General features: G+C 34.5%; 55 protein-coding genes (1 of these 55 running past the window's edge). 35 read left to right on the forward strand and 20 right to left on the reverse strand.

The features are described 5' to 3' along the window. The 5 genes from FA045_RS16205 to FA045_RS16225 form a co-directional block, all read left to right on the forward strand. Positions 1 to 175: ATP-binding protein (locus FA045_RS16205; protein WP_169305030.1), on the forward strand; the 175-nt coding region annotated here is incomplete at its 5' end. Between the two features lie 484 nt (positions 176 to 659). Next, positions 660 to 2,351 carry an ATP-dependent nuclease gene (locus tag FA045_RS16210; protein WP_136878135.1) on the forward strand — a complete coding sequence of 564 codons (1,692 nt, stop codon included), beginning with the start codon at positions 660 to 662 and terminating at the stop codon, positions 2,349 to 2,351. A 63-nt stretch (positions 2,352 to 2,414) separates the two neighbouring features. Next, the gene (locus FA045_RS16215) at positions 2,415 to 3,377 is read left to right on the forward strand and encodes a DUF4062 domain-containing protein (protein WP_136878136.1); all 963 of its coding nucleotides are present in this window, start codon (positions 2,415 to 2,417) and stop codon (positions 3,375 to 3,377) included. Positions 3,378 to 3,391: 14 nt separating this feature from the next. After that, entirely contained in the window at positions 3,392 to 4,408 is a 1,017-nt protein-coding gene (locus tag FA045_RS16220; protein ID WP_136878137.1) for an HNH endonuclease signature motif containing protein, read from the forward strand. A 579-nt stretch (positions 4,409 to 4,987) separates the two neighbouring features. After that, a complete protein-coding gene (locus tag FA045_RS16225; RefSeq protein WP_136878138.1) occupies positions 4,988 to 5,443 on the forward strand; it encodes a JAB domain-containing protein in 456 nt (151 codons plus the stop codon). A gap of 954 nt (positions 5,444 to 6,397) precedes the next feature. Here FA045_RS16225 and gap read toward each other — a convergent pair. The 3 genes from gap to pfkA are packed head-to-tail and all read right to left on the reverse strand — an operon-like array spanning position 6,398 to position 9,240. Beyond that, a complete protein-coding gene (gene gap / locus FA045_RS16230) occupies positions 6,398 to 7,399 on the reverse strand; it encodes a type I glyceraldehyde-3-phosphate dehydrogenase (protein WP_136878139.1) in 1,002 nt (333 codons plus the stop codon). Positions 7,400 to 7,404: 5 nt separating this feature from the next. Beyond that, complete coding sequence (locus FA045_RS16235; protein ID WP_136878140.1) at positions 7,405 to 8,247, reverse strand: hypothetical protein; 843 nt, start codon at positions 8,245 to 8,247, stop codon at positions 7,405 to 7,407. A 6-nt stretch (positions 8,248 to 8,253) separates the two neighbouring features. Then, a complete protein-coding gene (gene pfkA, locus FA045_RS16240; RefSeq protein ID WP_136878141.1) occupies positions 8,254 to 9,240 on the reverse strand; it encodes a 6-phosphofructokinase in 987 nt (328 codons plus the stop codon). A 124-nt stretch (positions 9,241 to 9,364) separates the two neighbouring features. Here pfkA and FA045_RS16245 point away from each other — a divergent pair, with 124 nt between their 5' ends. After that, positions 9,365 to 10,054, forward strand: coding sequence for an NUDIX hydrolase (locus FA045_RS16245; protein ID WP_136878142.1), 690 nt, complete (start codon positions 9,365 to 9,367; stop codon positions 10,052 to 10,054). An 87-nt stretch (positions 10,055 to 10,141) separates the two neighbouring features. Further along, positions 10,142 to 10,573 carry a T9SS type A sorting domain-containing protein gene (locus tag FA045_RS16250; RefSeq protein ID WP_136878143.1) on the forward strand — a complete coding sequence of 144 codons (432 nt, stop codon included), beginning with the start codon at positions 10,142 to 10,144 and terminating at the stop codon, positions 10,571 to 10,573. Positions 10,574 to 10,736: 163 nt separating this feature from the next. On the opposite strand, the gene FA045_RS16255 is transcribed toward FA045_RS16250, so the two are convergent. The 8 genes from FA045_RS16255 to mdh form a co-directional block, all read right to left on the reverse strand. Further along, on the reverse strand, positions 10,737 to 11,663 hold the full coding sequence (locus tag FA045_RS16255) for a bestrophin family protein (RefSeq protein WP_136878144.1): 927 nt from the start codon (positions 11,661 to 11,663) through the stop codon (positions 10,737 to 10,739). Positions 11,664 to 11,702: 39 nt separating this feature from the next. Continuing rightward, a complete protein-coding gene (locus FA045_RS16260; RefSeq protein WP_136878145.1) occupies positions 11,703 to 12,197 on the reverse strand; it encodes a hypothetical protein in 495 nt (164 codons plus the stop codon). Between the two features lie 127 nt (positions 12,198 to 12,324). After that, complete coding sequence (locus tag FA045_RS16265) at positions 12,325 to 13,674, reverse strand: sensor histidine kinase (protein ID WP_136878146.1); 1,350 nt, start codon at positions 13,672 to 13,674, stop codon at positions 12,325 to 12,327. Beyond that, positions 13,674 to 14,351, reverse strand: coding sequence for a response regulator transcription factor (locus tag FA045_RS16270; RefSeq protein ID WP_136878147.1), 678 nt, complete (start codon positions 14,349 to 14,351; stop codon positions 13,674 to 13,676). The genes FA045_RS16265 and FA045_RS16270 overlap by 1 nt, the downstream gene beginning before the upstream one ends. Positions 14,352 to 14,516: 165 nt before the next feature. Then, positions 14,517 to 15,053, reverse strand: coding sequence for an SRPBCC family protein (locus tag FA045_RS16275; protein WP_136878148.1), 537 nt, complete (start codon positions 15,051 to 15,053; stop codon positions 14,517 to 14,519). A 60-nt stretch (positions 15,054 to 15,113) separates the two neighbouring features. Continuing rightward, a complete protein-coding gene (locus FA045_RS16280; RefSeq protein ID WP_136878149.1) occupies positions 15,114 to 15,788 on the reverse strand; it encodes a peptidoglycan recognition protein family protein in 675 nt (224 codons plus the stop codon). Between the two features lie 133 nt (positions 15,789 to 15,921). Continuing rightward, positions 15,922 to 16,344 carry a retropepsin-like aspartic protease gene (locus tag FA045_RS16285; RefSeq protein WP_136878150.1) on the reverse strand — a complete coding sequence of 141 codons (423 nt, stop codon included), beginning with the start codon at positions 16,342 to 16,344 and terminating at the stop codon, positions 15,922 to 15,924. A 97-nt stretch (positions 16,345 to 16,441) separates the two neighbouring features. After that, positions 16,442 to 17,380, reverse strand: a complete 939-nt coding sequence (gene mdh, locus FA045_RS16290) for a malate dehydrogenase (protein ID WP_136878151.1) — start codon at positions 17,378 to 17,380, stop codon at positions 16,442 to 16,444. 669 nt (positions 17,381 to 18,049) lie between these two features. Between mdh and FA045_RS16295 the strand changes: the two genes are divergently transcribed. After that, positions 18,050 to 18,502: a lipocalin family protein gene (locus tag FA045_RS16295; protein ID WP_136878152.1), complete on the forward strand. Its 453-nt coding sequence runs from the start codon at positions 18,050 to 18,052 to the stop codon at positions 18,500 to 18,502. 77 nt (positions 18,503 to 18,579) lie between these two features. Further along, entirely contained in the window at positions 18,580 to 19,260 is a 681-nt protein-coding gene (locus tag FA045_RS16300) for a type 1 glutamine amidotransferase domain-containing protein (protein ID WP_136878153.1), read from the forward strand. Positions 19,261 to 19,357: 97 nt separating this feature from the next. Here the strand turns inward: FA045_RS16300 and FA045_RS16305 are convergent, their stop codons facing one another. Further along, a complete protein-coding gene (locus FA045_RS16305; protein WP_136878154.1) occupies positions 19,358 to 19,972 on the reverse strand; it encodes a hypothetical protein in 615 nt (204 codons plus the stop codon). Positions 19,973 to 20,294: 322 nt separating this feature from the next. Between FA045_RS16305 and dnaE the strand changes: the two genes are divergently transcribed. The 3 genes from dnaE (at position 20,295) to FA045_RS16320 (ending at position 26,777) form a co-directional block, all read left to right on the forward strand. After that, a complete protein-coding gene (gene dnaE / locus FA045_RS16310; RefSeq protein ID WP_136878155.1) occupies positions 20,295 to 24,728 on the forward strand; it encodes a DNA polymerase III subunit alpha in 4,434 nt (1,477 codons plus the stop codon). A gap of 227 nt (positions 24,729 to 24,955) precedes the next feature. Beyond that, positions 24,956 to 25,273, forward strand: coding sequence for a thioredoxin (trxA, locus tag FA045_RS16315; protein WP_136878156.1), 318 nt, complete (start codon positions 24,956 to 24,958; stop codon positions 25,271 to 25,273). 295 nt (positions 25,274 to 25,568) lie between these two features. Next, entirely contained in the window at positions 25,569 to 26,777 is a 1,209-nt protein-coding gene (locus tag FA045_RS16320; RefSeq protein ID WP_136878157.1) for a PQQ-dependent sugar dehydrogenase, read from the forward strand. Positions 26,778 to 27,095: 318 nt separating this feature from the next. Here the strand turns inward: FA045_RS16320 and FA045_RS16325 are convergent, their stop codons facing one another. The 7 genes from FA045_RS16325 to yihA all read right to left on the reverse strand — a co-directional run bounded on the left by FA045_RS16325 (position 27,096) and on the right by yihA (position 34,215). Continuing rightward, positions 27,096 to 27,896 carry a DUF3667 domain-containing protein gene (locus FA045_RS16325; RefSeq protein WP_136878158.1) on the reverse strand — a complete coding sequence of 267 codons (801 nt, stop codon included), beginning with the start codon at positions 27,894 to 27,896 and terminating at the stop codon, positions 27,096 to 27,098. A gap of 18 nt (positions 27,897 to 27,914) precedes the next feature. Continuing rightward, positions 27,915 to 28,175, reverse strand: a complete 261-nt coding sequence (locus FA045_RS16330; RefSeq protein ID WP_136878159.1) for a hypothetical protein — start codon at positions 28,173 to 28,175, stop codon at positions 27,915 to 27,917. 89 nt (positions 28,176 to 28,264) lie between these two features. Continuing rightward, on the reverse strand, positions 28,265 to 28,681 hold the full coding sequence (locus FA045_RS16335; protein WP_136878160.1) for a DUF1801 domain-containing protein: 417 nt from the start codon (positions 28,679 to 28,681) through the stop codon (positions 28,265 to 28,267). 12 nt (positions 28,682 to 28,693) lie between these two features. Then, entirely contained in the window at positions 28,694 to 30,649 is a 1,956-nt protein-coding gene (locus FA045_RS16340; protein WP_136878161.1) for an amino acid permease, read from the reverse strand. 163 nt (positions 30,650 to 30,812) lie between these two features. Continuing rightward, complete coding sequence (locus FA045_RS16345; protein ID WP_136878162.1) at positions 30,813 to 32,528, reverse strand: M3 family oligoendopeptidase; 1,716 nt, start codon at positions 32,526 to 32,528, stop codon at positions 30,813 to 30,815. 67 nt (positions 32,529 to 32,595) lie between these two features. Continuing rightward, the gene (locus FA045_RS16350) at positions 32,596 to 33,459 is read right to left on the reverse strand and encodes a UbiA-like polyprenyltransferase (RefSeq protein ID WP_136878163.1); all 864 of its coding nucleotides are present in this window, start codon (positions 33,457 to 33,459) and stop codon (positions 32,596 to 32,598) included. Between the two features lie 111 nt (positions 33,460 to 33,570). Further along, positions 33,571 to 34,215, reverse strand: coding sequence for a ribosome biogenesis GTP-binding protein YihA/YsxC (gene yihA / locus FA045_RS16355; RefSeq protein ID WP_136878164.1), 645 nt, complete (start codon positions 34,213 to 34,215; stop codon positions 33,571 to 33,573). Between the two features lie 167 nt (positions 34,216 to 34,382). Here yihA and ubiE point away from each other — a divergent pair, with 167 nt between their 5' ends. From ubiE to FA045_RS16430, 15 genes are all read left to right on the forward strand, one after another. After that, positions 34,383 to 35,111 (forward strand): bifunctional demethylmenaquinone methyltransferase/2-methoxy-6-polyprenyl-1,4-benzoquinol methylase UbiE, encoded by a 729-nt coding sequence (gene ubiE / locus FA045_RS16360; protein WP_136878165.1) that lies wholly within the window; start codon positions 34,383 to 34,385, stop codon positions 35,109 to 35,111. Further along, positions 35,108 to 35,857 carry a type IX secretion/gliding motility protein PorT/SprT gene (gene porT, locus FA045_RS16365; RefSeq protein WP_136878166.1) on the forward strand — a complete coding sequence of 250 codons (750 nt, stop codon included), beginning with the start codon at positions 35,108 to 35,110 and terminating at the stop codon, positions 35,855 to 35,857. Before ubiE ends, porT begins: the two co-directional genes overlap by 4 nt. A 47-nt stretch (positions 35,858 to 35,904) precedes the next feature. Beyond that, entirely contained in the window at positions 35,905 to 36,663 is a 759-nt protein-coding gene (locus FA045_RS16370) for an SDR family NAD(P)-dependent oxidoreductase (protein WP_136878167.1), read from the forward strand. 82 nt (positions 36,664 to 36,745) lie between these two features. Then, entirely contained in the window at positions 36,746 to 37,192 is a 447-nt protein-coding gene (locus FA045_RS16375; RefSeq protein ID WP_136878168.1) for a GatB/YqeY domain-containing protein, read from the forward strand. Between the two features lie 101 nt (positions 37,193 to 37,293). Then, on the forward strand, positions 37,294 to 38,058 hold the full coding sequence (locus FA045_RS16380) for an alpha/beta fold hydrolase (protein WP_136878169.1): 765 nt from the start codon (positions 37,294 to 37,296) through the stop codon (positions 38,056 to 38,058). Then, positions 38,058 to 38,720: a CBS domain-containing protein gene (locus tag FA045_RS16385; RefSeq protein WP_136878170.1), complete on the forward strand. Its 663-nt coding sequence runs from the start codon at positions 38,058 to 38,060 to the stop codon at positions 38,718 to 38,720. The genes FA045_RS16380 and FA045_RS16385 overlap by 1 nt, the downstream gene beginning before the upstream one ends. Before the next feature lie 8 nt (positions 38,721 to 38,728). Continuing rightward, positions 38,729 to 39,610 carry an NAD kinase gene (locus FA045_RS16390; protein ID WP_136878171.1) on the forward strand — a complete coding sequence of 294 codons (882 nt, stop codon included), beginning with the start codon at positions 38,729 to 38,731 and terminating at the stop codon, positions 39,608 to 39,610. 1 nt (position 39,611) lies between these two features. Next, the gene (gene porG / locus FA045_RS16395) at positions 39,612 to 40,412 is read left to right on the forward strand and encodes a type IX secretion system protein PorG (protein ID WP_136878172.1); all 801 of its coding nucleotides are present in this window, start codon (positions 39,612 to 39,614) and stop codon (positions 40,410 to 40,412) included. A 19-nt stretch (positions 40,413 to 40,431) separates the two neighbouring features. Then, on the forward strand, positions 40,432 to 41,172 hold the full coding sequence (locus FA045_RS16400; protein WP_136878173.1) for an isoprenyl transferase: 741 nt from the start codon (positions 40,432 to 40,434) through the stop codon (positions 41,170 to 41,172). 63 nt (positions 41,173 to 41,235) lie between these two features. Beyond that, entirely contained in the window at positions 41,236 to 43,776 is a 2,541-nt protein-coding gene (bamA, locus tag FA045_RS16405) for an outer membrane protein assembly factor BamA (RefSeq protein WP_169305075.1), read from the forward strand. Positions 43,777 to 43,865: 89 nt separating this feature from the next. Beyond that, positions 43,866 to 44,396: an OmpH family outer membrane protein gene (locus FA045_RS16410; RefSeq protein ID WP_136878174.1), complete on the forward strand. Its 531-nt coding sequence runs from the start codon at positions 43,866 to 43,868 to the stop codon at positions 44,394 to 44,396. 50 nt (positions 44,397 to 44,446) lie between these two features. Further along, positions 44,447 to 45,031 carry an OmpH family outer membrane protein gene (locus tag FA045_RS16415; RefSeq protein ID WP_136878175.1) on the forward strand — a complete coding sequence of 195 codons (585 nt, stop codon included), beginning with the start codon at positions 44,447 to 44,449 and terminating at the stop codon, positions 45,029 to 45,031. A gap of 61 nt (positions 45,032 to 45,092) precedes the next feature. Further along, positions 45,093 to 45,917, forward strand: coding sequence for a glutamate racemase (gene murI / locus FA045_RS16420; RefSeq protein ID WP_136878176.1), 825 nt, complete (start codon positions 45,093 to 45,095; stop codon positions 45,915 to 45,917). Between the two features lie 114 nt (positions 45,918 to 46,031). Beyond that, a complete protein-coding gene (locus FA045_RS16425) occupies positions 46,032 to 47,933 on the forward strand; it encodes a class II glutamine amidotransferase (RefSeq protein ID WP_136878177.1) in 1,902 nt (633 codons plus the stop codon). Positions 47,934 to 48,196: 263 nt separating this feature from the next. Continuing rightward, positions 48,197 to 48,760, forward strand: a complete 564-nt coding sequence (locus FA045_RS16430) for a hypothetical protein (RefSeq protein WP_136878178.1) — start codon at positions 48,197 to 48,199, stop codon at positions 48,758 to 48,760. Here FA045_RS16430 and FA045_RS16435 read toward each other — a convergent pair. Beyond that, positions 48,757 to 49,416 (reverse strand): LysE family translocator, encoded by a 660-nt coding sequence (locus FA045_RS16435; RefSeq protein ID WP_225871367.1) that lies wholly within the window; start codon positions 49,414 to 49,416, stop codon positions 48,757 to 48,759. The two genes, FA045_RS16430 and FA045_RS16435, sit on opposite strands and share 4 nt — an antisense overlap. A gap of 192 nt (positions 49,417 to 49,608) precedes the next feature. On the opposite strand from FA045_RS16435, the gene FA045_RS16440 reads away from it, so the two are divergent. From FA045_RS16440 to FA045_RS16475, 8 genes are all read left to right on the forward strand, one after another. Next, the gene (locus FA045_RS16440; RefSeq protein WP_136878180.1) at positions 49,609 to 51,039 is read left to right on the forward strand and encodes an MFS transporter; all 1,431 of its coding nucleotides are present in this window, start codon (positions 49,609 to 49,611) and stop codon (positions 51,037 to 51,039) included. 144 nt (positions 51,040 to 51,183) lie between these two features. Further along, complete coding sequence (locus tag FA045_RS16445) at positions 51,184 to 52,467, forward strand: sugar MFS transporter (protein WP_136878181.1); 1,284 nt, start codon at positions 51,184 to 51,186, stop codon at positions 52,465 to 52,467. 105 nt (positions 52,468 to 52,572) lie between these two features. Then, complete coding sequence (locus tag FA045_RS16450; protein ID WP_136878182.1) at positions 52,573 to 53,034, forward strand: deoxycytidylate deaminase; 462 nt, start codon at positions 52,573 to 52,575, stop codon at positions 53,032 to 53,034. 65 nt (positions 53,035 to 53,099) lie between these two features. Further along, positions 53,100 to 53,330: a type II toxin-antitoxin system Phd/YefM family antitoxin gene (locus FA045_RS16455; RefSeq protein ID WP_169305076.1), complete on the forward strand. Its 231-nt coding sequence runs from the start codon at positions 53,100 to 53,102 to the stop codon at positions 53,328 to 53,330. Next, the gene (locus tag FA045_RS16460; protein ID WP_136878183.1) at positions 53,327 to 53,725 is read left to right on the forward strand and encodes a type II toxin-antitoxin system VapC family toxin; all 399 of its coding nucleotides are present in this window, start codon (positions 53,327 to 53,329) and stop codon (positions 53,723 to 53,725) included. Before FA045_RS16455 ends, FA045_RS16460 begins: the two co-directional genes overlap by 4 nt. A gap of 257 nt (positions 53,726 to 53,982) precedes the next feature. After that, positions 53,983 to 55,509, forward strand: coding sequence for a glutamine-hydrolyzing GMP synthase (gene guaA / locus FA045_RS16465; RefSeq protein WP_136878184.1), 1,527 nt, complete (start codon positions 53,983 to 53,985; stop codon positions 55,507 to 55,509). Positions 55,510 to 55,575: 66 nt separating this feature from the next. After that, entirely contained in the window at positions 55,576 to 56,793 is a 1,218-nt protein-coding gene (locus FA045_RS16470; protein ID WP_136878185.1) for a type 1 periplasmic-binding domain-containing protein, read from the forward strand. Between the two features lie 18 nt (positions 56,794 to 56,811). Beyond that, a protein-coding gene (locus tag FA045_RS16475; RefSeq protein WP_136878186.1) for an RsmB/NOP family class I SAM-dependent RNA methyltransferase crosses the window boundary here: on the forward strand, positions 56,812 to 57,671 show its 5' portion. 304 nt of this gene lie beyond the right edge of the window; 860 of the gene's 1,164 nt are visible here — the first part of the coding sequence; its start codon is at positions 56,812 to 56,814; its stop codon lies beyond the right edge, outside the window.

Below are 57,671 nucleotides of genomic sequence, written 5' to 3' on the forward strand. Positions count from 1 at the left end.
CTCACTTATCATTACCTCACAGCTGCCAGTAAGCAAATGGCATGAAGTGATTGGTGAAAAAACCATTGCCGACGCAATATTGGATAGGATTGTTCATGATGCCAACCGTATTGAACTCAAGGGAGAATCAATGCGGAAGAAAAGGGTGCCTGTGCAAGAAAATAGCTTCCAATAAAAAACAACTTTAAATAACTACTTTTGTTAACGCTTCTATAGCATTTGCAACGTTCGTTCGCCAGCAAATTAGGTGGTCAGTTTGCCACGGAATCACATGGTCAGTTTCTCCGAAATATACAGTGATACCTATTAAGTAACAGTTTAAAGATGTTTACCTTCTAAAATAGCAATCCATAATAATAAGATATCCAATAATCAAACCTACCTCTTAACAAATCATTTCACTTTTAGAAATGGATATTGCTACAACCAAATAGCTGAAATGGTTGGATAAAGATAAAAGTATAGAACAGCTTTTGGAGATGTGTGTTTCATTCCCGGATTCTTTAATGGTTGCTACTAAGTTAAAACGCGATATTAATGCAGTATCTACAAAGAAGAAGCCTAACAAGGGGATTGTTTGTTAAAGTCTTTAAATACAGATGAAGAACCTCTGCAGGATTAGTTCGAAAATATAGTTTGATAATTTTTAATCTTAAATCTTGATTGGCTATATTAGAGAAATTGAACTCTCAATGAAAATCAAGCGCATAGTAATTGACAACTATAAAAGTATTTCCCACATAGAAATAAATTGTTCACGTTACCTAAACTCTTTTATAGGAGAAAATAGTGTTGGCAAAAGCAATATTTTCGATGCTATTAATTGGGCATTAGGCCCTGCATTTCCCTCATTTAACTCGACTTTGCCACAAGACCATTATATGGGTTTAATGGAAAACTTGATTAACATCAGGCTGTATTATGATGATGGAAACTATCTTGAGCTTGCAGAAAAATGGAATGATCCGCAAGGTCGCTCTAAGTCTGGTTTAAATCTGTCTGGGCAGTATGTCACAGATATACAGAGGCAAAAATATTGTTCAGCTTACCTAGGTGTTGAAAGAAATATACTTGAGCATCTACCTTCAAATAGATGGTCATTGATGGGGAGAATACTTCAAGACATCAACGATATGTTTAAAAAGGAGAAAGTTGTAGATACTGATACTGGAGAATTAATCAATAAATCAGATATATTTATAAGTGGATTGGAGAGAATACGAGATGATGTGCTCTTCAGTGTTCAGGATGACGATGGTAATTTGGTAATGAAACAATTTATTGAGTTACTTCAGACAGAAACTGCTATACAATTAAATCGGCCAAAGGAAGATTTGTCCATTGATCTAAATCTTTACGACCCTTGGAACTTTTTCCGTACACTACAGGTTATTGTTAAAGATAGTTGCACTGACCTTCATTTTCAGGCATCTAGACTTGGTATGGGAGTGCAAGCATCCATTTCAATAGCAGTACTTAAAGCCTATTCAAAACTAAAACTAAACAATAACACTCCACTATTTATCGACGAACCTGAGCTTTTCTTGCACCCTCAAGCTCAGAGAAGCTTTTATAATGTTCTATGTGATCTTGCTCAATCAGGAACACAAATATTTTATACTACTCACTCCCCTAATTTTTTGAGCGTTGGGCGCTTTAACGAAGTTTTTGTTACGCGTAAGACAGCAAGCAAAGGCACATTTATTAATAGTGCCCACCCTAAGCTTTTTTGCGACGACTTGTTCCTGAGAATTGGAATCACTTCAAACATCACGGATATGATGTTGCAATATAGGAATGCCTACGAAGAAACTGGAGATACCCAAAAGGCAAATGAGGCATTCTTTGCAAAGAAAGTTATACTGGTTGAGGGACAAAGTGAATCACTCGTACTACCATATTTATTTAGCATGATTGAATTTGATTACATTGGAAAGGGAATTACTATTGTAAGATGTGGATCTAAGGGCGATATCGATCGTTTTTTTAGGTTGTATGTGGAATTAGGAATACCTTGTTACTTGATTTTTGATGGTGATAGCCATCACATTAACACCAACGATGAAAAGGATACGATCAAAAAGAACAAAGCATTACTAAGCCTATTTAATAAAGATAGTGACTTTCCTGACAATTCCACTTGCGAAGAATATTTAGGATTTTCCCATACACTTAATGAAAATTTAGGTTTTCAAACCTCAAGTAAAGGTCTGAAACTCTTTAAAGACGTTAGGAATAATATTACTAAAAGTGACCAAGTTCCTGTATGGGTGACAGATATTGCTAAGAGGATTGAAGCCTTGCCGGAGTTTAAAGACAGCGTTTTAAAACGTAATCAGGTTGAACCTTGATTTTTACTAGTTCCAAATGTTAGGTCAAATAATTATATTTGATTTTTACACAACAAATATGATATGGCCAAACCAAGGGTATTCTTAAGTTCAACATTCTTCGATCTGCAGCAAGTGAGGGCAGATATTGAAAGGTTTATAAAAGAACAAGGTTTTGAAGCAGTGCTAAATGAGCAAGGAAACATACCTTATGGCAAAGAGACAAAACTTGAAGACTACTGTTATAATGAAATTAACAATGTTGATATACTGGTAGCAATTATTGGTGGAAGATTTGGGTCTGCAAGTAAGACATCGCCCGACTCGATTTCCCAAACAGAACTGAAAACTGCGTATGAGCTAAACAAACAAGTTTATATCTTTATTGATAAAGGGGTTTATAGCGAGTATAGATTTTATTTAAGTAATAAAGGTAATGAGAATATAAATTATACTTATGCTGATAACATTAAAATCCATGAATTCATAGAATTTGTTGAGGGACTTCCACACAATAATACAATTCATCCATTTGAAACTTCAATGGATATCGTTAACTTTTTGAAAGAGCAGTGGGCAGGTTTATTTCAAAGATTTCTACAAGAACAAACAAGAGTTAAAGAAATCAATATCATAAAAGGAGTAGAAGATACAGCTAAAACCCTTAATCAACTAGTTAAATTTCTAACAGAGGAAAAACGAGATAAAGACAATGCGATAAATGAAATTCTTTTAAGTGGTCATCCAGCAATGCTTGAAGTTAAATCACTACTTAAAATCCCATTTAGAGTTTATTTCACTAGTTGGGAGGAATTAGATTCTCTTCTTCGTGCCTTTGGATATAGAGCTGAAGAGGACCCATTACCTTTCGAGGAAGATTTCAACTGGTATTCAGAAAAGTATAATGTTAAAACTACTTTGTCTGTCAAGTCTCATTTGTTCGTTGACAACAAATTACGGGTTCTCACAAAGGATGAATGGAAAAGTGATTACATATCTCTTCATATATTTAGTGCTGTTGGTGAGGAAGACGACCTTCCTTTTTAAAGTACTCATATAGTATGGCAGACTTGTTTAACTTAGAAGAGGATAGACGTTGTATTTACAAAGAGGAGTTGTACTCTGTAAGAAATAATGGTATGGTGTTGCGTCACTCTAAGATTGGAGGAAGGATGCGTAAGTATGATAATCAATGGACTTATGGGAATGAAAATTTTAAAAATGGATACTTGGAGATTGCATCTGCTACCGTTCATAGAATAATTGCAACAGCATATCATGGCGATGCACCAACTAAAGAGCATGTTGTTGACCATATTGATACTAATAGACACAACAATAGACCAGAAAACCTTAGATGGGTTACCAGATTGGAAAACGTTTTACTCAACCCCATAACATCTAGAAGAATTGCTAGTATATGTGGGAGCGTCGAAGCATTCCTTGCTGATCCTGCAAAGTTTCGCAATCTGTTTCCAGACCCTCGGTTTGATTGGATGTGTGCGGTTAGTAAAGAAGAGGCAGAGATGAGCCGAGAACGTTTACTTGCATGGGCAAAAAGTGATAAACCATGGCAAGGAGGTTCTTTAGGTGATTGGATTTTTAGTCGAGGCCATGAAGAAAATATACTTCCTACACCACCTAGATACATAATATCTAAGACCCCTAACGCCGTACAGGGTATTGTTTTTAGTTATGAGGATAAGCCAAATGAATATCCAAGTACACCACAAGCATTCGACGGCAATCCATTAGTAGCCTATTATGAGAAATTGACGAGTGGGTCGGTGTTCTTTCGAAACCATAACGGGGAGTACGTGGTTGTAAAAAGAGGGTTTTCAAGAGACAGACAATCGCTGTACGTGTTGACTAAGGCGGCTTACACTTACCAAGAAGTACAGGGTGATCGGATTCCTGTACCATTGGCTGAGCTTTCTGAACAAGTCAATGAAAAAAATTTGCCTCATTCACTTGCAATTGTAACATACGAAGATGGTTTGTTTATGCATGACAGGGCAGAAACTGGTTTCCATCCGACAGAAGAGCTAGAAGAAATGTTCGCTAGTTCTATACAATAGGCTACTGATCACCCTTTCAACAAATCAAGAGAACAACGCTGAATTAAATCAATTATCTACCTAGGTAAAAAAGATCATGTTGGACTCATAACTATTAGTATCCATTGCTTTTAACTAGTTTAAACGGTGCAGAATTATAAACACCACCTTTTAAATCAGCGAACAATAATTAACCATCAAACTCTAATAAACCAAAGATCTCTCTCTGAGATTGCATTGAAAGCCCTTATTTCTATTTTGTATTTTTCTATCAAAGGGGGTATATATACAAGTTAATAAAACAATACCATTCCAAAAATTGAAGCTATATCACTCACTTGATCTGAAATATTATGTTTTAAGCAGTGGTATTGACAGATCTAAGAATTTAAACTGATGTTTCAGGTCATACATAATTTATTAGATAGGAAAACATATATACAATCAAATATTAAACAAAGTTAAAGCTTCCCGCTCAAACGCTTAAAGGAACTACGGCATAAACGCTCACGTAGCCACTACACAACCTATTTATTCCGTTCCTCCTTTGCTTATTGAGTTGAAAGCTTGATAGCTGTACCATATTTAATTTAAAACAATATGGAACAAGAAATTTATCAAGTAGCAGAAGTACAAATAAGCTACCACCCGAAATTTAAAGCTCAAGACAGACCTAAAATAAGCCAGTCTGAGCAAGCCTATCAAATCTTTATACACCAATGGGATAAAGGAAAAATAGAGCTACTGGAGCAATGTAAAGTGATCCTACTGAACAGAAATAATAGAGTATTAGGATTGGCACATATTTCCCAAGGGGGTGTTACGGGAACGGTCTTAGACCCAAGAGTTATTTTCTCCATAGCTCTAAAAGCAAATGCTACAAGCATTGTGATTGCGCACAATCATCCGAGTGGAAACCTAAAACCAAGTAATGAAGATATAAACATCACTAAGCAGATTGTCAACGGTGGAAAGTTACTAGGAATAATTGTTGCAGATCATCTGGTCATTACAAATGATAGTTATTACAGCTTAGCGGATAATTGTTTAATGTAAAAAACACAGGGACGAGAGCAGTGAATTTATTGATCGATAGGGACGAGATCAGGGACAATAGGGACGAGAGAGAAGAATTTACTTTTAAAGAAACGTATATTTAGACAATTAAAAATAACAGATTATTAAACAAATCGAACCTAAATCTCTCTTTAAACCATAACTGAAGCACCAAACAGGCTTAAAAAAAGAAAGGAGATTATCCATCCAGACTAATCTCCTTTTCTAACCAAATATAAACCTGTATGAACGGGTTATTTTTTTAAACCGATATCCTGGTTGTTTTTCTTATTAATCGATTGAGTTTTTTAATTCTCTCAACCTTTGATGATACAAATATATAAATAATTTTATAATAGTGTAAAAAATACACTAAGGAATTTTAATTTATTTTTAATTTCGTGTTTTTCAAATGACAAAAGTACTTAAAAGCTTATTTAAACCAACATTTATAGCGCAAATATAGCTTCAAAATTTTTATAAATTTATTAGTAAACGTTAAATTTATGTTAAAAAATTGTTTTTTGATGTTAAAATAAGCAGTTGAAATTGTAATTCTGGTTTACAATTAGTTGAGGTTTTAAAGTTTTGGATGACATTAAATATTGAAATTGAATTTTGCTGTAAGTTTAATATTTTGTTGATGACGGGTTGAGCAATAGCTTTTGCCAAAACAGTGTAAGCTTTGTTTTCTAAACCTTTAGCCACTGCAGACAAGTTTTGGAGTGTAAATAATTTTTGTAAAGTATGGTTAGCGAAGCGGTTGGAGAGGAAAAAATTGCGGCCTGTATGGCAAGTGGCAGCGAAAAGAAGGAAAGGAGCAACTGAAACGCATACCATCGTTTTTCTAAGATTAAATGATTATTTTATTGGTGTTGAGCATTTTTTTACATTAAAAAAGGCAATACCTTTTGGGTACTGCCTCTTGTGTAATTATTAATTTAGAAGGGTATGCTATTTTAAACTTCCGTAGTATTCTACAAACTTAGCTAGGGCAGAAGAATAACCCCACTCGTTATCGTACCATGAAACCACTTTAACGAAATTATCATTTAATGAGATACCAGCTCCAGCATCAAAAATAGAAGCGTGATCGTTGCCGATAAAATCAGATGAAACCACTTCTTCTTCTGTATAACCTAAAACACCTTTTAAGTAACCTTCAGAAGCTTCTTTCATGGCTGCTTTAATTTGTTCGTAAGTAGCTGGTTTTTCTAAACGTGCAGTTAAATCTACTACAGAAACATCTGCAACAGGTACACGGAAAGACATACCGGTTAATTTTCCTTTTAATTCTGGTAAAACCATACCTACGGCTTTAGCAGCACCTGTAGATGAAGGAATGATGTTAGAGAAACCACCACGTCCGCCTCTCCAGTCTTTAGCCGAAGGACCATCAACAGTTTTTTGTGTTGCAGTTACCGCGTGGATGGTGCTCATTAAACCTTCAACAATACCAAAGTTATCGTTTAATACTTTAGCAATTGGGGCTAAACAGTTGGTGGTACAAGATGCGTTAGATACGATAGTTTGATCTGCGGTTAATTTTTCGTGGTTTACACCCATTACGTAAGTTGGGATATCAGCATCTTTAGCTGGAGCCGAGAAAACTACTTTTTTAGCACCAGCGGCGATGTGTTTTTCGGCATCGGCACGGGTTAAAAACAAACCAGTAGATTCGATTACGATATCTACACCAACATCACCCCATTTTAGGTTAGCTGGGTCTTTTTCTGCAGTAATTCGGATTGTTTTTCCGTTAACTACTAACTGACCGTCTTTTACTTCGATGGTGCCGTCAAAACGACCATGAGTGGTGTCATATTTTAACATGTAAGCCATGTAATCTGGCTCAATTAAGTCGTTAATTGCAACAATGTCTAAGCCTCTTTTAATTGCGGCTCTAAAAACTAATCTGCCGATACGGCCAAATCCATTTATTCCTACTTTAGTCATTTTATTTAATTTGAGTAATAATTAATTAAATTATTTATTGGTTCTTTTGTTATTGTAATAATTTGTACATTATATTTTTGCGCTACTAAACGCAACCTGTCTTGGAAATTTCCTGCTACGGTACCTACAAAATGTATTTCTTCATTTGGGTGTTTGGCAATGGTGGGTAATAAATAGGTAGTAAAATATTTATCAAAAGCTAAATCCACAATTTGCTCTAAATATTTGTCGTTTCTGTTTTCAAAATAGAAATCAAGAAAAGAGCTTAAATAATTTTGTACGCCTGGTTTTTTATAAATTCGTTCTAAAATAATGGCTCGATCTACATTATATTTATCTTCAAATTTTTTGCGCAGTGCTGATGGAATTTTTTCTTCTAGGTAATTTTTTAACAAAATTTTGCCCAAATAGTTTGCAGAACCTTCATCTCCAAGAATATAACCTAGTCCGTAGTTATTTTTTTCGGGTATTTTACCATCAAAATAAGCACAATTAGCTCCGCTACCTAAAATACCTACAATGCCGCTTTGATCATAACATGCAGATAAGGATGCACCATATAAATCGTCTTTAACCTTTATTTTTGCATTCTTGAAAAAGATCTCCAAAGTTTCGGCTAAACTTTCTTGCATTTTAGGGGCAGATGCACCTGCAGCAAAAACATAAATCTTTTTAATCGCCTCTGCATAATTAATTAAGGTGATGTTTTTATTAAGAAGATGTAAAATATGCTTCTGATCATTAAATGTAGGGTTTATGCCTGCCATGGTGCATTCTGCAATCACCTTTCCATCGTTTGCTATTCGCCAAAAGGCACTTTTCGATCCGCTGTAAACTACTGCTATCATGATTAGTTAAATTGATAAAACATGAGTCATTTCTAACAAATCGTCTTCTAGTTTATAGTTGTGAGCGTGTAAGGCTTCTTCTAAACTAGTTAACTTAATTTCGTTCCCGCGTAAACCAACCATTTGCATGCTTTCGCCTTTTATAATTGCATTTACAGCTGCATAACCCAGTCTGCTTCCTAAAATTCTATCAAACCCACTCGGACTACCACCTCTTTGCAGGTGCCCCAAAATGGTTACTTTGGTGTCGTAATGCGTAAATTTACGTTTTACACTTTTAGCAATATCATAAGCGCCACCATATTTATTTCCTTCAGAAACAATTACAATGCTCGATGATTTTTTGGTAGTTACACCAGATTTAAGCTTGGTAATTAATTGTTTTAGCGAGGTTTCTTTTTCTGGCAATAAAACTGCTTCAGCTCCGCTGGCAATTGCTGTTCTTAAAGCCAAACAACCTGAATCGCGTCCCATAACCTCTATAAAAAACAAACGATCATGCGAATCGGCGGTATCTCTAATTTTATCAATAGCATCAATAATGGTATTTACAGCGGTATCGTAACCTAGTGTAAAATCTGAGCCATAAAGATCGTTATCTATGGTTCCGGGTATGCCAATTACATTAATCCCATATTTTTCGCCAAATCTTTTGGCACCTGTAAAGGTTCCATCGCCACCAATTACAATTAATCCATCAATGTGTCTGTCTTGTAAGTTTTTAAAGGCTATTTCCATTCCTGCATCTTCTTTAAAAGCGAGGCATCTGGCAGTTTTAAGAACGGTGCCACCCATGTGTAATATATTACTTACAGAGCGGGCGGTCATTTCGTTTATGTTATTATCAATTAAACCTTGATAGCCTTGCATTACCCCGAACATGTTTCTTCCGTGGTAAATTCCTGTACGTACAACGGCTCTAATGCAAGCATTCATGCCTGGTGCATCTCCTCCAGAGGTTAGTACAGCAATATTTCTAATATTTGGTTCCATTTTATATACGAATATAGTGTGTATTTTTTACACTAAGTAATTTTTTTTTTATTATTTTTATGAATTAACAGAACAAGTGTATTTATTTTGTTCTAATATTATAAAAAATATAAACGTATTTGTTTTGAAAGAAGTACTCCCTGTGTTTAATTCGGCAGTCTCTATAGATTGTGTTTTATTTGGTTTCGACAATGGCGAACTCAAAATTTTATTAATTGAGCGAAATGAAGAACCATTTAAAGATTGGTGGGCCTTGCCAGGCAATTTGGTAGGTGAAAACGAAAGTGTAGATCAATCTGCATCGCGAATTTTGCATGAACTTACGGGTTTAAGTGATATTTACATGGAGCAATATTTTACTTTTGGTGAGGTAGACCGGCATCCCCAAGGTAGGGTTATTACAGTTGCTTATTATGCCATGTTGCGTTTAGGGGGTGATAAAGCACTAAAGCCTTTAACCACTTATGCAAAAAAAGCCCAGTGGATTAACGTAAAAGAATTGCCTAAACTAGGGTTTGACCACCAACATATTTTTGATAAGGGATTAGAAAAAATAAAACGTAGAATTAAGCATTTGCCCATAGCTTTTGAGTTATTGCCCGAGAAATTTACGTTAACGCAAGTGCAAAATGTGTACGAACTGATTTTGGGTAAAAAGTTAGATAAGCGGAATTTTAGAAAGAAAATTTTAAGTTTTGGGGTTTTAAAAGAACTCGATGAAAAGCAAAAAGGTGTTTCTTTTAGGGCTGCAACTCTTTATAAATTTGACAAAAGAAAATATGCTAAACTATTTGGTAAAGAAATTTCTTTTTAAGTTTTTAAATAGTTTTAATTAAAAAAGCTAAATAGTTAGCTAACTTTTAGTTACAAGTGTTATATTTACACTAAGAACCCCAATTATATGGAGAAACTCTACAAATTAATTGTACTTTTTGTTGGGCTAACCGTGTTGAACTTAACTGCTCAAGCACAGCAAAATCGGCGTGCTCCATATTTGTTTTTATCTGCCTATTCAAATTTTTCTTCGTTTTACGGCTGGGATGATATTTTGAACCATAGTAAGCCTCAACAAACGCTTGATTTTATTAATTATCCTAATCCTGCAAGTGCATCAACTACTGTATCTTATTATTTAGCTAACAAAGCAAACATTCAGCTACGTGTAATAGATTTGGCGGGTAAACAATTGGCTGTTTTAATTAAACAACAGCAAAACGCTGGTAAGCATGAATATTATTGGGAATTTGCCAGAAATAACATCAGCGCTGGTATGTATATTCTGTTTTTGCAAGTGGATAACAAATCTTACAGCAGGAAAATTATTGTGCAATAGATGAGGATATTGAAAATCTATAATAGCTTGCGCATTAGGATCCCCACCTGCGTGGGGATGACGCCCAAGTAAGGAGTTCGTGATGTTTGGGGCTAATTTATTTTATAAAAAAAAGCCCCTTCCAATAAATTTTGAAAGAGGCTATATATTTGGTATTAATCATTTATAAGATGTAGTAAGAGCCGATACTTGCTTTTTCTACTTGTGGCATGTCTTCATATAATTTTTGGTCATCAATCATTTGACATAAATCTTTTTCGATTGTTCTACAAATTGTTGTTGTTGGTGTATCAGTAGGTTTATTTTCGAAAGGATCTTGTAAATGCACTGCCATTTTTTCTACTAACAAAAAGAAGGTAGCAATAGCAATAACTAAAGGAACTTCCATATATCCAAAGTATTCAATCAATCCGAAAGGTAATAACACAATAAATAAATGGATTGACATATTGATATATTTACTGTACGTTACTGGGAAAACGGTATTTTTAATACGCTCAGATCCACCCATGTGGTTACATAAAGCCGTTAAAGTTTTGTCAATCTCTATTTGCTGATATTTGTTAAGCCAACCTTCATTTAAGGCTCTTTTTAAATCCATCGCATGTAACTCTAACAAAGCCACAGTTACATTACGTTGATTTTTTATAAAAGCCATTTCATTTTTATCGAGGTATCTTTCTAAGCCTTTGTGTGCGCTAAAACCTCGTAGCTGTTGACTTAAAGCATTACACCAAGCAATTTGTCGTCTAATGAAACGTTTCTGAAAGTTTTCTACCTCTGGCAAAGCATAAGGATTATCAACCAATGAAACAATCTGTCTGGCCAAGGTTCTTGAGTCGTTAACAATTGCTCCCCATAAAATTCTGGCTTCCCACCACCTGTCGTAAGCCTGATTAGATCTAAACGCTAGCAACAATGAAATAATGGTGCCTAATAATGCCGGAACAGCAAGAGGGATTGATATTCTGGTTACGTGGAAATTTTGATAAAGCACTACTATGCCTAGCGAATAGGCAGTTACAAAGAAAATTTCTTTTTTAATTTTCCCAAAAATATAAGACAGGGGGATATTATTTCGTAGTAGCATGATGATAAAATTTGGGTTAAAAACTACGCTTAACTTTTATTAGGCGCTTATTGACGAGCGTTTTTCAGACATTTTTGTCTCGAACAGCTTTTCTTCTCCAGCAAATTGGGTAATATCCAATTCTAAAACATCGCAACCGCATCTTTTAGTTATGGTTGATGGATCTATGCTATTTTTATGTAAGGGCGTAAAATTGTAATCTTTAGGGTATGCAATACACGAGGCATCTTTTGCTTCTATAAAGTTTTTGAAAGCAGCTACAGAACTACCATAAAAATAATCTATCCCAATAAATTTAATGTGATTGGGATATTTTTGCTTGTACAATTCTAATTGAGTATAAAACTCATCGCTCACATTTTCGTAATCTCTGCTTCTGCGACTAAGCATTAGCATATCTGTAATTGAATCTGAAAGTTTAAAGGCATGAATAAAAACTATCCCGATTTCTTCTGGTTTGTGCGTAATTACCAGTGAGTCTATAATTTTTAAGCTTTCTACGTTGAAGTCTGTTGGAACTAATACGGTTTTCATAACTCTTCTTGTTTTAATAAATGATTAAATTATTTATACAAGTTTAGGGCTATGTTATTATAACCAAATAAGAGTGAGATTAGAACGAGATTAGAATTTCAAATAATTGATTTTTAATAATACAAAGCTAAGAAATTGGAAGCAGAACTTTAATTTCTGTGCCAATTTTTTCTTGTGAGGAGATGCCAATACTACCGCGATGTAAGCGAATAATGTTTAATGATAATGGCAAACCTATTCCGTAGCCTTTAAATGGCGAAGTATTAGAAGCTCGATAAAAAGGTTCGAAAATATGTTGTATATCACCCTGTGGAATGCCAATGCCTTGGTCTTTGATGGCAATTGATAATACATTTAATTTACTTTCGAGGGTAATGAGTACAGGTTTATTGTTGGAGTATTTGCAAGCGTTGCTTACAATGTTAGTAATAGCTAGCTTAATTAAGTTTCTATTGGCTTTTAAGGTGATTTTGCTTTCATCATCAGGTAGTTGACTAAAATCTATTTCAATTTTACTCTCTGGATGAACTTGAGTAACCGCATTTTGAGTTTCTAGAATTAGCTCGTCCATTCTTACCTGTTCCCAGGGTTGGTTTTGCCCATTAAAGCCCGATTGAGCTAGGCCCAACAAACTTGTTAAAATATGCTCTAACCTTTCTGCTTCATCTCTTATTTTGGTTAAAGCCCTAAATTGTTTATCACTTAAATCTTCGTTTCTAATGGCTAGCTCAACTTCACCACTTATAATTGTTAAGGGAGTTCTTAGTTCATGAGATGCATTGCTGATGAAATTGTTTTGCGTTTCGAAAGCTGTTTCTAAACGATTAAGCATATTGTTAAAAGTTTGAGAAAGTTGAGACATTTCATCTGTTCCTTTAACATCTAAGCGCAAGTGTAAATTTTCTGCTTTTATTTTTTTAACACTTTTAATAATGTTTCTGAGCGGATTTAACATGTAGTTAGAAAATTTCCAGCCTACTATAAACGAAGTGAATACAGAAAGAAAAAAACCAACAATTAAAATTTTCTGTAAATCTCTCAATTCTCTAAATCCGAATGGATCGTTGGCAGAAACAATAACAATGTAGCTTTGCTGATTTCTAGTAACTAATTTTCCGGCATAAAAATGATTTTCTTTTCGGTACCTAGATAATCTCCCTGCATTAATGTTATCGAAAAAACTTTTAGGTAAATCCATCTCAAATTTGGGGATTGACGTTCCATTTTTTTCGATAAAATATTCTTTCTCATCTGGCAACCGCTCTAAATATTGATTTCTAACTTTTGCATAAGCATTGTTATTCTTGTCGTCAGAAAATTTAATTTCTGCCGCTATGTTAACCCTGGCTTCAAGACGTTTGTAAAAATCTTCGAAGGCAAACTCATTTGAGAAATACCAAACAAAGCCACTCAGTAATGTAATGATTACAGCGGATAGGATGGCAAATAATAGCGTTATTTTTTTGGCGATATTCATTAAACTTCTTTTAAAACATAGCCTAAACCTATGGCAGTATGTATTAATTTTTCTAATTCTGGCTTATCAATTTTTTTACGGAGATAATTTACATACACATCTACCACGTTTGTACCCATGTTAAAATCTATGTCCCAGACATTTTCTAAAATATCAATACGAGAAAGTATTTTGCCTTTGTTTTTTGCCATAAACTCCAGTAGCCTATATTCTGTAGCGGTTAATACGATTTCGGTATTTGCCCTTTTAACTGATTTTGCGGTTAGGTTTAGTTGTAAATCGGCAATATTAATAATTTGATCATTTGCAGCTGCACCATTGTATCGTCTCAGTAACATCCTAATTCTTGCGCAAAGTTCTGCAAATTTAAACGGTTTAATCAGGTAATCATCGGCACCGTTATCTAAGCCATTTACTACATTTTCTGTAGTGCCCAAAGCTGTTAGCATAATAATAGGTATGCTTGGCTTTTTGTCTTTAATAATTTTACAAAGCTCTAAACCATTAATGCCGGGTAGCATAATATCTAAAATAATGAGATCGAAGTTGTTGGTTAACGCCATTTTTTCGCCAATTAAACCATCTGGCGCAACGCTTACATTAAATCCCTCTTCAGCTAAGCCTCTGGTAACAACCGAAACAACATTGGGTTCATCTTCAACTAGTAACAAATTCATCAGCAACAAATATTCTAAAATATATGGTTAAACAAAAGTTTAACCTATTATAATTTAAAAGCTTAACGTATTTTAACAAAAGATAGACAATGTATGTTTTAACATTTAATAATAATGCAAAAAAACCTTGCAATTGAGCAAGGTTTTAGATTTGATGGAAGTAAATTACATTCCGCTTTCTGATTTTTCTTTTAGGTATTTTAATCCATCCTCAAAGTCTTTACCAATCATGCTGTCCATGCTCATAAAAACGCCCATCCATTTACCCATCAAATTATTATCGCCACTCATGCTCCAAGTTACTTTTTTATTGGCTCCATCTGTGGTATTTTCAAATTTTGTATCTGCTAAACTTTCAAATGGTTCAATAAATTTCAATTCAATATCCACCATTTTATTCGTTTCAACTTGTTTAATTTTCATTTGTCCAGTACCTGTTTCTTCGCCAACCCATTGGTATAAATGAGTAGGTTGGGCAATTGGTCCACTGATTGTTGTTTTTGCTGATGGCTCCATTTTATACCATGGATTCCATTTCAAAAATTCATTAAAATTAGCAATGTTGTTGTAAATTGTACTGTCTGATGCATTGATCATGGTAGATCTACTTACTGAATAGGTTTTAGGCAGCAACATGCCGCCTACAAGAATTATTACAGCCAGAGCAGCCACAATAATCCCTAATACTTTTAAAAATTTCATAAGATTTGTTTTTTGGTTTAATTAAAGATAAAAATAAACCAACTCAAAACAAAGTGGATTTTACTTGCTCACCTTAATTGGAGCGCCTTTTAAATTCAAATCCTGTAATTCTTCTCTAATATTCTTCATGAAGGTTTTTCCTGGGTCAATTTTACCAGATTGATAATAAGGATTTGTTTCACGCCATAATGAAGTATTTTTGAACAAGGTATGCTCGTAATGGCCAATTAAGTATTCAATTTTATATTTCTTATTCAAATACCTCACTAACTTTTCGTTGGCTAATAACTGCGCTTTAGTGAGCGGATAATCATTACTGCCCACGTTTTCGATGCCAATAGCGCAATAATTTAAGCCAATAACGTGCCTAGCAAATGTAGTATCGGGTAATAGCTGATAAATTGTCCCATCTCTATCTACCAAAAAATGAGAAGAAACATTTAAGCTGCTTGCTCCTGTTAAATTTTTTCTTCCGCTAGGTAAAATAGATTTATTAAACGCGTTGTAAGTTCCCATTAAACTTCTTGAAGCTGTCCAATGCAAAACAATCATCGTTGGTTTTATGGTTGGTTCATCTTGTATTAAAGCATGTCGCCTTTTTAAGTAATCTAACGAAAGTTTAGTTCTTGTAGCATCAAAAATAATGGGCTTATCAACAATGTTAATTTGCTGAGCGAAAGCAAAATTTGAACTTATGCTTAAAAGAAGAAGTAGAAATTTTTGGTAGCTGGTCATTTAGTAAGCTGTATAATCAAACAGATGTAATCCTGAGCATAGTCGAAGGTTTTTGATGAAGTAATTGTCTTCGACTACGCTCAGACTGACAAAACTTCTTGAAATGATGTATTAGATTTATTGAATAATTAAATTATTTATAAAACCTCAAAACTAATCTATTGTAATCAATTTTAGCTTTGTATTTCATTAAAATATCGCCACCAATTATTGCCGCAATGGCGGGATGGCCCATCGTTAAGTACGTGTCGGTAACACTTTGTAAATCTAAAGCAACGGCCTCGTAATTTTTTAAAGTTAAACCACCAATTTTAAGCTTAGGTATGATACCTTGTAATGTTTCAGAAGTGCTAAAAATTGTTGCTGCTTGTGTTTCTTCGCTTACAGAAATTTCATTCACATGTTTTTCCATTAATGCTTTGTCGAAAACCGAACGCGAGGCTCCAGTATCTAAAACTGCAAATTGCGTTTCCCCAAAAACAACAATTTCCACCAAAAGGTGGAAACCGTCGTCTTGTAAATTAATAAGTTTTAATGGAACGGTGATTGTTCTCATATATCAATAGAATTGTCATTCTGACGAAGGAAGAATCTCTGAGACAAATAACTTAGAGATACTTCTCCACCACGGCGGATCAGAATGACAAAATGTGTTAAACTAATTTCATTTCAGCCAATACGCTATTCATGTTACGCACCGCATCTGCACTTTTGTTAAATGCAGCTTGTTCTTCATCGTTTAATTTATAGTCGATAATTTTTTCCCAACCATCTTTTCCAACAATAACTGGCACGCCTAAACAAATATCTTGCTGACCGTATTCACCTTCTAAAGCAACGCAACAAGTAAATAGTTTTTTCTCGTCACGCACAATAGATTCAACCAAAGCAGCACCTGCTGCTCCAGGAGCATACCATGCCGAAGTACCTAATAAACCAGTTAAAGTAGCACCGCCAACCATCGTATCAGCAGCAACTTTTGCTAAAGTAGCTTCATCTAATAATTCGCTTACAGGCAAACTTTGGTAAGTAGCGTAACGCGTTAAAGGGATCATCGTCGTATCACCGTGTCCGCCAATTACAAAACCTTGTAAATCGTTCGAGTTACAGTTTAAAGCCACACTTAAATAATATTTAAAACGAGCGCTATCTAAAGTTCCGCCCATACCAATAATGCGGTTTTTTGGTAATCCTAATGATTTTAATGCCAAATAAGTCATCGTATCCATTGGGTTACTAATCACGATGATAATCGCATCTGGCGAATATTTTAAGATATTTTCTGCCACACCTTTTACAATACCAGCATTAATACCGATCAATTCTTCACGTGTCATCCCCGGTTTACGCGGCAAGCCTGAGGTAATTACAGCCACAGCAGAACCTGCCGTTTGACTATAATCGTTGGTTACACCCTTAATTTTTGTGTCGAAGCCCAATAAGGTCGCGGTTTGCATCATATCGATGGCTTTACCTTCAGCAAAACCTTCTTTAATGTCTAACAATACCAATTCTTCGGCTAATTCTTTTCTAGCGATGTTATCTGCACAGGTTGCACCTACGGCTCCTGCACCTACTACCGTTATTTTCATTTTGGTTATATTTTGGATTTTCTTTTTGAAAACTGTTTTTCGATGTCCAAGATATAGAATTGCATTAGCTTACCCAAATGCTTTGGAAAAATTAATGTGCTTATGATAATTAATTTACATAGTTGCCGAAGGTTTTGAAGCGCAAATGTAGCGTAGCTATTAAAGTCAGTCCCGCTTTCGTTGCAATCTTTTTACTTTTAAATCTCCGCCTTGGCGGAGATTTGTAAAAAGGATTTTCACATCAATCGTGGCTAGAAATTACAGGTTGTGCAATAAAGCCCCTCAAATAGGAAAACATTAAACCACAAAGGCACAAAGAATTACTTTGCGTTACTTTAATTCTTTTTGGTTTCTCCTATCATGGCATTACGATGCCCAGTCACTTGTCCCGAATTTAATCTTGGAAGCTACCATTGACTTTATTCGTTAAGTATATATAAATCAAATAATTAGCATAAATAAATTTTGTCATTCTGAGCGCAGCGAAGAATCTCTAAAGATAAATTCCTATAAGGAGATCCTTCCTTCGTCAGGATGACAAAGAGGGCTAAATTAACGTCATGTAAATTGATTTTTATAAAATAAATTACCTCTGGGCATGACGAAACACTCAACATAACTTTAAAACTTTTTCTTCCCGTATTCGTTAAATTATAAAATCACATTATTATGGAAAATCAACCCATTAAAGTTTTAGATCATCATTCCTTTGCCGGAAAGTGGTACTCATTATATTCAATCCCTACCTTATTGGATAAAAATTGGAGACAAACCACAGAAACTTACACCTTAGTAGATGATGAGCATTTTGATGTTTTAACTACTTACCATAAAGAAGGCAATGCAGAAGAACAAACCATTACTTCTAAATTGTTTTTCGATGAGGAAAAACCAGATGGTGACATGAAAGCTCAGTTTTTATGGCCTTTTAAAATCGGTTACTGGATTATCGAATTGGCAGATGATTATAGTTATGTAGTTGTTGGTCACCCTGATGAAAAGTATTTGTTTATTATGGCTCGAGAGCCGCAAATAGAACCTGAATTGCTAAGAGGTATTATTGAACGTTGCCGACAAATGGGTTACGATACAGGGAAGTTGGTTAGTCAGGAGCATGCTTAAAGTTTTTCTTTTGTCATTATTTTTTTACGCTACTAATTAGGCATCATAATGGATTGAAAGGATTTAAATTAAAAAACATGAAAGTATTAATTATATTAACATCCCACAGTGAACTTGGGAACACAGGTAAAAAAACTGGATTTTGGATTGAGGAATTTGCAGCACCATATTACGTTTTAGCAGGTGCTGGTGCAGAAATTACCATAGCATCACCAAAAGGTGGTCAGCCACCAATTGATCCTAAAAGTGATGAACCAGATGCACAGACAGAAGCAACCAAAAGATTTAAGGCTGATGCAGATTTAAAAGAAAAGCTTAGTCAGACTGTTAAATTGTCTGAAATTAATGCGGAAGATTTTGATGCCGTTTTCTATCCAGGAGGTCATGGACCATTATGGGATTTGGCAAATGATGAAAAATCAATCTCGCTAATTCAAGAATTTATAGGTTCAAATAAGCCCGTTGCGCTAGTTTGTCATGCGCCTGGCGCATTGATTAAAGTAAAAAATGCTGATGGAGAACCATTGGTAAAAGGAAAAGAAGTTACAGGCTTCTCAAATACTGAAGAAGATGCCGTTCAACTTACTGATGTTGTGCCTTTTTTGTTGGAAGACGAGTTTAAAAAATTAGGTGGAAATTATAGCAAAGGACCAGATTGGGGTTCTTATGTTAAAAAGGATGGCTTGTTAATTACCGGCCAAAACCCAGCTTCATCTGAAGAAGCCGCTAAAGTATTGTTAGATTTATTGAAAAAATAATCATTTTCCTACTGGTCGGTGTCTCACCGACCAGCTTATTTATTATTTTAGTTAAAAGGTTTCGGCAGGTGAGACACCAGCCGATAGGTAATCAATTTTATTCTCTTCCCATCCACCAACCCGGATAATCATCATTCCAAGAATCCATTTCTCTCTCTGCATCTTTTAAACTGTCTTTGTGTCTTTCATAATTATCCTCATAGTTTTTTTTGCTTTGGTCAAATAATGATTTAGTGGTAAAAACTGTATTGAATAATAAAAGAGTTTCCTGCAAATGTTTAAATAGTGGAAAATCAACTTTGTTAGCAATGCCGTTTTCTAATTGTATAAAACTGAAAATATTTAAATGTTCTAAATTTTCGCTAGAGATATATTCATATGGCTTGCTCAACTCTAAAAAATCTTGACATTCAGAAATTCCCATCACTAAGGTTCTAAGATATTTGTTAAGATATTGTTTGTTTTGTGGCTTTTCCAGTTTATAAACAACGCCAGCAACTGCTGGTAAATTAAAATTGTTCTTTACTTGTCTCAGAAGTATATTTTTCTCTAAGTCATAAAATAATTCAAAGGTTTTGTTATTCTCAATCTTAAATGTAAATCCAGTATGTATAATTAGCTGGTCGCTAAGATTAGGCACGTCATCAATGTATATGGATTCATTTATCGTCTTAATTATTGCGATTAAGTTGGAGCCATATAACTCTTGCATAACTAATTTAAAATTCACGATTCAGTATGATTAAATAAATGATAGATGAAGTTAGTAATTTGTATTTAATTAGCACAATTCTAAATAATCTAAACCTGATTGACGGGGAAAGCTCCCGATTATATCGGGACTTGTACCAAAAAACAGGACTAAACTTTAAGAAAAGCTGCTGTTTTTACTTTCCTAAATGTTTTTTAATCTTAGAGTAGATTGCCACGGTCGCTGCGCTTCCTCGCAATGACGCGGAATAAGGATGTTGATAATTTACTGACACACCCAAGCCTAATTTTCTCTATTTTTGGTATCCAACATTTGCCCAATTATGTATTTAATTTTTGATACCGAAACTACTGGTTTACCACGTAATTTTAATGCTCCAATTACCGATACTGATAATTGGCCTCGCTGTATTCAAATTGCATGGCAGTTGCATGATGACATGGGGAGATTGGTTGAGCATCAGGATTATTTAGTTAAGCCAGAAGGTTTTAATATTCCCTACGATGCCGAAAGAATTCACGGTATTTCTACAGAATTGGCACAAGAACAAGGTGTTGAACTGGCAGAAGTTTTAGAGAAATTTAACATCGCCCTTGGTAAAGCAAAATTTGTAGTTGGGCAAAACCTAGGTTTCGATTTAAAGATAATGGGTTGCGAATTTTATCGCATGGGTGTAGAAAGCCCGATGGCTACCATGCCAGTTTTAGATACCTGTACCGAAATTACTGCAGATTTATTAAAAATACCTGGTGGTAGAGGTGGTAAATTTAAATTACCCAACTTAACCGAATTACATCAATATCTTTTTGGGGTTCCGTTTGCCGAAGCACACAATGCTACAGCCGATGTAGAAGCAACAACTCGTTGTTTTTTAGAACTGATAAAAAAACAGGTTTTTAAAAAGGAAGAATTACAAGTTGAGGCCGATTATTTTCAACGTTTTAACGAAATTAATCATGGTCCAATTGGCTCATTTGGAATAGAGCACGCCAATTTAAAAACTGAATCTGATAAAATTAGAAAACGCCAACAAGCTGCAGAGCCAAGTGGAATTTCTAAGCAGACTTTAGCTGGTAATAAACAAGAATTAGCTAACGCCAGTTTTACGCATTTACATAATCATACGCAATTTTCGGTTTTGCAAAGTACCATCAGCGTACCAGATTTAGTTAAAGCAGCAGCAGCAAACAATATGCCTGCCGTAGCCATGACAGATCATGCCAATATGATGGGCGCTTTTCACTTTGTGAGCAACGTTGGTAAACACAACAAAGAGGTTAAAGCTAAAAATGCTGCAGCATTAGAAAAAGGTGAAGAACCGACAGCACAAATTGTAAAACCAATTATTGGTGTTGAGTTTTTTGTTTGTGAGAACCATTTAGATAAAACCAAAAAAGATGATGGCTACCAGATTGTGTTATTGGCTAAAAATAAGCAAGGTTATCATAATTTGGCAAAAATGTCATCTATTGCCTATACCAAAGGCTTTTATTATGTGCCACGGATTGATAGAAATGTAATTGAACACTACAAAAGCGATATTATTGTTTTATCTGGTAACTTATATGGCGAGGTTGCTAGTAAACTTTTAAACTTAGGCGAGAAACAAGCGGAAGAAGGTTTGTTGTATTGGAAAGAAACTTTTGGCGATGATTTTTACATCGAAATTATGCGCCATGGTCAGGAAAACGAAGATCGTGTAAATACAGATTTAATTGCTTTGGCTGCTAAACATAGTGTGAAATTAGTTGCCACCAACAACACCTATTACATTAACAAAAAGGATGCAAATGCACATGATATTTTATTGTGTGTAAAAGATGCAGAAAAACAAGCCACGCCAATTGGTAGGGGAAGAGGTTACCGTTATGGTTTGCCTAACCAAGAATATTATTTTAAATCTGCTGATGAAATGAAGGCGCTTTTTGCTGATTTACCAGAGGCGATTTTAAGCACGCAAGAAATTGTAGATAAGGTTGAAGCTTATGAGTTGGCTCGTGAGGTTTTGCTGCCGAAATTCGGTATACCGGAAGAGTTTTTAGTTGAGGAAGACAATGCCGATGCTGGTAAACGTGGAGAGAACAAATATTTAAGACACCTCACTTATGAAGGTGCAAAAAAACGATATGGTGAGCTTACCGAAGAAATAATTGAGCGATTAGATTTTGAGTTGGCTACCATCGAAAAAACTGGTTATCCGGGTTACTTTTTAATTGTACAAGATTTTATTGCCGAGGCTCGTAGGCGAGATGTATCCGTTGGCCCTGGTCGTGGTTCGGCGGCTGGTTCGGTAGTTGCGTATTGTTTGTGGATTACGAATATCGATCCTTTAAAGTACGATCTCCTTTTTGAGCGTTTCCTTAATCCAGACCGTGTATCCATGCCCGATATCGATATCGATTTTGACGATGAAGGTCGTGGGCGTGTAATGGATTATGTAATTGATAAGTATGGTTCTAGTCAGGTTGCGCAAATCATCACCTATGGTACAATGGCGGCAAAATCATCCATCCGTGATACGGCTAGGGTTTTAGATTTGCCACTTTTTGAAGCAGATAAAATAGCAAAGCTGATACCTAACATGAAGCTTGCGAAAATATTTAATCTGGATGAAAAGGCTTTAAAAGCTGGTATGCGACCAGATGAATATGAGCGAGTGTTGGAGCTTAAAAATTTATCGAACGCTAAAAATTTAAGTGCAGAAACCATTGAACAAGCTATTATTTTAGAAGGTTCGTTACGTAATACAGGTATCCACGCTTGTGGCGTAATTATTACACCAGACGATATTACCAATTTCGTACCTGTTGCTACGGCGAAGGATTCGGATTTATACGTTACCCAGTTTGATAACTCGGTTGTAGAAAGTGCTGGTTTATTAAAAATGGACTTTTTGGGGTTAAAAACACTAACCCTAATTAAGGATACGGTTAAGTTGGTTAAAAAGAGGCATAATATCGACTTAGACCCAGATGAGTTTCCAATTGATGATGTGAAAACTTACGAGCTTTTTCAACGTGGCGAAACCATCGGTATTTTTCAGTACGAGAGTGCTGGGATGCAGAAGTACATGAAAGAGTTAAAACCAACAGTTTTTGGAGATTTAATTGCCATGAATGCACTGTATCGTCCGGGTCCAATTGCTTATATTCCGAGTTTCGTAAAACGGAAAAACGGCGAAGAAGAGATTAAATACGATTTAGAAGCTTGCGAAGAATTACTGAAAGAAACTTACGGAATTACCGTTTATCAAGAGCAGGTAATGCTTTTATCGCAAAAATTGGCAGATTTTACCAAAGGTGAGGCCGATGTTTTGCGTAAGGCAATGGGTAAAAAACAGCGTGATGTTTTGGATAAAATGAAGCCTAAGTTTATTAAACAGGCAGCAGAAAAAGGTCACGATGCTACCATTTTAGAAAAAATTTGGAAAGATTGGGAAGCATTTGCAGAATATGCGTTTAACAAATCTCACTCTACTTGTTACGCTTGGATTGCCTACCAAACCGCTTATTTAAAAGCAAATTATCCGGCAGAATATATGGCTGCGGTACTTTCTAACAACATGAGCGATATTAAACAAGTAGCCTTTTTTATGGAAGAATGCCGGCAAATGGGTGTTACAGTTTTAGGTCCGGATGTAAATGAATCTGATTTAAAATTCTCTGTAAATGCCAAAGGCGAAGTTCGTTTCGGCATGTCGGCAGTAAAAGGAGTAGGAGAGAAAGCGGTAGAAAGTATCATTGAAGAAAGGGTATTGAATGGCCCTTATCCAAGTGTTTTTGAGTTTGCAAAGCGATCTAATACCCGAATTGTAAACAAAAAAGCATACGAAAGTTTTGTTTACAGTGGCGCTTTTGATGCGTTTGGCTTTCACCGAGCTCAATATTTTTACATTGGTGCTAACGATAAAATGAATGGCATCGAGAAAATGATTAAGTATGCCAACGATTTTCAGAGTAACCAGAATTCGGCACAAGAATCTCTTTTTGGCGGATCAAAAGCAGATTTAATTTTAGAACCAAGTTTTCCGGTATCGCCAGAATGGGGATTGATTGATCGGTTGAAATATGAAAAAGATGCGATTGGTATTTTCTTATCCGGACATCCGTTGGATGATTACCGTTTTGAATTAACTAATTTTTGCCAGCATTCTGTTAAACACCTCTCTATAGTTAATAAAATTAGAAGTGGCGATACAAACGAAGAGGTTTTAATGGAATTTGAATCGCTTAAAAATAGAGATTTGGTTGTTGGCGGCTTAGTAGTTTTAGCTTCGCAACGTATTACCAAAACAGGTAAACCTTTTGGCACTTTTGTGTTTGAAGATTATGATGATAGTTGCGAAATTGCCTTATTTGGTGATGATTTCTTGAAATTTAAGCAGTTTTTAACCGAAGGATATTTCTTGCAAATTAGAGGTAGGGTAGGTGAACGTTTTAGAAAAGAAGGCGACTGGGAATTTAAAGTTACCTCGATAGATTTATTGGCAGAGTTACGCGATAAACTGACCAAATGCATTACTATACAGCTTCCTATCGAGGCAATTAATGATGATTTGATGGGAAAAATTGATGCGCTTCTGTTGGAGAATAAAGAGAACAGCGAGCGCCATAATTGTAAATTAAATTTTGAGGTTTTTGATCGGGTTGAGAATTTAAAGTTGGAGCTGCCTTCTAAATCGTTAAAAATTAATCCTAACAATAAGTTCTTAGAACAATTAACCAAATTGAATGTTGTAAATTATAGATTGAACTAGACGGTTGTCGTCATTTCGACATGAGCTTTTCGCGATTAAGAAATCTCTGATTTATTTGAACACAACATTAGGTTCGAGAGAAAGTAATTAATTAAAAGATATCTCCTCGCTGCGCTGCGTTCGATATGACGACAATGATAATAAGTTGTAAAATTGTCAAATTGACAGCGTGCTATTGATGGCATTACAATTGATTATATATTTGTAAATAAATTTAAAAATAAGTTATGGCTTTAGAAATAACAGATGCAAACTTCGAGGAAGTTGTATTAAAATCAGATAAACCAGTATTGGTAGATTTTTGGGCAGAATGGTGTGGTCCATGTCGTATGGTTGGTCCTATTGTTGATGAAATTAGCAAAGATTACGAAGGAAAAGCATTAGTAGGTAAAGTTAATGTTGATAACAACCCACAAATTTCTACGCAGTTTGGTATTCGTAACATCCCAGCTTTATTGTTCTTTAAAAATGGTGAAGTTGTAGATAAACAAGTTGGTGCAGTGCCAAAATCTGTTTTAGCTGGAAAGTTAGACGCACAATTGTAAGCATAAAGACTAAAGCAGAGAGACCAAAGCCTGTCGTCATTGCGAGGCACAGCCTGTCCCGACTTTTCGGGAAAGCAATCTTAAAGCGATAGTTTCTATAATAAATATAATAAATCCGAATTCTTACGAGTTCGGATTTTTTTTGCACTAGGTAATTTGAAGCTGGCGTCATTGCCAGCTAGACTGGCAATCGTAATGCAAGAGAACGTAACAAATTTAAATCCCAAGCTAATTTACAACACCACATTTTTTTTATTCTCCATATTTTTTCGTTCTTTTAAACAAATCCCATTTTATGAAAAAGTTAAAATTTTCTATAACCACCTTATTTGTAGCAAGTTTTTTACTGAGCTGCGTACATGATATTCCTGCTTCAGCTCAAAATTCAGTAGAAAAAGGTAGACCAACTGCAGATTATAAACCAGCTTTTGTAGGACAAACACGTATAAAAGCAGTAAAAACAACAACTCCTTATACTATTACTGTGATCAATAAAAAATTAGCCAACCCTTGGGCAATTTCAGTAATGCCCGATGGAAGATTTTTAATTACTCAAAAAGGTGGTACAATGGTAATTTTAAATACTAATGGAACGTTAGCTAAAACCATTACAGGTTTACCAAAGGTAGATGATTCGGGTCAGGGAGGTTTGTTAGATGTTACATTAGCTCCAGATTTTGCTAAAAGTAGAATGGTTTATTTCGCCTATTCAGAGCCGCAAAGCAAAGGTGTTTTATTGGCTATTGCAAAAGGAAAATTGGCAGCAAATGAAACTTCAATAGAAAATCAAACCATAATTTACAGAGCTACTCCAGCACATACGGGTAAATTACAATATGGCTCACGAATAGTTTTCGATAAAAATGGAAATTTATTTGTGAGTACAGGTGAAAGGTCTGATAAGGATATTCGTGTTCAAGCTCAGTATTTAAACTCTTCATTAGGAAAAATACTTCACCTTACACCAGAAGGTAAAGCTGTAGCCAATGGCCCGTTTGCCAAGCAGGCAGATGCAAAACCAGAAATTTATTCTTATGGTCATCGCAATCCAGATGGTTTAGCCATTCATCCAACCACAGGTGTTTTATGGGAAGCCGAGTTCGGTCCAAAAGGTGGCGACGAAGTAAATGTCATTAAGCCAGGCAAAAATTATGGTTGGCCAATCATCACCTATGGTGTAGAGTATAGTGGCTTTAAAGTGGGTGATGGAATTACGCAAAAAGCTGGCATGGAACAACCGACTTATTATTGGAACCCAAGTATTTCGCCAGGCAGCATGGCATTTTATACAGGTAACATTTCAGCGTGGAAAAACAATTTGTTAGTTGCGGCATTAGGTGGTTCGCATATCAGTAGGTTGGTGCTTAGCGGTAACAAAATTGTAGGTGAAGAACGTTTGTTAGAAGATAAAAATGAGCGTTGGAGAGATTTAGTAACTGGTAAAGACGGCGCCTTGTATGCAGTTACTGACAGTGGTAATTTGTATAAAATTGCGAAGAAATAGTTAATGAAAAAGTGTCATCCTGAGCTTGTCGAAGGATTATTAGAGTCTTCCACAAGCTCAGTGTAAAGGTTTAATAATTATCGTTTGATAGTTTATCGGCGAATATTTTTATTTGAAAAGCAATCGCACTGCTCCTCGGTTGCGATAGGCCTGCTAAACGCTTTATTTCGGGGGTAACAGAAGAAGTTACCCCTACATGCTCGCTTATATCAGGTTTATGAGACAAGAGATCATGCTAATAACAAAAAGTTTTTAATAAGCTTTGACAAAATTCTATACAGTTTCATAGAAATTTTGTCAAAGCTTGAAGTTTGTAGCTTAAGCTTTTGGTGGCTTCATATATTGTAAAGCCTCAGGGCCTTTAATAAAAGCATAAATAAATCCACCAACCATCGCAATTATAAGCAAAATAAAATAAGCCATAACAGCCAAAAGAACCGAAAGTAGCGATCTCCCAATAATAGTTGTTAAAGATTTTTCTGGATAAAAGCATTTAAAAAACCAACTTATAATAATTGGAATAACCAAAGTAGATAGAAGTGAGATTTTTAGAAATGTATCAGTATCCGTTTTGAAGAAATATAATATCGGATAAACGATCACAATACTAAAAATCATATAATAAGAAATTATATACGAATTCATAATAACATGTTCATAATAATTCTGACCCCAATTTGAAAATGCTAATTTAGTACATACTGCAAAAAGAGGAATGAGCATTAAGTAGATAATTGAAGTATAACTTGATAGAAAAGCCATAACATCATTCATAAATGGAGAATTAAGTTGTTGAGCTGAAAAAGATTCACCCATTATTTCGCCCATATTTAAAACCTTGTAGCCAATAAAAGTAGCAATACTAGTTAATAAAAAAACCAAGAGTATCGGTTTATAATGGTTTACTCTATCGCCAGTAATAAAATCTCTTGCAGTTTTACCCGGATTTTTTATGATGTTTTTTACAGAATAAAGAAAACCTTTATTGGTATGGATTAGAACATATTGAATTTCATCAATTACATATTTTTTGTCAATTCTTTTAAATTTTTTCTGTCCGCAGTTACTGCAAAAGTTGGCGTTAATATCGTTATTACAATGATGGCAAATGTATTCCATGGAGAGATGGCTATGATGTTATTTTAGATTTCGAGATTTAATTTCTTTGTTAAGGAAGTTTAGGTTAATAAAAGTTGGTAATAGTGTAATTGGTAAAGTTAACAGTGGTATTAAAACAATAAACGAATTGTTTTTAAAACCACGAGTAAAAAAGATATAGGCAAAAAATAAGGCAATTAACAGCCAAACAATAGCAATCCCTATTAAAATGCCTTTTAAAAGATCTTTTCGTTTAATTAATTTTTCGTCCGTTAAATCACCAAATGGATTTTTAGTCATATAGTTTTTCTGGTTGTTTGTTTTGATGTAAAGTTAAAATAATGATCTGTAATTTAAAACACGTTAATCACTCGCAATTCAAATAAACATTAGCATTTATTCTCTAGATTTTTCAGGGTGTTGTTACAAATTTTTTCTAAAACAGCAATGTCAATATCTGAAAGCTTTTTAACATAAATGCAGGCTTTGGCAATTTTATATTTCCCTAATTGATTTAATAAATCTACATGTTGATCTGCTTGAGATACAATATATAAGGAAAATGCAGCTTTACGTGGTGAAAAAGCAATTAACGGAGCATCACCTTCGTGGCCACTCGTATATTTGTAATGGTAACTGCCAAAACCTACAATCGTCGGTCCCCACATTTTTGCCTCAAAACCCGACCATTGTTGCATCAATTTGATGAGCTCAAAACTATCGGCTTTTTTCTGTTCATCGTCAACATAATTGTTAATGAAATCAGTAACATTAACTGCGGTTACCGCTGTTTTGTTTTTAGCCATGTCTTAAAATTGCTATGATGATTGCTTAGCAAATTCTTGCCCCAGCTTACTATGTTTATAACCATATGCAAAGTAAACTACCAAGCCCACAGCTAACCAAATTCCAAAACCAATCCAGTTAGAAATACCCAATTCGCACATCATATATAAACAACTTAACAAACCTAAAACAGGTATTAATGAGAGGTTTTTTGTGATACAGTAATAGCTGGTAATGATACAGATGAATAAGAAAATCCACATCGGAATTTTGTGTTTAAATAAAGACCAGCCGCTCTCATATTTTTTATCGTATGAAATAGCAGACTTAGACATAAATTCATCGTATTGCGTAGGATTAAGGTTATTTAAATAAGCTTCAGCATCAATCTGTTTGCCTTGTAAAACTACAGGACTAGCACTAATTTCATTCTTAACTGTTTCTAACTCTGTAGCACTTAATGAGGTAATAAAGGTAACAGGATCATTAATTTGAGTTTTATTGGTAATAAAGGCCGAAGTTTCGGTTTTAAATTGGGTAAAAGCAAAAACAATTGAGGCAAGTAAAGCAATAGGTACTATAAATTTAGAATTGACATAAGGAATTCTGAACTTACCGCGTTGTACGCCTGGTCTGTTTTGTAGTACCAATACGCCCGCACAAACCAAAACAAAGGCGAATAAAGTGCCTATTGAGCATAAATCGGTAACGATAGTTAAATTCATGAATAATGAAGGAACTGCAACAACAAAACCTACTACAATTGTAGCAAATGAAGGTGTTTTATATTTGGGATGGATTTTTGAAAACTTTTTTGGTAATAAACCATCACGGCTCATGCTCATCCATATACGAGGTTGCCCCATTTGAAAAACCAATAATACGCTTGCCATTGCAAAAACTGCACTTACCGCAATAATACCACTCATTAATTTTAAGTCGATGGCATCAAATACAAAAGCTAATGGATCGCCAACCGCTAGGGTGTCGTATTTTACAATGCCTGTTAAAACTAACGCAATTGCAACATAAAGGGTTGTACAAATGATAATGGCCCACATCATCCCTCTGGGTAAATCTCGCTGCGGATCTTTACACTCTTCTGCAGTTGTAGAAATGGCATCGAAACCTATATAAGCAAAAAATACTGCAGAAACTCCTTTTAAAACACCCGAAACACCATTTGGGGCAAAAGGATTCCAGTTTTTTGTATCGATGTAAAATACGCCAACAGCTAAAACCAGTAAAATAACTGCTAATTTTACAACTACCATTGCGTTACTTGCATTACGCGATTCCTTCATTCCTCGGTAAACCAACCAAGTAATAAAAATGATGATACCTAAAGCGGGTAAATCTGCAACGATGTGAAAATTACCAATTTTAGGTGCAGTTAACCATGCATTATTTTGTAAGGCAGTAGCGGTATCTAAATCAGCTAAGTTTTTACCAGCATTTAATAACGCATCTGCCTGTTTATTTCCATTGTAAGCAGAAAGGTAATCCATAGTTGCCCAATCTGGTATGTGTATGCCATCTATGCCTAAAGCCGGTATTCGGATGGAGGAGAGTAATCCTGTGAAATAATCTGACCAAGAAATGGCTACTGTAATATTACCAATCGCATATTCCATAATTAAAGACCAGCCGATAATCCATGCCACTAACTCGCCAAAAGCAACATAAGAATAAGTGTAAGCACTGCCAGAAACGGGTACCATTGAGGCAAATTCTGCATAAGCAAAAGCCGCAAAACTACAGGCTACAGCTGTAAATATAAATAGAAAAATTACTGCCGGACCGCCATCTGCACTGGCTTTACCAATAGTACTGAAAATACCAGCCCCAATAATTGCAGCAATACCAAAAGCTGTTAAGTCTCTTACGCCTAAAGTTTTATGTAATGAATCGCCATGTTCTCCATAGCCTTTTGAAGCGTCTTCTAAAATCTTACTAATGGATTTTTTTCTGAATAGTTTATCTAACATGGATTATGTTTAGTTTGCTCAAACTTAAAAAATTATCGTATAAAAATCACTAAAGCGCTATATAAAAATATCAACTATTTAGTTTGTAGGGAGTTAACAAAAAAGTCGTAACCAAAAGCTACGACTAATTATGTTGAATATGTTTGTAATTGAAAATTAAAAACTAACCCAGTTTGTCTAACTCTACCTTTACAAAATTGGCTAGCTCATTAACGTATTCAGCACTAAAATCAAATTTAATTCCAGCTGTTTCATAAATTTCATTCATCGGTTTGGTGTATCCTAAAGCTAAAGCTGCCAAATATTGTTCGAGTGCTTTTTCGGGATTTTCTTTGTAGTTTTTCCAAACTGCTATCGCACCTAATTGCGCAATCGCGTATTCGATATAATAAAATGGCACTTCAAATAAATGCAATTGTTTTTGCCAAAGGTTACCAAATTGTTGCTCAAAATCTGTAAAGTCGGCAAAACCAGCACCAAAACGAGTATAAATTTGTTTAAACGCAGTTTCTCTATCTGCAGCGTTATGATCAGGATTGGTATAAATCCAATGTTGAAACTGATCGATTACTGCTACCCATGGCAAAGTTTTTAAAACATCGGCTAATTGTTCTTTTTTGGCTCTAATTAAATCTTCTTCGTTATCAAAATAAACATCCCATTTATCCATAGAAATTAGTTCCATACTCATTGAAGCTAATTCTGCTACTTCTGATGGACAATGTTTAAAATCATTAAGCTCTAAGTTTGCAGTTAAAAAAGTATGTATCGCATGGCCACCTTCATGAACCATTGTGGTTAAATCTCTTAAGGAGTTGGCCGAGTTCATGAAAATAAATGGAGCTCCAGTTTCTGCTAAAGGATAATTGTAACCTCCTGGCGCTTTGCCCATTCTGCTTTCAACATCAAAAAGGCCATTAGCTTTCATTATTGCTAATTTTTCTCCTAAACTTGGATTTATTGCATTGAAACAATCAATACTTTTATCAATTAATTCTTGCCCATTGTTAAACGGCTTTAAAGCAGGTTTACCAGTTGTACTTACTTCCATGTCCCATGGTTTTAACTCTTGTAAACCTAAGGCTTCCTTTCTTTTTTCTGCTTGTGCTCTTAAAACTGGTACAACTTCTTTTTCAATTGCTTCTGCAAACTTGTAGCAATCTTTTGGGGTATAATCAAAACGACCTAAAGCCTGAAACATGTAATCACGGTAGTTCTCAAAACCAGCATTTAAAGCAACCTGATGGCGCATTTTAATTAATTCATCAAATAAAATATTCAATTCATCTTTATCTGCTAATCTGCGTTGTTGTACTGTTTCCCAAGCATTTTGTCTAACCGATCTATCAGTATCTTTTAAAAAATTAGAGGCCTGCTCTAAAGTATATTCTTGATTGTTTATGGTTACGCTCATTGCACCAGTAATGCCTTGATATTTTTGCTGAGTAACCTGTAATTTGGTAAACAATTCAATATTTTCTTCTCGATACAACTCTAAAGCTTTTTTTACCGCTCTGATGTATACAAAATATTTATCTTGATCAAGCTCATCAATAAATGGGCTATCATTTAGTTTTTTGTTCAACTCATTGGCCACAGGCGATATTTTGGGCTCAATTTCTGTTGCGAAATATTGAAAATCTTTAACTAAACTCTCATTAGCTGTATCGCAACTCATTTTAATGTATCTCCAAGCAAAATTTTCTTCAAGCGCAGCTTCTAACTCACTTTTATCTTTCAGCCAATTTTCTAAATCTGCCACATTGTTGAGTTCTCTTTTTAGCAATTCATCAAAAATTGGCGCTAAATTTTCCCACTCCATTTTAAGGTCTTGAGGAATATATGTTCTTTGTTTTTTGTTTATGATTAAATTATCCATAATAGTTTAAATGTTGTAATGTTGAAACGTTGGAAAGTTCAGAATTCATATCTTGATAAACCTAAAATCATTTTAATCCTGTTCTAAGAAAGGTATCTATTAAAAAGCAGGCCGCAAATATTACCGATGCATAGCCGTTGGTAGTGGCAAAAGCTCTATCTACTTTGCTAATATCATTCGGTTTTACCAATAAGTGCTGATAAATTAACATGGCACAGAAAAAGGCAATGCCGATGTAATAAACCCAACTAAACTGAGCAAAGAATATTGGAAGTATAACGCATAATGCGGATAAAACATGTAAAACTACAGAAAGTCTTAAAGCATTTTTAATGCCTAGTGCAGCTGGAATTGAATGTAATTTTTGTTCGCGATCAAAATTTTCATCTTGCAAAGCGTAAATGATATCGAAACCACTTACCCAAAATAAAACTGCGAACGAATAAAATAATGGTACAATGTTAAAAGCTCCCGTTACGGCAATATAAGCGCCAATAGGTGCAAGCGCCAAACCTAAACCTAAAACTAAATGGCACAATGCAGTAAAACGTTTGGTGTAGCTATAAAATAGCACCACAAAAAGCGCAATTGGCGAAAGATAAAAACAAAGCGGATTGATAAAATAGGTAGCAATAACGAATAAAATGCAGTTTACAATTACAAATGTTAAAGCTTCGCTTGCAGAAATTTTTCCTGCTGGAATATCTCTTGTAATCGTTCTAGGATTTTTTGCATCAATATTTCTATCTAAATATCTATTAAACGCCATAGCAGCATTTCTGGCAAAAACCATGCAAAGTATAACTAGTAAAAAAAGGAACCAATTAAACGGATTTGCTGTAGTGGTAACACCTAAAAAAAAGCCAATTAAGGCAAATGGTAATGCAAAAATGGAGTGTGCAAATAAAACTAGCGAAAAATATTTCTTCATTATTTATATTAATATCGTCTTTGCGAGGAAGAATGACGAAGCAATCTATCCTGTAAACAAGATTGCTTCGTCGCTACGCTTCTCGCAATGACGAGGCAATTTTATTGCTATTTATTCTTTATTACTGGCAGCGTAAAACTGTGGATCAATTTCAGGCTTAACAAAATCTTCGTTTACTTCTTGTACAAACTGTAGCAATTTTTCTCTTCCTTGATTTTTTTCTGCCGAAGTAACAAAAAACGGCGGAACTTCTTCGAACCAACCTAAAAGTGTTTTATTAAATTTGGCTACATTTTGGTCTGTTTTGGGAGCCGATTGTTTATCTGCTTTGGTATAAACCAATGCAAATGGAATTTGGCATTCGCCTAGCCAAGAGCAAAATTCTAAATCTATTTTTTGTGGCTCTAGTCTGCTGTCTATCAACACAAAAACACATTGTAGGTTTTCTCGTTTGGTTAAATAGTTTCTAATAAACTTTTCCCATTTTTCTCTGCTGCTTTTAGAAACTTTAGCATATCCATAACCTGGTAAATCTACAATATACCATTTTTCGTTAATTAAAAAGTGATTAATGAGCTGTGTTTTACCTGGTCTTTGTGATGTTTTTGCCAAGCCTTGTACATTAACCAACATATTAATGAGTGATGATTTGCCTACGTTAGAACGACCAATAAATGCATATTCGGGTAATTCTGGTAAAGGTAAAGCAGAAACTTTTGTATTGCTAACAACAAATGTGGCAGATTTTATAATCATACCACAAAGGTAAGAAATTATGGTTGTAATGTTTCAAGGTTTAAATGATGTTGTAGAGTGCTCTGAAACATTGCAATAGCCAAACTTTGTAAAATAAATCATGCTAAACACATTTTCCATCTTACATTTCACATTTTACATTGATTATGTATCTTTGACCAACAATTATGAACCCACAAGTTACACCTTACGCAAACGAAAATTCGAAAAAAGAACAGGTAGCTACTATGTTTAACAACATATCTGGTACTTATGATTTTTTAAACCATTTCCTTTCTTTAGGTATCGATATCATTTGGCGCCGCAAAGCGATAAAAGAATTAAAGGCTATTAAACCTAGGTTGATATTAGATGTAGCAACAGGAACTGGAGATTTTGCTTTCGAATCGATTGATATTTTGCAGCCTGAAAAAATTGTTGGCGTAGATATTTCTGCCGGAATGCTTGAAGTAGCTAAGAAAAAAATTAATGATCGCAATTTAAGCCATATTTTTTCTGTTCAGTTAGGAGATTCAGAAGGTTTAAATTTCGAAGATAATACTTTTGACGCCATTACCGTGGCTTTTGGAGTTAGAAATTACGAAAATTTAGAAAAAGGTTTAGCAGACATGCTTCGTGTTTTAAAACCAGAGGGAAAAATTGTGATTTTAGAATTCTCGAAACCGAGATCTTTCCCTGTTAAGCAAAGCTATAATTTATACAATAAATACATTACGCCATTTTTCGGGAAGCTTTTTTCTAAAGATGGTAGAGCATATTCTTACTTGCCAGAATCTGTTGCTGCTTTTCCTGATGGGAAAGATTTTACGGCTGTGATGGATAAAGTTGGATACAAAAATACCAAACACAGACCTTTAACGTTTGGAATAAGTGCCATTTATACCGGGTTTAAATGATCAAAAGAATAACGCTTTTTATAAGTTTTTTTTTATTTAGTATCAGCATTGCTACTGCTCAAAATTGGGGTGGAGGTATTGATGATGAACAATTTAATTTTGGTTTTAGCTTTCAGTACGTTGTATCAGAATATAAATTAACCAAAACAAAAAATTGGCGTGCTCCTTATTTTGATGTTGAACAGAATGCTTACGTAACCGATTCTCTTAAATCACTTTCATCTCCTACATCTGCAGGCTTTGGAATAGGATTTTTAATAAAATCTAAGCTTACCTCACATATTGATGCACGCTTAACGCCAACTTTAGTTTTTAATGATAGGCTATTGAATTACCAATACGTAGATAATACGGTTAATAATCCTGGCGTTGCCTTAACACAAAGAAAAGTTCAAGCAACAATGATAGAACTTCCTGTAGGGTTAAGATTAAGGTCTGATCGTTTAGGGAATTTTAGAGCATATATGGTAGGTGGCTTAAAATATTCAATGGATTTGGCTTCAGGTAAAAAAACCAATGATGATGCAGCCGCACCCATAAATAAGCTGGTTAAAAATAAAAGAAACTTTCTGTCTTACGAAGCTGGAATTGGTTTTGAAATGTATTTTGAGCATTTTAAAATGTCTCCAGAGCTTAAAGTATCTCACTCTTTTAAAGATATATTTCTCCATACTGGTAATCCCTACACTGATCCAATCGAAAAGGCAAAACTCAGACATTTTACCTTTAGCTTATTTTTTGAGTAAGCGAAGCCATTCAAATTTGTTACCTTTGGGCTTAATTTTATCGAAGCATGGCTAAAATTGCATTAATTACTGGTGCAACCTCAGGTATAGGCGAGGCTTGTGCACATCTTTTTGCGCAGCAGGGTTATCATCTTATCCTTTTAGGAAGAAGAGAACATTTATTAGAGAAAATTGCTCATCATTTAGTTGATAAGTATGCTATTGAAGTTAAAAAAATTCAAGCAGATGTAACAGATAAAGAAAACATCAACTATGTTTTAGAAACATTGCCAATTAATTGGAAAAATATTGATGTGCTGATTAACAATGCAGGTTTAAGCCAAGGTTTAGACCCAATTGACAAAGGCGATACCGACGATTGGGATAGAATGATTGATACCAATATTAAGGGTTTATTGTATGTTTCTAAGGTAATTTCTAGTTGGATGGTTGCAGCTAAAAAAGGTCATATTGTAAACATAGGCTCTATTGCAGGTAAAGAAGTTTATGCCAACGGAAATGTATACTGCGCAACAAAACATGCAGTTGATGCATTAAACAAAGCGATGAGAATTGATTTATTACCTCACGGGATAAAAGTTACTGGTATACATCCTGGTGCTGTTGAAACAGAATTTTCTATTGTTCGTTTTAAAGGTGATGAAGGCAGAGCAAAAAAAGTTTATGATGGTTTTGATCCTTTGGTAGCACAAGATATTGCTGAGGCAATTTGGTTTGCAGTTAGTAGACCTGCACATGTAAACATAAATGACATGCTGATTATGCCAACAGCACAAGCGAATGGCTCATTAATAAAAAGAGACTAAGCCCCCTAACCCCCTAAAGGGAGAATAGAAGCTTCAACTAATTAATTTTAAATTTAATTTCCCCTTTAGGGGATCAAGGGGTATGATTTCAACAACGATAGATCAAGAAATAAAACAAGCCATGTTGGCTAAAGATCAGGCAAAATTAAGAGGTTTAAGAGCAATAAAAGCTGCCATTCTTTTAGCAAAAACCGAAAAGGGGCATGCTGAAGAATTAGATCAAGACGCAGAAATTAAAATTTTGCAGAAATTAGTTAAGCAACGAAAAGAATCGGCAACAATTTATAAAGAACAAGGTAGAGAAGATTTACTTTTAGTAGAACAAGAAGAAATTGATGTGATTAGTCAGTTTTTGCCTCAGCAACTAGACCAAGCAGCAATAGAAGCTGTAGTGGTTAGAATTATTGCAGAAACTGGTGCAACCTCAATTAAAGAAATGGGTAAAATAATGGGCGTTGCTAATAAAGAATTAGCAGGTAAAGCTGATGGAAAATTAATAGGAGAAATTGTTAAAGCTAAGCTTGCCTAGGTGTTTAAACATTAGGTTTTCTAAAAAATATTAATAATAATTACCTTAATTAAGTTTACTCTATTAACTTAGTAGCACATACCAAACAGCTTAAATAGAATATGAAATACGAAGTAATTGAAGAAGAGGGTTTTAAGTATATTGAAGCGGGTGAAGGCGAACCACTTGTATTACTTCATGGTTTAATGGGAGAGTTAAGTAATTGGGAACCTGCCATAGATCATTTTAAACAAAATTACCGTGTAATTGTTCCAATATTGCCTATTTACGATCTTCCATTGTTAACTTTAGGTGTAAAAAGCTTATCAAAATATGTGCTTCGATTTTTAAAGTTTAAAAAATTAAATCAGGTTGTATTAATTGGTAATTCGCTAGGAGGGCATGTTGGTTTGGTATTTACAGCTGCTCATCAGCAATTTGTTAAAGCGTTAGTTTTAACAGGAAGTTCTGGTTTATATGAAAATGCTTTTGGCGGTTCTTTCCCAAGAAGAGAAAGTAGAGATTACATTAGAGAAAAAGTTGAATATACTTTTTATGATCCCGCTACGGCAACCGATGAGTTAGTAGATGAGGTTTTTAAATCTGTGAATGATCGCTCTCGTGTGATTAGAATTTTGGCTTTGGCTAAATCTGCCATACGCCATAATATGGCTAAAGAATTGCCAAAAATAACTATTCCGGTTTCATTAATTTGGGGCCGACAAGATAAAATTACACCACCAGAAGTAGCTGTAGAGTTTCATGAATTGTTACCAAATTCTGAATTGAATTGGGTTGAGGAATGCGGACACGCTCCAATGATGGAAAGACCAGAAGTGTTTAACCAATATTTAGATAAATTTTTAAATAGAATTTTGTTGAAATAATGATTGCCGAAGAACTCATATCGAATGTAATACCACCGCTAAAAACTTCTGACACTGTGCAGAAGGCTTTAGAAAGGATGAGTGAGTTCAAACTTTATCATTTACCTATTGTAAACGAAACTCAGTTTTTAGGTTTAGTTTCAGAAGAAGAGTTAATTGAAGTTAGAGATCAGCAATTGCCAATAGGTAGCTTATCGTTAACATTATTAAATCCATTTGTTTTTAAAGAAGCGCATATTTACGATGTGATTAGGCTTTTTAATCAAATGCGATTGTCTTTGGTACCAGTTTTAGATTTAAATAAAAATTACTTAGGTGTAGTTTCTATCAATAATTTATTGTCTTATACTGCCGAAACTTATGCTGTAAAAGAGTTTGGTGGCATTATTGTTTTAGAAATTAGCAATAGAAACAATTCTTTGGCGCACATGGCGCAAATAGTTGAGGCAGATAATGCACAAATTTTATCATCATACGTAAGTTCTTTTCCAGATTCAACTCGGTTAGAAATTACTTTAAAAATTAATAAAAAAGAGCTTTCTGGTATTATTGCTTCATTTGAGCGATATAATTATGAGGTTAAAGCTGTTTTTAACAATACGCAAAACGATGATGGTTCTACAGATCGATTCAATTCTTTCATGAACTATTTAAACGTATAAAATCCCTAATGAAAATAGCAATATACGGAAGAGAATTTAATGACAGTGTTTTACCCTTTGTACAACAGGTTTTTAAAGCATTATCATTATATAAAATTGAAGTTGTAGTATATACCAAATTTTATAACTTTTTAAAAAATAAAGTAACACTACCTACAAACATTTCTACCTTTTCTGGTCACAAAGAATTATTAACCAAAGGTGATGTTTTGTTAAGCTTAGGTGGCGATGGAACTTTATTAGATACCTTATCGCTGGTAAGAGATTCTCAAATCCCGGTTATCGGTATAAACTTTGGGCGTTTAGGTTTTCTGGCAAGTATCAATAAAAATGAAATTGATACCGCAATTAGTGCTTTAGTAAAAGGCGAATATTCATTAGATAAAAGAGGTATTCTTAATTTAGAATCTCAAAATAATTTATTTGGTGATGAAAACTTCGCTTTAAACGATATTACAATTCACAGAAGAGATAACTCTGCCATGATGATTATTCATGCTTACATGAATGGCGAATTTGTAAACTCTTATTGGGCCGATGGATTAATTATCGCTACACCAACAGGTTCTACAGCTTATTCGCTTAGTTGTGGCGGGCCGATTATCTTACCAAATGCACAAAGTTTTGTAATTACACCAATAGCACCTCACAATCTTAATGTAAGGCCAATTATAGTGCCTGATGATGTAGAATTAACTTTTGAAATTGAAGCAAGAAGTACAAAGTTTTTGGTTTCATGCGATTCGAGAACAGAAACTGTAGATAGATCTGTTAAAATTACCATCAATAAAGCTAAATTTAATGTAAATCTGATCCGTTTAAATAATGAAACTTATTTAACTACGTTAAGGAATAAATTACTTTGGGGCATAGATACCCGCAACTACTAAAATGCGCTATATTAAAATCATCAAATTCTTTTTGCTCTCCATTTTAATTTCAAATATCTCATTTGCACAACAAATAGAATTGGGTCTAAATGCTGGTGGCGCATCATATATGGGCGATTTAAATCAATACAATCCTGTTAAGATTACGGGGTTATCAGCTGGTGCTTTTGTTAAAGTAAACTTCGATCCGTATTGGGCAGTGGGCTTGCATTACAACTATGGCAAGGTTAAAGGAGCAGATTCGCTTTCTAAATTTGCTCAAGAAAGAGATCGGAATTTAAGTTTTTACACTCCATTAAATGAAGTAAGTTTATTACTCCATTTTAATTTTTTCGATTTATTTTCTCCGGCAGCAAAAAAACGATTATCACCATATCTGTTTGCAGGTGTTGGTATTTTAAATTATGAACCAAAAACTAAATACCAAGGTGAAGAATATTTATTGCGTTTATATAATACCGAAGGACAAACAGAAAATTATAAAAAATTTACAGTTACCATTCCCTTTGGTGGCGGTGTAAAATATCGATATACTGAACATTTAACCATTTTTGGACAAGCAGGCTTTAGAAGTCCGTTAACAGATTATATTGATGATGTAAGTGGCGTTTATGCCAACAGAAATTCGTGGCCAAATGGTGGCTTAGGGCCTGTTTTATCTGATAGATCAGGAGAAAAAACAGGAGTGTATTTAGGTGATCCGGGTACGCAACGAGGCGATTTTAGAAAAAGAGATCATTACATGTTTGTAGGTATTGGTATATCTTATACCTTTGTGAGCCAAAAATGTTTTACTTTTTAAGACAGTAGATAGGGCAGAAATGGGATTTAAAGAACAATTAGATATTAATCGCTTACCAGAACACATTGCCATAATTATGGATGGTAACGGCAGATGGGCAAAAAATCAGGGTAAGTTTAGAGTTTTTGGGCACGAAAGTGGTGTTTTATCTGTAAAAGACATTGTAGAAGGTTGTGTAGATATTGGGATTAAATATTTAACGGTATATGCGTTTTCTACAGAGAATTGGAATCGACCAATTGAAGAAGTAAACGCTTTGATGGAGCTTTTAATATCAACCATTAATGAGCAGGCCGAAACGCTAAATAAAAATAACGTAAGGTTAAATGCCATCGGCGATTTAAAATCCTTGCCACAAAAATGCATTGACGATTTAGCCAATGTAATGGAGGTAACTAGTAAAAATAGTCGCTGTACATTAACCCTTGCTTTAAGTTACAGCGCCAAATGGGAAATTCTATCGGCAACCAAAAAAATTGCTGAACAAGTTAAAGAAGGTAAATTGAATTTAGATGAGATTAGCGAAGAACTTTTTAACGCTCAATTAACCACCTCAAATATTCCCGATCCCGAATTAATGATACGTACCAGCGGCGAGCACAGAATTAGTAATTTTTTGCTTTGGCAAATGGCGTACACCGAATTATATTTTACCGAAACCCTTTGGCCAGATTTTAGAAGAGAAGATCTTTTTGAGGCTATTGTAGATTACCAGAAACGCGAACGACGCTTTGGAAAAATTAGTGAACAACTGAACTAATTTTAACTTTAACACTTTTTAACATGTGTTTAAATTAACTTAGCAACGTTTTTTAGATTGTAAATGAAAAGAATATACCAACTTATATTTTTGTTATTGATTGGCTTTCCAACAATAGCTCAAATTCGTAATCAGCCTCAACAGGCAACTCCTTCGTTAAAAGTAAATGGACTAAACCTCGACTACTTTGCTCCAAAAGAATATACCATTGGCGGTACAACTTTATCGGGTACGCAGTACTTAGATAAAGAAGTAATCATTACACTTTCTAAATTAACAAAAGGTGAAACTGTTATCCTTCCCGGCGAGGCAACCACTAATGCTATTAAAAACCTTTGGGCTCAAGGATTGTTTGATGATATTCAATTAAATGTTACTAAACTAATTGGTGATACCGTTTATTTTGATATTCTGGTAGTAGAACGTCCGCGTTTAACTTCTTTTGAATTTACGGGCATTAGTAAATCACAAAAAACGGATATATCAGAAAAACTTGCCGATAAAGCAGGTAAAACGATCATCAACGATAATTTATACAATACCACCCGAACAATTATCAGTAAATATTTATTAGATAAAGGTTATTTCTACACCAAAATAGATTTTGAATCTAAAAAAGATCCAAACCAAGAAAACAGTGTAATTTTACAGGTTAACATTGATAAAGGTAAACGTGTTAAAGTTCAAGAAATTAAGTTTACTGGTAATTCTGTTTTTAAATCGGCTAAACTTAGAAAATTTTTGAAAAAAACTAAACAAAGAGCTTTTTACAAAGTTTTTGGTAGCGGTAAATTCAATAAAGAAAAATACGAAGAAGATAAGTTGGCGCTAGTAGCAAAAATGCAAGAGAGAGGTTACAGAGATGCAGCCATTTTAAAAGATAGCATTTACCGTTACAATGATAAAACTGTAGGTATACAAATTGATTTGTACGAAGGACCCAAATATTATTTTGGTGATATTACCTGGGTTGGAAATGCAAAGTACGCTACAGAATATCTTAAAAAGGTTTTTGGTATAGAAAAAGGAGAATTATTTAGTGAAGAAAAGTTAGAGAAAAAATTGCGTGGTAGTGCCAATGGCGATGATGTTTCTAGTGTTTACCTTAATGATGGTTATTTAACTTTTAACATAGATCCGGTACAAACCAGAATACATGGTGATACGGTTGATGTTGAAATGCGCATGTACGAAGGGCCTCAGTTTACCAATAATAAAATTACCATCAAAGGCAATACCATAACAAACGATAAGGTAGTTGTACGTGAGATTCAAATGAAACCTGGTGATAAGTTCTCTAAAGAGCAACTGGTGCAAAGTGTACGTAGAATTGGTGCATTAGGTAATTTTGATGAATCTAAGACTAATCCTATTCCTAAACCAAATGCAGATGGTACGGTTGATATTGAGTTTAATGTAGAAGAGAAACCTTCAGATCAGATAGAATTATCTGGTGGTTTTGGTGGTGGCCGTGTTATTGGTACATTAGGTTTAACTTTTAACAACTTCTCGTTAAAAAATATATTCAACGGCGAGGCTTATAGACCATTGCCAAAAGGTGATGGACAGAAACTAAGTTTACGTGGACAAACGAATGGTAAATTTTATCAATCTTATAGTTTCTCATTTTCTGAGCCTTGGTTAGGTGGTAAAAAACCTGTTAGTTTTGGCTTAAGTGCATTTACTTCCTTACAGTCTAATGGTATTGATGCAAGCAATGCACAGTTTCAAAAAATTCGTTTAAACGGGGTTTCAATAAGTTTAGGTAGAAGATTGAAGTGGCCAGATAACTGGTTCTCATTAACTCACAGTGTTAATTTAAACCAATACATATTAAATAATTACCCTGGGTTTTTATTTAGTACGGGAACATCTTACAACTTAAACTTGACGCAAGAAATAGCAAGAGATTCAAGAAATCATAATATTTTCCCAACAGGTGGTGCTTACATTAGGTTTACTATACAAGCTACTCCACCTTACTCATTGTTAAACAATGTTAACTACTCTACCGCATCAGATTTACAACGTTATAAATTTACAGAATACCATAAATGGAAATTCGAATCGCAATGGTTCACAAACGTAGTGGGTAAGTTGGTGTTTAAAGCACAAGCTCAATTTGGGTTCTTGGGTAGTTACAATAGTGCTGTTGGTCAATCTGCTTTCGAAAGATTTAAATTAGGAGGAGATGGGATGCAAGGTTTCGACTTTTTACAAGGATCTGAGCTAATCGCAATGCGTGGTTATTCAAATAACTCAGTTATACCGGTAGGTGCAAACCCAACCATTGCACAAAACTCTGGTAGCCCAATATTTAATAAATATGTAATGGAATTACGTTATCCAGTAATTAGCTCGCAACAAGCAACTGCATTTATGACAGTTTTTGCCGAAGGTGGTAACACTTGGGATAAGTTTAGCGATTTTAATCCGTTTAATATCAGAAGATCTGTTGGTGTTGGTGCAAAAATATTTTTACCGATATTTGGATTGTTAGGTATTGATTATGGTTATGGTTTTGATAGAATTCCAGGCGTTCCAGATGCAAACAAAGGTCAATTCCACTTTAGTATAGCACAACAAATGGGAGGATTTAATTAAGGTTGTAACACATATAGTTTATCATTATTTAAAAATGGCATAGTTTTTAGCTAACTAAATGTAATCAACTATAAAAACACAACACACCAATGAAAAAATTAATATTAGCCAGCTTTTTGCTTCTAATGGGTTTAGGGGCTTCAGCACAAAAATTTGCTTACGTAGATACAGAGTATATTCTTAAGCATTTACCAGATTATAAAGCCGCAAACAGCCAATTAGATGGTTTATCTGCTCAGTATCAAAAACAGATTGATGATAGTTTTGTACAAATAGATAAAATGTACAAAGCTTACCAAGCAGATCAGGTTTTACTAACGGATGACATGCGCAAACGCAGAGAAAACGATATTATTGAAAGCGAAAAAAAGGCAAAAGAAATGCAACGCCAGAAATTCGGACCAGAAGGTGAACTTTTTCAAATGCGAGTTAAATTATTAAAACCAATACAGGAAAAAGTTTCTACAGTTATTGGCGAAACTGCAAAAAATAAATTCATAGATTTCGTTTTCGATAAAAGCAGCGAATCTACCATGATGATTTATGCAAGTGCCAATTACGATATCAGCAATGATGTTATTGTTAGGTTAGGTTACAAACCTGGTACGCTTGTTAAATAAACAAACAACACACAAATAGATTATAAAACAATTATTAAGTAAAATAGAAAATGAGAAAGTTAATTAACGTATTATTTGTAGCAGCTGGATTATTAATTACTAGCACTGCTGCAAATGCACAACAAAAATTCGGTCACTTAAACTCTGATGAGATTTATGCAACAATGCCAGAAGCTAAGGCAGCACAAACTACTTTAGAAAATTTGGCTAAAACAAAACAAGGTGAAATTGATAAAATGATCACTGAATATCAAGCTAAATATAAAGCAGCTATTGATAAAGAGAAAACATTAAGTGAAGCAAACAAAGAAGCTGTTGGTAAAGAATTACAAGCGGCTCAAGTTGAGTTAGGCGATCTTCAAAAAAGAATTGAGGATGCTCGTACCAAAGCTACTACTGATGTACAAGCAGAACAAGGAAAATTATATCCTCCAATTAACCAAAAATTATCTACAGCAATGGGTGTAGTTGCTAAAGAAAAAGGTTTGGCTTATGTTTTTGATATTTCTGCTTCTGCAGGTTTCAATAACTTAATTTATTTTGATGGTGGCGAAGATATTACTGCTGCGGTTAAAACCAAATTGGGTATTTCAGCAAGTGCTAAACCAGCTGCAACTCCAATTAAAAAACCATAATTAAGGTTTAAAATAATTATCTTAGCGGAATAAGGTTTAAATATCTTATTCCGTTTTTTTTATGGATAAATTATCAATTGGTGTTTTCGATTCGGGCTTTGGTGGCTTAACAGTTTTTAAATCTATTGCTGAAAAATTACCACAGTATAATTATATTTATTTAGGTGATAATGCCCGTTCGCCATACGGCGATCATTCTTTCGAAACCGTATATCAATATACATTAGAGTGTGTAGAATGGCTTTTTGCAAAAGGTTGTCCTTTAGTTATTTTGGCATGTAACACAGCATCTGCTAAAGCATTAAGAAATATACAGCAATTAGATTTGCCTAAAAAATATCCAAATCATCGCGTTTTAGGTGTAATTAGACCAACAGCAGAAGTAATAGGTGAGTACACCAAATCGCAAAATGTTGGCGTAATGGGCACACGTGGTACCGTAAATTCAAATTCTTATCCAATCGAGATTAATCACTTCTTTCCTTCGGTTAAAGTGCATCAGCAAGCCTGCCCAATGTGGGTGCCTATTATCGAGAATAATGAGCACGAAAATGATGGTGCTGATTATTTTGTAGATCAATACATCAAAGAATTGTTAAATCAATCTGCTGAAATTGATTGTGTGCTTTTAGCTTGCACACATTATCCATTGCTTATTCCTAAGCTCAAAAAATATCTACCAAACCATATTAATTTATTAGCACAGGGTGATATTGTAGCAAATAGCTTAGCAGATTATTTACTTAGGCATCCAGCAATAGAAAACCAATTGGCTAAAAATTCCAATCACGAGTTTTATACATCTGGAGATGTGAATGCTTTTAATCAACATGCCTCTGTTTTTTTGGGTAAAAGCATTGGTGCAAAAGCGATGGTAAAAGGCTAAATTCTCATTCTTAAATGATTAGCATTTAAATTACCTTACTGTGTAAAATCGTTTCATTTTTGGTTAGGTTTTAAAAGTTTAAAAGGTTAATTTTGCGGCTCAATCATCAATTCAATGAGCGATCAGATCAAGCACGAATGCGGTATAGCTTTTATCCGCCTGTTAAAACCTCTCTCATACTACCAAGAAAAATACGGTACTGCACTTTACGGACTTAACAAATTGTATTTGTTAATGGAAAAACAGCATAATCGTGGGCAGGATGGAGCTGGTATTGCTACCATAAAGCTAGACATGAAACCTGGTAGCAGATACATTAGTCGCTACCGTTCTATGGCGCAAAATGCGGTTGCAGATATTTTTGGATACGTACAAAACAAGTTTGTAGATATACAAAATGAAACGCCAGAGTTGATGAAAGACACAGAGTTTTTAAAGCAAAATGTAAGCTTTATTGGCGAAGTACTTTTGGGTCATTTACGTTATGGTACACACGGCAAAAATAGCATCGAAAATTGCCATCCGTTTTTACGCCAAAATAATTGGATGACCAGAAACTTGGTAATTGCCGGTAATTTTAACATGACTAATGTTGATGAATTATTAGAGCAACTGTATGAGCTTGGTCAGCATCCAAAAGAAAAAGCAGATACGGTTACAGTTTTAGAGAAAATTGGTCATTTCTTAGATGATGAAAATCAGGTTTTATTTGATGAATACAAAAAAGAAGGCCTTTCTAATGTAGAAATTACACATAAGATTTCTGAAAGTTTAAATATCGCTAAAATTCTTCGTCGCTCTGCAAAAGATTGGGATGGTGGTTATACCATTTCTGGTATAGTTGGTAATGGCGATGCTTTTGTTTTGAGAGATCCTTCAGGTATCCGCCCTGCGTTTTATTATGCCGATGATGAAATTGTGGTTGCAGCATCTGAAAGACCAGCGATACAAACTGCTTTTAACGTACAAATTAAACAGGTAAAAGAAATTGAACCTGGATATGCTTTAATCGTTAAAAAAGATGGTACAGTTACGCAAGAGATGTACCGTGAACCAGCAGAGAAAAGAGCCTGTTCATTTGAGCGTATTTATTTCTCGCGTGGTAGCGATGCGGATATTTATAAAGAACGTAAGCAGTTAGGTCATTTATTAATTCCACAGGTTTTAAGTGCGGTTAACAAAGATTTAAAAAATACAGTTTTCTCATTTATTCCAAACACTGCCGAAGTTTCATTTTATGGAATGGTAGAAGGTTTGCATCAATATGTGCGTGAGGTTCAAAAAGATGTGCTAATTAACAATAAAGAACAACTTAATGATGAGCAATTGAATGAATTGCTATCTATGAGCCCAAGAGTTGAAAAGTTGGCGATTAAGGATGTTAAGCTGCGCACTTTTATCACGCAAGATGCGGATAGGGGAGAAATGGTAGCACATGTTTATGATACCACCTACGGCGTAATTAAAAACGATACCGATACCTTAGTTGCGGTTGATGATTCTATTGTTCGTGGTACAACACTGAAGCAAAGTATCATCAAAATCATCGATCGTTTGCATCCTAAAAAGATCATTATCGTATCATCTGCGCCTCAAATTCGTTATCCAGATTGTTATGGTATCGATATGTCTAAAATGGGTCAATTTGTAGCTTTTGATGCAGCCATACAATTGTTAAAAGAACGTGGCATGGAACACATCATCGAAGAGGTTTACGAAAAATGTAAAGCTTCTTTATTGTTGCCAAAAGAGCAAATTGTAAATTATGTTAAAGATATTTACAGGCCATTCAAACAACAAGAAATTTCAGATCAAATCGCAAAAATTATTACACCAAAAGGTACTGTTGCCGAGGTTGAAGTGATTTATCAAACTTTAGATAATTTGCATATCGCTTGCCCTAACCATAGTGGCGATTGGTATTTTTCCGGTAATTACCCAACTCCAGGCGGCAATAAAGTGGTAAATAAAGCCTTTGTAAACTGGAAAGAAGGAAATAATCAAAGGGCTTACTAACCCCTAAATCCCCTAAAGGGGACTTGTTATAGTTTAAAATAATTAAGGGTGAAAACGAAAGTTTTTGCCCTTTTTGATTCTGCAGTCCTGCTTTGCATTGCAAGTCCTCGGCTCGTTCCTCACCTGCGGGCTTTTCATTGCAATCAGGTTTAGAATTAAAGCAGCTGCTCATTGCAAAACCGTACAATAAGGATAAATATAAATCCAATTCTTGAACAAACTTTCTGTGCATTTTATTTGTTAATTATCAAAAAAATAGCAACATGAGAAAGATTTTTTTATGGATAATAGTTTGTTTAGGTTTAGCTTGTTCAGATGCTAAACAAAACAAGGTTGAAGATGCCATATCAAGAACGAGTGATAGTTTAAATGCAAAGTTGAATAAGCTAAATGATACTTTAAAAAAAGTAGGTGACGATGTTAAAAATAAAATTCCTAAAGTTAAAATTGAAATAGAACGAACTATTCCAATTAGTTTACAATGGATCGGGATGAAGCCAAATGCACAAGGAAAAGCGCAATTAATTAAGCAAAATGATGGTTGGTTTAGCATTAGAGGTGAGCAAACAAATGCAAATAACGAGTTCCTTAAAATTAATGGTAAACTAAAGAGAATAGATGCAAGCACTATTTCTTTTGAAGGAACGATTATCACCTATATTAAAACTATAAACGGAGGAGCACCCTGTGAAAAAACGGGTAAACAAAATTTCTTAAAAATTGGTGATCGAAGCTATTATCGTTTACAAAATATGGAAAATTGTGAAGGCGGTAAAGTTGTAGATTATATAGATTTATATAATTTAAACGAAGTTTATAAATCTTAAATGTAAAACTGATGATAGGTTTTGTATAACAACCAAAGTGCAAAAGCAATAATAATAATGCCCGCCACTTTATTTAATTTTCTTAACGTATCCTCCTTAATTCTGTATCTAAGTTTGCTAGAATAATAACTTTTTAAACTGTCAATAGCTAACTGAGTAGCCATTGCTATAAAAAAGCAGAAAAGTTTTTCATTTAGTCGGTTATTTAGTTTTACCGAGATAATTCCGCTTACAATAATCCAAAACATTAAGGTCGATGGCGTTAAAATGCACATCAAAAAACCTTTCAAAAGATAGCCTCGTTTGCTAATCTTTATCATCGTATTATTTTCATAATTGATAGATACCTTAGATAGCAGGTAATAAATGCCAACAGCTAATAAAAATATGCCTCCAAATATGCCAACATATTTGTCAAAACTTTCTTGGTAAACCAAAAACTGACTACCGAAAAGAACAATGGCAATTAAAATGACATCGCTAATAATTACACCTAATGCCAATGAAAACCCAGCCATAAAGCCTTTTTCAATGCTAGTCTTAATCATTGCAAAAAAAACAGGACCAGTTAAGAATGAGGAAATTAGCCCTGCACCCAAACCTAGTATAATCGCTTCGAACATTCGTCTATCAATATAATTTGTGCTAATATGCAATTTTTAAAGCTAAAAACTATCCATTTTATGTTATAGTTTTTTACAAGTTTATAGCTTATACGCATATAATACGCGTTAAATTAACGTTTATAAAATTTTTGATGAGTGTTAAAAATACACTCAATAACCAATAAATTTTATTTATGTTTAGCGAACCAAAATTTAATATTAAACTAAAACTTTTATCCACACATGGAACAAAATTCAAAAACCAATTGGGCACAGTTCATTCCCTTAGTAACTGTTTTCTTCTTTTGGGGTTTCGTTGCTGCAAGTAACGATATTTTAATACCAGTATTTAAAGCTGCCTTTAACTTATCACAAAGAGAAAGTCAGTTGGTATCATTGGCATTTTACATTGCTTACACTGTTGGGTCATTAATTTACATAGGTATTTCGGCCTTAATGAAAACAGATTTAATTAATAAAATAGGTTATAAAAATAGTTTGGCTTTAGGTTTGGTTATTTCGGCAATAGGAACATTGCTATTCTATCCTGCTGCTAATTTAGGTTCATTTCCATTAATGCTTACTGGCTTATTTATAGTGGCCTTAGGGTTTTCATTGCAGCAAACTGTTGCAAACCCATTGGCAATTGCATTAGGGCCAATTAAAACTGGTTCGCAGCGTTTAACATTGGCAGGTGGTATCAATAATTTTGGTACAACCATCGGTCCGCTTATTGTTAGTTTTGCTATTTTTGGTTCTGCCGCAAGTGAGAATACAACAATTAGTATTGAGAGCGTTAAAATTCCATACTTAATATTGGGTGCAGCATTTTTATTGGTAGCAGTTTTTTTAAAAATGTCTTCATTGCCTGATAAACCGCCTCTAACCGAAGCAAAAATTGAAGATGGCTCAACCAAAGGCAATGCACTAAAATACCCTCAACTGGTTTTGGGTATGATTGCTATTTTTGTTTATGTTGGTGTTGAAGTTTCAACGGCTAGTAATTTGCCAGCATATATGGAAGAAGATTTAGGTTTTGCTATTAAAGATATTGCCCCATACATTTCATTATACTGGGCAAGTATGATGATTGGTCGTTGGACTGGAGCTGTTGAAGCTTTTACAGACAAAGTAAGTTTGCAAAAGGTGTTAAGATTTGTTGCACCATATTTGGCATTTGGTATCTTTTTATTGGTAAATGCTATTGCAAAACATGATTTGGCTCCTTTTTACGTTTATGCTTTAATTATTTTAGTTTTAATAGCTGCAGATATGGCAAGTAAAGGAAATCCAGCCCGTATGCTATTCATTTTTTCGGCTATTGGCATAGCAGCTTTATTAATTGGTATGTTTACCGATGGTATGGTTAGTGTTTATGCATTTACAAGCGTTGGTTTGTTTTGTAGTACTTTATGGCCTTGTATTTTTACCTTAGCAGTTAGTGGTTTAGGTAAAAATACCAGTCAAGGTAGTAGCTTCTTAATTATGATGATTATGGGTGGTGGAATAATTAGTTATTTACAAGGTTATGTTTCTGAATTTACTGGCATTCAGTATAGCTATATTGTTGGTATTGCATGTTTTGCTTACTTAGCATTTTATGCTTTAAAAGCTAGTAGTATTTTAAAATCGCAAGGAATTAACTTTGACGAAAAGATCTCAGGCGGTCACTAAATCAAAATCTATTTTATTTAAAGAGTCCCGATTTGCATCGAGGGCTCTTTTTTTGTGCTAATCAAACGTTTGCGGAGTTTTTAATTCTCGAATGGTTTTTGTTTTTGCTTATGTTAGCTAAAAATTTAAACCCTAAACTAAACAATGACAACTATTTCAAACCAAAACAGAACAGCATTATTACCAATGGTAATTTGTTGTGGGCTGTTTTTTATTTTCGGCTTTGTAACTTGGGCCAATGGTACATTAATTCCTTTCTTAAAATTAGCGCTAGATTTAGAAACTGATTTACAAGCGTTTTTTGTAACCTTCGCTTCTTACATTGCTTATTTTTTTCTTGCCTTACCTAGTTCTTGGATTTTACAGAAAATCGGTTTCAAAAACGGATTAGTGTTGGGTATGGTAATTTTAGGAGTAGGGTCTTTGATATTTATACCAGCAGCCGATAATAGAAGTTATGGATTGTTCTTAACAGGTATTTTTATTCAAGGATCTGCAATGGCTTTATTACAAACTGCAGTAAACCCTTATTTAAGTATTATCGGTCCAATAGATAGCGCAGCCGCCCGTATTTCTATAGCAGGTTTGTGTAATAAAGGTGCTGGTGTATTAGTACCAATTATTTTTGGTGTATTATTCTTGAAGAACTCGGCAGAAACTACAGCAAAAATTAATGCCACTTCAGACATCAATGCTAAAAATGCAATCTTAGATGAATTATTACAGCGGGTACATACGCCTTACATAGTTTTAGCAGTAGTATTCGTTATTTTTGCCATAGTAATTAAGTTTGTTAACCTACCAGAAGTAGAAGCCGAAGAAGCTATTGTGGATGAAAACAGTAACGTAAAAGTTAAGTCTAGCATCTTCCAATATCCTCATTTATTTTTAGGAGCTTTTGCTATTTTCTGTTGCGTAGCAGTAGAAGTTATGGCTGGAGATGGAATTGCTACTTACGGACGTGAGCTAAACATCAACCCAAATATTGTTCGTTTCTCTACATCATTTACTTTAATATGTATGTTAGTAGGTTATGTAATTGGTATTATTGCTATTCCTAAAATTTTAAGCCAGCAAATGGCATTACGTATTTGCGCTGTATTGGGAGTAACATTAACTTGTATATCAGCTTTTTCAACTGGCAATGTTTCCTTCTATTCAGTAGCATTATTGGGTTTAGCGAACTCGCTGATGTGGCCTGCAATTTTCCCATTAGGCATTAAAGGTTTAGGTAAGTTTACTAAAACAGGATCAGCAATTATGATTATGGGTATTGCTGGTGGTGCATTAGTTTTACCCATTTATGGTTTCTTAAAAGATAGTCTTTCAATTGATTTTCAGCTTGCATTTTTATACACGCTATTGCCAGCTTACCTTTATATTATTTATTTTGCCGTTAAAGTACATAAAGCAGGCTCGAAGGAATAGAAGGCTAAGTTTTAATTAGGTAAATAAATTAACTTCAAGCTTAAAAAAATATTAATTTTGATTGCTCTCTGGTGTAAAATCGGAGCGCTTTTGAATTTACCAAAAATGGCAAAACAAGCATTTAACGATATCTATATGAGGTTGGCTACAGATTTAGCTACTCGTTCTCATTGTGTAAGAGCTCATGTGGGTGCAGTATTAACAAAAGATACAAGAATAATCTCTATCGGTTACAATGGCCCACCAGCAGGCACCCACAATTGCGATGAAGAGTGGCCAGAACATGGTTGCGCTAGAGACAGTAAAGGAAGTTGTTCTTTAGCATTACATGCCGAAGAAAACGCAATTTTGTATGCGGTTAAAAATGGCTCTAAAATAGAAGGGTCAACACTATATACTACTTTATCGCCATGCATTGCCTGTGCCAGACTGATTTTGTCATCAGGTATTAGAAAGGTTTATTTTAAAGACTCTTATGCTGCTTACAAAGGTTTAGCAAGCGATGAAGGCGTAGATTTTTTATTGCGGTTTGGGGTTGAAGTTTTGCAACATGAAGTTGTGGATTAAATTTGTACTTCATTTATCTTGACAACTTGACAAGTTGTTGTTATATTTGATTAAAATAATTGAAAATGAAAACAATGACGGTTGGAGAGTTTAAAACGAACTTTTCAGAAGTAATGGAGCAAGTTAAAGCAGGAATTTCTATCGCAGTTACTTTTGGTAGAAAGAAAGAAGTAATTGGTTATTTTGTTCCGGAAAAAAAAAATAAGCCAGCTAAAAGAAAACTAGGTATAGTAAATGCTAATGTTGTATTTAAGGATGATTTTGAAATGAGCGATGAAGAATTTCTGGGTTTATGATTTATTTACTAGATACACATGTACTCATTTGGGCGATAAGTGACCCAAGTAAACTATCAAAAAAAGTAAAAGAACTTCTAGAAGATACAAAAAACAAAATTTTGGTAAGCTCTCTAAGCTTATGGGAGATTTCATTAAAGTTTTCACTCAATAAGTTGGATTTGGGAGGAATGGCACCACAAGATTTTCCTGACCATATTTTAAAGATTGGATTTGATGTTGTTCCAATTTCAGCATCTGAGACTTCAACATTTCATTTTTTAAAATCGGATTTCCATCGAGACCCCTTTGATAGGATGCTGATTTGGCAAGCAATAAAACAGAATGTAGTCTTAATTAGTAAAGATGAAAGGGTTGCAAAGTATAAAGAGTCAGGATTGAAGGTGGTTTGGTAGCTTTTTCTCAGCACAATTTTTATTTCTAGCCCCGATTGTCGCGTAAATCCTTCTGTGTTGTCATGCTAAGGTGAACCGATTTCTAATCGGTAGCGTAGTAGAAGCATAACACAGAAGATTGCAGCAAAAGCCTGCCTGCCGGCAGGCAGGCGGGACTAACATTAACTTTTGCACTATAATTGCGCTTCAAATATTGAATTGTAGGAAAATCTCACTTCTCACTTCTCACATCTCATATCTAATTGTTACCTTTGCGCATGCTAGAAAAAATCATCATTCTCGATTTTGGTTCTCAGTTTACACAGCTTATTGCTCGTCGCGTTCGCGAATTAAATGTTTACTGCGAAATCCACCCATTTAATCACATTCCTGAATTAGATTCGACTGTAAAAGGCGTAATTTTATCAGGCAGCCCGTACTCTGTTCGTCAAGAAGATGCACCTTTTGTAGATTTAAATTTATTTGCAGCTTATCCGTTATTATCGGTTTGTTACGGCGCTCAGTTTATTGCACAACAAAATGGGGGTGATGTTCAGGCATCGAATACTAGGGAATATGGTAGAGCAAATTTAGATTTTGTAAATCAAGATAATAAGTTGTTTAAAGGTATCAATGTAAATTCACAAGTGTGGATGAGCCATGGAGATACCATTAAAGTAGTTCCAGAAAATTTTGAAATTATTGCCAGCACAGCTGATGTGCAAGTAGCTGGATATCAGATAAAAGATACCAATACTTACGCTATTCAGTTTCACCCAGAAGTAACGCACAGTACAGATGGTAAAATTTTATTGCAAAACTTTTTAGTAGGTATTTGTGGATGCTCGCAAGATTGGACAGCCGATGCATTTGTTGAAACTACCATTGCTGCTTTAAAAGAGAAATTAGGTAATGATAAAGTTGTTTTAGGCCTTTCGGGCGGTGTAGATAGTAGTGTTGCTGCTATTTTATTGCACAAAGCAATTGGCACAAACTTGCACTGTATTTTTGTAGATAATGGTTTATTGCGTAAAGACGAATTTGAAAGCGTTTTAGAGCAGTACAAAGATATGGGCTTAAATATTAAAGGCATTGATGCTAAAGAAAGATTTTTAAGTCAGTTGGCAGGTGTTAAAGACCCAGAGTTAAAGCGTAAAGCCATAGGTAGAGTTTTTATAGAAGTTTTTGATGATGCTGCTCACGAAGTACAAGATGTAGTTTGGTTAGCGCAAGGCACAATTTACCCAGATATTATCGAATCGGTATCGGTAAAAGGTCCATCGGCAACCATTAAATCACATCATAATGTTGGTGGTTTGCCAGATTTTATGAAACTTAAAATTGTAGAGCCATTAAATACTTTGTTTAAAGATGAAGTGCGTAGAGTTGGTAAAAGTTTAGGAATTGAAGGCTTTATTTTAGGTCGCCATCCTTTTCCGGGACCAGGTTTAGCAATTAGAATTTTGGGTGATGTTACTCCAGAGAAAGTTGCAATTTTACAAGAAGCAGATGCCATTTATATCAATAATTTAAAAGAAGCTGGTTTATATGATCAGGTTTGGCAAGCGGGAGCTATCTTTTTGCCTGTGCAATCTGTTGGTGTAATGGGTGATGAAAGAACTTATGAGAATGTAATTTGTTTAAGAGCTGTAGAATCTGTTGATGGGATGACTGCAGATTGGTGTCATTTACCTTACTCAGTTTTGGCGAAAATTTCTAATGAAATTATCAATAAAGTTAGAGGGATTAACCGTGTGGTTTATGACATTAGTTCTAAGCCACCGGCTACAATTGAGTGGGAATAGTTTAATTCTCATTTGACAGTTTTTGGTTAGCAGTTGTTTGATTTTGTGTTTATTTAATTTTTTGAAATGGGAATCCAGAAAAAAATCAGTGTTTATCTTTTAGTTTTTGCAGTTTGTATAATTGCGGCCTGTTCACCAAAAGTTACAAAAACGGTTGTTAAACCAACTAAAGATAATCCGATAGTAGAAAAGGTAGAAAAACCAAGCAAAAAATTTACGGAGGCAAATATTGCAGTGCTTATTCCATTTAAGTTAAACCAAATTAATTTAAAAACTGCCACAAAAGCGCAGGTAGAACGAACAGATATGGCTATAGATTTCTATCAAGGTGTTAAGCTTGGGATAGATTCTGCAGCATCTGCAGGTTTAAACTTTAAATTAAATGTGTATGATACCAAAGATGATAATTCGGCAATTGCTTCATTGTTTAATAAAGAGGGCTTAAAAAGTAGTAACCTTATAATTGGTCCGGTTTTTCCAGAAGGATTAAAATACATCACTAACTTTTCGATGATTAATGATTTGGCTGTAGTATCGCCTTTGGCAGCTAGTAAACCGAGTGATTTTAACAACCCGAAATTAATTTCTATAGTTAATAACATCAATCAACATGCAGAAAAAGTGGCCGATTACATTGCTTCAAAATATCAAAGTAGCAATAGTATCATCGTTTTAATTAATCCCAAAAAAACAGCCGACGAGCAATTCGCCGCCCCACTTAGAAAAAGATTTCATCAAAAGTACCCCAGTCATATTGTACAAGAATTTACTTCTACTTATACTTTTGAGACAAAGATGATTAAAAACAAGAGGTATGCGGTAATTATCTGCTCTGAAGATGTTGCTTTTGTTAAACCTAGCATTGATAAGCTTTATAAACTGAGGAATTTAAAAACTGGAGGCTATGATTTAAACCTGTTTGGGCACCCAACGTGGCTTAAACAAACTTATAACTTAGATCAGCTCCAAAATTTAAATACTACGGTAAGCACATCTTATAAGATTGATTATAAAAGTAGTTCTGTTATCAATTTCATTAAAAAATATAGAGCTCAATTTAATTTCGAGCCAAGCGAATATTCATTTAAAGGGTTTGATATTGGTTATTACTTTGGCAAAATGTTAGCTAAACATGGTGCAAAATATTTAGATTTCATTACCAAAGAAAAATATAAAGGTTTACATAATTCTTTCGAATTCGAATACAATCCGCAATTTGGTTATTACAATACAGAATTGATGTTGTTGCAGTATAAAAATCTGAATTTAACCCTAGTTGATTAAAAATTTAGATTTTAGGATATGAAAGTGGAACATCAAATTAGGGCTTTTGAGCAATTACTAAAAAGTTACGATGGCGTTATGCCGCTACACAGGCATTTGTTTGCATACTTTAAGCAAAACAAACAAATGGGCTCGTCTGATAGGAGGTGGGCAACTCGTTACATTTATAGCTACTTTAGATTAGGAAAAGCATTAGCTGATGTAGAGACTTTGAAAAGATTAGCAGTAGCAGATTTTCTGTGTAATGAAACTTCAAGCTTAATTATTGCTAACTTTTTGCCTGATTTTGAAGCTCAAATTAATTTGGCGCTAGCCGATAAAATAGATTTGGTGAAGCAAAATTTTCCAAATTTTAACCTGTCACAAGTTTTTTCTTTTGATGCTAATTTATCTGATGATGTAGATCGATCAGCTTTCTTACCCTCTTTTTTTATACAACCCGATTTATTTATTCAAGTTAAATCAACTCATATACAAGTAGTTATAAATCAATTGCAAGCAAATGGAATTATTACAAAAGAAATAGGCGATACTACATTGGCTCTACCTAATGGCACAAAATTAGAGCAGGTATTAACCGATCCCAGGTTATATCAAATTCAAGATCTATCTTCGCAAAAAACAGGTGCTTATTTTGAGCCAAATAAATACGATTATTGGTGGGATACTTGTGCCGCATCTGGCGGAAAATCTTTATTGTTGCATAGTTTAGAGCCAAATATAGAGCTTTTAGTGAGCGACATACGAGAAAACAGCTTAAATAATTTACAAGAACGTTTTCAGTTAGCCGGCTTAAAAAAGTACCACTTAAAAGCGATGGATCTATTGCAAAACAATGATCAGATTTTGCATCATTACGAATTTGATGGGATTTTATT

The organism is Pedobacter cryotolerans (assembly GCF_005116475.1).
Lineage (GTDB): Bacteria > Bacteroidota > Bacteroidia > Sphingobacteriales > Sphingobacteriaceae > Pedobacter > Pedobacter cryotolerans.

Excerpts from the sequence above, each read along its gene's own strand:
- FA045_RS16215 (WP_136878136.1), top strand. The coding sequence starts at position 2,415 with ATGGCCAAACCAAGGGTATTCTTAAGTTCAACATTCTTCGATCTGCAG.
- FA045_RS16220 (WP_136878137.1), top strand. The coding sequence starts at position 3,392 with ATGGCAGACTTGTTTAACTTAGAAGAGGATAGACGTTGTATTTACAAA.
- FA045_RS16225 (WP_136878138.1), top strand. The coding sequence starts at position 4,988 with ATGGAACAAGAAATTTATCAAGTAGCAGAAGTACAAATAAGCTACCAC.
- gap (WP_136878139.1), bottom strand. The coding sequence starts at position 7,399 with ATGACTAAAGTAGGAATAAATGGATTTGGCCGTATCGGCAGATTAGTT.
- FA045_RS16235 (WP_136878140.1), bottom strand. The coding sequence starts at position 8,247 with ATGATAGCAGTAGTTTACAGCGGATCGAAAAGTGCCTTTTGGCGAATA.
- pfkA (WP_136878141.1), bottom strand. The coding sequence starts at position 9,240 with ATGGAACCAAATATTAGAAATATTGCTGTACTAACCTCTGGAGGAGAT.
- FA045_RS16250 (WP_136878143.1), top strand. The coding sequence starts at position 10,142 with ATGGAGAAACTCTACAAATTAATTGTACTTTTTGTTGGGCTAACCGTG.
- FA045_RS16255 (WP_136878144.1), bottom strand. The coding sequence starts at position 11,663 with ATGCTACTACGAAATAATATCCCCCTGTCTTATATTTTTGGGAAAATT.
- FA045_RS16260 (WP_136878145.1), bottom strand. The coding sequence starts at position 12,197 with ATGAAAACCGTATTAGTTCCAACAGACTTCAACGTAGAAAGCTTAAAA.
- FA045_RS16265 (WP_136878146.1), bottom strand. The coding sequence starts at position 13,674 with ATGAATATCGCCAAAAAAATAACGCTATTATTTGCCATCCTATCCGCT.
- FA045_RS16270 (WP_136878147.1), bottom strand. The coding sequence starts at position 14,351 with ATGAATTTGTTACTAGTTGAAGATGAACCCAATGTTGTTTCGGTTGTT.
- FA045_RS16275 (WP_136878148.1), bottom strand. The coding sequence starts at position 15,053 with ATGAAATTTTTAAAAGTATTAGGGATTATTGTGGCTGCTCTGGCTGTA.
- FA045_RS16280 (WP_136878149.1), bottom strand. The coding sequence starts at position 15,788 with ATGACCAGCTACCAAAAATTTCTACTTCTTCTTTTAAGCATAAGTTCA.
- FA045_RS16285 (WP_136878150.1), bottom strand. The coding sequence starts at position 16,344 with ATGAGAACAATCACCGTTCCATTAAAACTTATTAATTTACAAGACGAC.
- mdh (WP_136878151.1), bottom strand. The coding sequence starts at position 17,380 with ATGAAAATAACGGTAGTAGGTGCAGGAGCCGTAGGTGCAACCTGTGCA.
- FA045_RS16295 (WP_136878152.1), top strand. The coding sequence starts at position 18,050 with ATGGAAAATCAACCCATTAAAGTTTTAGATCATCATTCCTTTGCCGGA.
- FA045_RS16300 (WP_136878153.1), top strand. The coding sequence starts at position 18,580 with ATGAAAGTATTAATTATATTAACATCCCACAGTGAACTTGGGAACACA.
- FA045_RS16305 (WP_136878154.1), bottom strand. The coding sequence starts at position 19,972 with ATGCAAGAGTTATATGGCTCCAACTTAATCGCAATAATTAAGACGATA.
- dnaE (WP_136878155.1), top strand. The coding sequence starts at position 20,295 with ATGTATTTAATTTTTGATACCGAAACTACTGGTTTACCACGTAATTTT.
- trxA (WP_136878156.1), top strand. The coding sequence starts at position 24,956 with ATGGCTTTAGAAATAACAGATGCAAACTTCGAGGAAGTTGTATTAAAA.
- FA045_RS16320 (WP_136878157.1), top strand. The coding sequence starts at position 25,569 with ATGAAAAAGTTAAAATTTTCTATAACCACCTTATTTGTAGCAAGTTTT.
- FA045_RS16325 (WP_136878158.1), bottom strand. The coding sequence starts at position 27,896 with ATGGAATACATTTGCCATCATTGTAATAACGATATTAACGCCAACTTT.
- FA045_RS16330 (WP_136878159.1), bottom strand. The coding sequence starts at position 28,175 with ATGACTAAAAATCCATTTGGTGATTTAACGGACGAAAAATTAATTAAA.
- FA045_RS16335 (WP_136878160.1), bottom strand. The coding sequence starts at position 28,681 with ATGGCTAAAAACAAAACAGCGGTAACCGCAGTTAATGTTACTGATTTC.
- FA045_RS16340 (WP_136878161.1), bottom strand. The coding sequence starts at position 30,649 with ATGTTAGATAAACTATTCAGAAAAAAATCCATTAGTAAGATTTTAGAA.
- FA045_RS16345 (WP_136878162.1), bottom strand. The coding sequence starts at position 32,528 with ATGGATAATTTAATCATAAACAAAAAACAAAGAACATATATTCCTCAA.
- FA045_RS16350 (WP_136878163.1), bottom strand. The coding sequence starts at position 33,459 with ATGAAGAAATATTTTTCGCTAGTTTTATTTGCACACTCCATTTTTGCA.
- yihA (WP_136878164.1), bottom strand. The coding sequence starts at position 34,215 with ATGATTATAAAATCTGCCACATTTGTTGTTAGCAATACAAAAGTTTCT.
- ubiE (WP_136878165.1), top strand. The coding sequence starts at position 34,383 with ATGAACCCACAAGTTACACCTTACGCAAACGAAAATTCGAAAAAAGAA.
- porT (WP_136878166.1), top strand. The coding sequence starts at position 35,108 with ATGATCAAAAGAATAACGCTTTTTATAAGTTTTTTTTTATTTAGTATC.
- FA045_RS16370 (WP_136878167.1), top strand. The coding sequence starts at position 35,905 with ATGGCTAAAATTGCATTAATTACTGGTGCAACCTCAGGTATAGGCGAG.
- FA045_RS16375 (WP_136878168.1), top strand. The coding sequence starts at position 36,746 with ATGATTTCAACAACGATAGATCAAGAAATAAAACAAGCCATGTTGGCT.
- FA045_RS16380 (WP_136878169.1), top strand. The coding sequence starts at position 37,294 with ATGAAATACGAAGTAATTGAAGAAGAGGGTTTTAAGTATATTGAAGCG.
- FA045_RS16385 (WP_136878170.1), top strand. The coding sequence starts at position 38,058 with ATGATTGCCGAAGAACTCATATCGAATGTAATACCACCGCTAAAAACT.
- FA045_RS16390 (WP_136878171.1), top strand. The coding sequence starts at position 38,729 with ATGAAAATAGCAATATACGGAAGAGAATTTAATGACAGTGTTTTACCC.
- porG (WP_136878172.1), top strand. The coding sequence starts at position 39,612 with ATGCGCTATATTAAAATCATCAAATTCTTTTTGCTCTCCATTTTAATT.
- FA045_RS16400 (WP_136878173.1), top strand. The coding sequence starts at position 40,432 with ATGGGATTTAAAGAACAATTAGATATTAATCGCTTACCAGAACACATT.
- bamA (WP_169305075.1), top strand. The coding sequence starts at position 41,236 with ATGAAAAGAATATACCAACTTATATTTTTGTTATTGATTGGCTTTCCA.
- FA045_RS16410 (WP_136878174.1), top strand. The coding sequence starts at position 43,866 with ATGAAAAAATTAATATTAGCCAGCTTTTTGCTTCTAATGGGTTTAGGG.
- FA045_RS16415 (WP_136878175.1), top strand. The coding sequence starts at position 44,447 with ATGAGAAAGTTAATTAACGTATTATTTGTAGCAGCTGGATTATTAATT.
- murI (WP_136878176.1), top strand. The coding sequence starts at position 45,093 with ATGGATAAATTATCAATTGGTGTTTTCGATTCGGGCTTTGGTGGCTTA.
- FA045_RS16425 (WP_136878177.1), top strand. The coding sequence starts at position 46,032 with ATGAGCGATCAGATCAAGCACGAATGCGGTATAGCTTTTATCCGCCTG.
- FA045_RS16430 (WP_136878178.1), top strand. The coding sequence starts at position 48,197 with ATGAGAAAGATTTTTTTATGGATAATAGTTTGTTTAGGTTTAGCTTGT.
- FA045_RS16440 (WP_136878180.1), top strand. The coding sequence starts at position 49,609 with ATGGAACAAAATTCAAAAACCAATTGGGCACAGTTCATTCCCTTAGTA.
- FA045_RS16445 (WP_136878181.1), top strand. The coding sequence starts at position 51,184 with ATGACAACTATTTCAAACCAAAACAGAACAGCATTATTACCAATGGTA.
- FA045_RS16450 (WP_136878182.1), top strand. The coding sequence starts at position 52,573 with ATGGCAAAACAAGCATTTAACGATATCTATATGAGGTTGGCTACAGAT.
- FA045_RS16455 (WP_169305076.1), top strand. The coding sequence starts at position 53,100 with ATGAAAACAATGACGGTTGGAGAGTTTAAAACGAACTTTTCAGAAGTA.
- FA045_RS16460 (WP_136878183.1), top strand. The coding sequence starts at position 53,327 with ATGATTTATTTACTAGATACACATGTACTCATTTGGGCGATAAGTGAC.
- guaA (WP_136878184.1), top strand. The coding sequence starts at position 53,983 with ATGCTAGAAAAAATCATCATTCTCGATTTTGGTTCTCAGTTTACACAG.
- FA045_RS16470 (WP_136878185.1), top strand. The coding sequence starts at position 55,576 with ATGGGAATCCAGAAAAAAATCAGTGTTTATCTTTTAGTTTTTGCAGTT.